This is a genomic window from Paenibacillus sp. J31P13, assembly GCF_056269295.1.
The window spans coordinates 1-57,671 of sequence record NZ_JBWDNR010000011.1; the positions used below are offsets into that span (position 1 = coordinate 1).

General features: G+C 43.5%; 38 protein-coding genes and 1 pseudogene (1 of these 39 running past the window's edge). 9 read left to right on the forward strand and 30 right to left on the reverse strand.

What is annotated here, in order from left to right; all coding sequences use genetic code 11:
- Together AC0YOD_RS24915 and AC0YOD_RS24920 are read right to left on the reverse strand one after the other, a co-directional pair.
- Positions 1–185: pseudogene (locus AC0YOD_RS24915) on the reverse strand (ABC transporter substrate-binding protein); the annotation flags it as partial.
- Positions 186–390: 205 nt separating this feature from the next.
- On the reverse strand, positions 391–999 hold the full coding sequence (locus AC0YOD_RS24920; protein ID WP_475802042.1) for a YdcF family protein: 609 nt from the start codon (positions 997–999) through the stop codon (positions 391–393).
- 116 nt (positions 1,000–1,115) lie between these two features.
- Between AC0YOD_RS24920 and AC0YOD_RS24925 the strand changes: the two genes are divergently transcribed.
- Complete coding sequence (locus tag AC0YOD_RS24925; RefSeq protein ID WP_475802043.1) at positions 1,116–2,288, forward strand: ROK family protein; 1,173 nt, start codon at positions 1,116–1,118, stop codon at positions 2,286–2,288.
- 63 nt (positions 2,289–2,351) lie between these two features.
- On the opposite strand, the gene AC0YOD_RS24930 is transcribed toward AC0YOD_RS24925, so the two are convergent.
- Positions 2,352–6,554 (reverse strand): lamin tail domain-containing metallophosphoesterase family protein, encoded by a 4,203-nt coding sequence (locus AC0YOD_RS24930; RefSeq protein WP_475802044.1) that lies wholly within the window; start codon positions 6,552–6,554, stop codon positions 2,352–2,354.
- A 532-nt stretch (positions 6,555–7,086) separates the two neighbouring features.
- Between AC0YOD_RS24930 and AC0YOD_RS24935 the strand changes: the two genes are divergently transcribed.
- Both AC0YOD_RS24935 and fabV read left to right on the forward strand, forming a co-directional pair.
- Positions 7,087–7,821 carry a glycerophosphodiester phosphodiesterase gene (locus AC0YOD_RS24935; protein ID WP_475802045.1) on the forward strand — a complete coding sequence of 245 codons (735 nt, stop codon included), beginning with the start codon at positions 7,087–7,089 and terminating at the stop codon, positions 7,819–7,821.
- A gap of 259 nt (positions 7,822–8,080) precedes the next feature.
- A complete protein-coding gene (fabV, locus tag AC0YOD_RS24940) occupies positions 8,081–9,271 on the forward strand; it encodes an enoyl-ACP reductase FabV (protein WP_475802046.1) in 1,191 nt (396 codons plus the stop codon).
- 67 nt (positions 9,272–9,338) lie between these two features.
- Here the strand turns inward: fabV and AC0YOD_RS24945 are convergent, their stop codons facing one another.
- The 12 genes from AC0YOD_RS24945 to AC0YOD_RS25000 all read right to left on the reverse strand — a co-directional run bounded on the left by AC0YOD_RS24945 (position 9,339) and on the right by AC0YOD_RS25000 (position 27,098).
- The gene (locus tag AC0YOD_RS24945) at positions 9,339–9,983 is read right to left on the reverse strand and encodes a hypothetical protein (protein WP_475802047.1); all 645 of its coding nucleotides are present in this window, start codon (positions 9,981–9,983) and stop codon (positions 9,339–9,341) included.
- A 112-nt stretch (positions 9,984–10,095) separates the two neighbouring features.
- Complete coding sequence (locus tag AC0YOD_RS24950) at positions 10,096–12,657, reverse strand: beta-mannosidase (RefSeq protein WP_475802048.1); 2,562 nt, start codon at positions 12,655–12,657, stop codon at positions 10,096–10,098.
- An 84-nt stretch (positions 12,658–12,741) separates the two neighbouring features.
- Complete coding sequence (locus AC0YOD_RS24955; RefSeq protein WP_475802049.1) at positions 12,742–14,208, reverse strand: glycosyl hydrolase; 1,467 nt, start codon at positions 14,206–14,208, stop codon at positions 12,742–12,744.
- Between the two features lie 53 nt (positions 14,209–14,261).
- Positions 14,262–15,260 (reverse strand): carbohydrate ABC transporter permease, encoded by a 999-nt coding sequence (locus AC0YOD_RS24960; RefSeq protein WP_475802050.1) that lies wholly within the window; start codon positions 15,258–15,260, stop codon positions 14,262–14,264.
- A 27-nt stretch (positions 15,261–15,287) separates the two neighbouring features.
- Positions 15,288–16,187: a carbohydrate ABC transporter permease gene (locus AC0YOD_RS24965; protein ID WP_475802051.1), complete on the reverse strand. Its 900-nt coding sequence runs from the start codon at positions 16,185–16,187 to the stop codon at positions 15,288–15,290.
- Positions 16,184–18,760, reverse strand: coding sequence for a DUF5696 domain-containing protein (locus AC0YOD_RS24970; protein ID WP_475802052.1), 2,577 nt, complete (start codon positions 18,758–18,760; stop codon positions 16,184–16,186). The genes AC0YOD_RS24965 and AC0YOD_RS24970 overlap by 4 nt, the downstream gene beginning before the upstream one ends.
- Before the next feature lie 14 nt (positions 18,761–18,774).
- Positions 18,775–19,395, reverse strand: a complete 621-nt coding sequence (locus tag AC0YOD_RS24975) for a YIP1 family protein (RefSeq protein WP_475802053.1) — start codon at positions 19,393–19,395, stop codon at positions 18,775–18,777.
- Positions 19,392–20,882, reverse strand: a complete 1,491-nt coding sequence (locus AC0YOD_RS24980; RefSeq protein ID WP_475802054.1) for an NHL repeat-containing protein — start codon at positions 20,880–20,882, stop codon at positions 19,392–19,394. The genes AC0YOD_RS24975 and AC0YOD_RS24980 overlap by 4 nt, the downstream gene beginning before the upstream one ends.
- Before the next feature lie 12 nt (positions 20,883–20,894).
- The gene (locus AC0YOD_RS24985) at positions 20,895–21,743 is read right to left on the reverse strand and encodes a carbohydrate ABC transporter permease (RefSeq protein ID WP_475802055.1); all 849 of its coding nucleotides are present in this window, start codon (positions 21,741–21,743) and stop codon (positions 20,895–20,897) included.
- Between the two features lie 22 nt (positions 21,744–21,765).
- A complete protein-coding gene (locus tag AC0YOD_RS24990; RefSeq protein WP_475802056.1) occupies positions 21,766–22,671 on the reverse strand; it encodes a carbohydrate ABC transporter permease in 906 nt (301 codons plus the stop codon).
- Between the two features lie 16 nt (positions 22,672–22,687).
- Entirely contained in the window at positions 22,688–25,597 is a 2,910-nt protein-coding gene (locus AC0YOD_RS24995; RefSeq protein ID WP_475802135.1) for an extracellular solute-binding protein, read from the reverse strand.
- A gap of 151 nt (positions 25,598–25,748) precedes the next feature.
- Entirely contained in the window at positions 25,749–27,098 is a 1,350-nt protein-coding gene (locus AC0YOD_RS25000; RefSeq protein WP_475802057.1) for an ABC transporter substrate-binding protein, read from the reverse strand.
- 464 nt (positions 27,099–27,562) lie between these two features.
- On the opposite strand from AC0YOD_RS25000, the gene AC0YOD_RS25005 reads away from it, so the two are divergent.
- Entirely contained in the window at positions 27,563–28,567 is a 1,005-nt protein-coding gene (locus AC0YOD_RS25005) for a LacI family DNA-binding transcriptional regulator (RefSeq protein ID WP_475802058.1), read from the forward strand.
- Between the two features lie 60 nt (positions 28,568–28,627).
- On the opposite strand, the gene AC0YOD_RS25010 is transcribed toward AC0YOD_RS25005, so the two are convergent.
- The 6 genes from AC0YOD_RS25010 to AC0YOD_RS25035 form a co-directional block, all read right to left on the reverse strand.
- Positions 28,628–29,608: a glycoside hydrolase family 113 gene (locus AC0YOD_RS25010; protein ID WP_475802059.1), complete on the reverse strand. Its 981-nt coding sequence runs from the start codon at positions 29,606–29,608 to the stop codon at positions 28,628–28,630.
- Positions 29,609–29,640: 32 nt separating this feature from the next.
- A complete protein-coding gene (locus tag AC0YOD_RS25015; protein ID WP_475802060.1) occupies positions 29,641–31,803 on the reverse strand; it encodes a CBM35 domain-containing protein in 2,163 nt (720 codons plus the stop codon).
- Between the two features lie 395 nt (positions 31,804–32,198).
- Positions 32,199–32,837 carry an HNH endonuclease gene (locus AC0YOD_RS25020; protein ID WP_475802061.1) on the reverse strand — a complete coding sequence of 213 codons (639 nt, stop codon included), beginning with the start codon at positions 32,835–32,837 and terminating at the stop codon, positions 32,199–32,201.
- 75 nt (positions 32,838–32,912) lie between these two features.
- Positions 32,913–34,301, reverse strand: a complete 1,389-nt coding sequence (locus AC0YOD_RS25025; protein ID WP_475802062.1) for an MDR family MFS transporter — start codon at positions 34,299–34,301, stop codon at positions 32,913–32,915.
- A gap of 106 nt (positions 34,302–34,407) precedes the next feature.
- A complete protein-coding gene (locus AC0YOD_RS25030) occupies positions 34,408–34,992 on the reverse strand; it encodes a TetR/AcrR family transcriptional regulator (RefSeq protein ID WP_475802063.1) in 585 nt (194 codons plus the stop codon).
- Between the two features lie 150 nt (positions 34,993–35,142).
- Entirely contained in the window at positions 35,143–36,372 is a 1,230-nt protein-coding gene (locus tag AC0YOD_RS25035) for a multidrug effflux MFS transporter (protein ID WP_475802064.1), read from the reverse strand.
- 226 nt (positions 36,373–36,598) lie between these two features.
- Between AC0YOD_RS25035 and AC0YOD_RS25040 the strand changes: the two genes are divergently transcribed.
- Complete coding sequence (locus tag AC0YOD_RS25040; protein ID WP_475802065.1) at positions 36,599–37,540, forward strand: ribose-phosphate diphosphokinase; 942 nt, start codon at positions 36,599–36,601, stop codon at positions 37,538–37,540.
- Between the two features lie 112 nt (positions 37,541–37,652).
- On the opposite strand, the gene AC0YOD_RS25045 is transcribed toward AC0YOD_RS25040, so the two are convergent.
- Positions 37,653–38,741: an LLM class flavin-dependent oxidoreductase gene (locus AC0YOD_RS25045; RefSeq protein ID WP_475802136.1), complete on the reverse strand. Its 1,089-nt coding sequence runs from the start codon at positions 38,739–38,741 to the stop codon at positions 37,653–37,655.
- A 313-nt stretch (positions 38,742–39,054) separates the two neighbouring features.
- Here AC0YOD_RS25045 and AC0YOD_RS25050 point away from each other — a divergent pair, with 313 nt between their 5' ends.
- Together AC0YOD_RS25050 and AC0YOD_RS25055 are read left to right on the forward strand one after the other, a co-directional pair.
- Entirely contained in the window at positions 39,055–45,768 is a 6,714-nt protein-coding gene (locus AC0YOD_RS25050) for a DUF7507 domain-containing protein (protein ID WP_475802066.1), read from the forward strand.
- Positions 45,765–47,444, forward strand: a complete 1,680-nt coding sequence (locus AC0YOD_RS25055) for a hypothetical protein (RefSeq protein ID WP_475802067.1) — start codon at positions 45,765–45,767, stop codon at positions 47,442–47,444. The genes AC0YOD_RS25050 and AC0YOD_RS25055 overlap by 4 nt, the downstream gene beginning before the upstream one ends.
- Before the next feature lie 107 nt (positions 47,445–47,551).
- Here the strand turns inward: AC0YOD_RS25055 and AC0YOD_RS25060 are convergent, their stop codons facing one another.
- Entirely contained in the window at positions 47,552–47,728 is a 177-nt protein-coding gene (locus AC0YOD_RS25060) for a hypothetical protein (RefSeq protein ID WP_475802068.1), read from the reverse strand.
- A gap of 87 nt (positions 47,729–47,815) precedes the next feature.
- Positions 47,816–48,316, reverse strand: coding sequence for a hypothetical protein (locus tag AC0YOD_RS25065; RefSeq protein WP_475802069.1), 501 nt, complete (start codon positions 48,314–48,316; stop codon positions 47,816–47,818).
- 146 nt (positions 48,317–48,462) lie between these two features.
- On the opposite strand from AC0YOD_RS25065, the gene AC0YOD_RS25070 reads away from it, so the two are divergent.
- Entirely contained in the window at positions 48,463–48,924 is a 462-nt protein-coding gene (locus tag AC0YOD_RS25070) for a MarR family winged helix-turn-helix transcriptional regulator (RefSeq protein WP_475802070.1), read from the forward strand.
- A 70-nt stretch (positions 48,925–48,994) separates the two neighbouring features.
- Here the strand turns inward: AC0YOD_RS25070 and AC0YOD_RS25075 are convergent, their stop codons facing one another.
- From AC0YOD_RS25075 to AC0YOD_RS25090, 4 genes are all read right to left on the reverse strand, one after another.
- Positions 48,995–50,617, reverse strand: coding sequence for an MDR family MFS transporter (locus AC0YOD_RS25075; RefSeq protein WP_475802071.1), 1,623 nt, complete (start codon positions 50,615–50,617; stop codon positions 48,995–48,997).
- Between the two features lie 150 nt (positions 50,618–50,767).
- Positions 50,768–51,892: an NADH-dependent flavin oxidoreductase gene (locus AC0YOD_RS25080; protein ID WP_475802072.1), complete on the reverse strand. Its 1,125-nt coding sequence runs from the start codon at positions 51,890–51,892 to the stop codon at positions 50,768–50,770.
- Positions 51,893–52,053: 161 nt separating this feature from the next.
- Positions 52,054–53,718 (reverse strand): S-layer homology domain-containing protein, encoded by a 1,665-nt coding sequence (locus AC0YOD_RS25085; RefSeq protein ID WP_475802073.1) that lies wholly within the window; start codon positions 53,716–53,718, stop codon positions 52,054–52,056.
- A gap of 82 nt (positions 53,719–53,800) precedes the next feature.
- Positions 53,801–56,089 carry an amidase family protein gene (locus AC0YOD_RS25090; RefSeq protein WP_475802074.1) on the reverse strand — a complete coding sequence of 763 codons (2,289 nt, stop codon included), beginning with the start codon at positions 56,087–56,089 and terminating at the stop codon, positions 53,801–53,803.
- A 402-nt stretch (positions 56,090–56,491) separates the two neighbouring features.
- Between AC0YOD_RS25090 and AC0YOD_RS25095 the strand changes: the two genes are divergently transcribed.
- A complete protein-coding gene (locus AC0YOD_RS25095) occupies positions 56,492–56,728 on the forward strand; it encodes a hypothetical protein (RefSeq protein ID WP_475802075.1) in 237 nt (78 codons plus the stop codon).
- Between the two features lie 348 nt (positions 56,729–57,076).
- On the opposite strand, the gene AC0YOD_RS25100 is transcribed toward AC0YOD_RS25095, so the two are convergent.
- A complete protein-coding gene (locus AC0YOD_RS25100) occupies positions 57,077–57,208 on the reverse strand; it encodes a hypothetical protein (RefSeq protein WP_475802076.1) in 132 nt (43 codons plus the stop codon).
- Between the two features lie 292 nt (positions 57,209–57,500).
- On the reverse strand, positions 57,501–57,671 hold the 3' portion of the coding sequence (locus AC0YOD_RS25105; protein WP_475802137.1) for a squalene/phytoene synthase family protein. The gene runs 609 nt beyond the window's last position; only the last 171 of its 780 coding nucleotides appear in the window; its start codon lies beyond the right edge, outside the window; the stop codon is at positions 57,501–57,503.

Here is a 57,671-nt window from a genome sequence, read left to right on the forward strand (position 1 = left end):
ATCTTCTCATCCTTTGGCAATCCATTTTCATAAACCTCGACTTCCGCTGGCGGCGTACTGCCCGCAGGTGTTGTACCCTCTGTTTTGTCATTGCTGCTGTTGTTACCGCTGCAGGCTGCGAGTATCGTAAATGTCATCATCGTCGTTAATCCGATCGTCAGAAACTTACCCCAGTTCTTCTTCAATTCATAATCATCCTCTCGTTGAATCTAATAAAATTGGATGTCTATCATCTCTGTCCCCTTAAAACTGACACAAGGCTCTCTCACCCGCCAAGCCCCACCTCCCAAAGGATTTTCACCAACAAACATTATTGTATCCGCTTACATCACTTGTAGAAGAAGACGCAATGCTATCATCTTCAAAATTTGTTTACTGATCGCATTGCGTTCATTTTTGCTCTTCTAAAGATATTTGTGTCTCAAGTGCTTTCTTAATCCATGGCAGTGTTAACCGAAATGCTTGAATCTCCGAAAAGGTTAATCGCAGCTGAATCTTCAAAATGCTGCTCATATCCCGCTTCGCATAAAACATGGCCGGAAAATTCAGCTTCTTCATAATGAATCTCATTCGTCGAATATGAAACGAATTGGAGACAAGAACACATGAGCTGAGCCCTCGGTGGCGGAGAAGTTCTCTACAATTGACTACATTTTGCACCGTATTGCGGGACTGCATTTCCAAAATTAATCTGTCTTCGGCAATGCCCTGCTGGACGATAAATTCTCGCATAAGCTCTGCCTCCGGTCGATCGGATCCAACCGCTCCGCCGGATAGCACCATATATGAGTATTCATGCTGGCGAAAAAGTTGGATAGCCGTATCGAGCCGTTCTTTAAGCAGTGGATGAATGGAACCATCATTAGAACGATAACCAAGTACAATGAGAGCGTCGGCGCTGTCGTGTCGCAGGCTTGCCGTATGTATCCAACAAACAAATACCAATGGGATGAAGAGCAAAACAACGATGATTGAAAAAACAAACCACAAAATCCACATCTGTCATTCACATTCCTTTAAAATTAATCAATATTAATAAATCAATTGCTTTTATTAAAATATTACACTATTCTTAATCTATGTCAACAAATTTCTTACAAAGCGAGGTCATAGTCTTGCACCCTTCAAAAAATACAAGCCACATGCTGCTGAAATCTCTTAATCAACAAAAGGTACTTTATTTAATCTTTTCTGAGGGCTCGATTTCACGCGTTGAGCTTGCGAAAATAACAGGATTGAGTCAACAAACTGTTACCAATATTGTTAATCGTCTGCTTCAAGATGGCCTTATTTCTGAAGGCGAGCATATGCCCTTGGAAGCAGGGAGCGGCAGAAAGAGAGTTTCTCTCTCAGTGAACAGCTCCAGATATTATGCGATTGGCATCGAGGTGGCTGGCAAATATATTCGTGGATGCGTCTATAACTTTCGCAACGAACGAATCTCTTCTACAGAACGCCGCTTTGATATGTATGGGGACCCTGAAAACCTACTCCTTCTATTACAAGGGGTTATTGATGAGCTCCTTCTGCAGGTTCCCGATATTTCAAAGACAAAAGGGATCGGAATCAGCGTGCAAGGTTTGGTGGATTCAAGGCTGGGCATACTGCTGCGCACACCTGGAATTGGCTTTCATAAAATTCCGCTCAAATCATTGCTCGAGGAAAAATATGATCTGCCCGTCTATATTGAGAACGATGTTAATCTACTCGCTGTCAATGAAAATATGAATGGATGCCTCAGTGATTCCACAGACAATATAATATTAAAATTCGATTACGGAATCGGCGGAGCGATATTCTCGGATAAGCGGCTCATATCCGGTTCAACCTTCGTTGCTGGCGAATTCGGACATTACAAAGGGTTTACTGGAACGGATGCTTATTTATGTCATTGCAGAGGCAAGGGCTGCTTAACAACTCTGTTGTCATCAAGCGGGCTCGCAGTAAATACCGGGTATACGTTAGAAGTTTTTAAAGCAGGAGTCCTCTCGGGCGATGAGACAATGGTCCGCTTGCACGGGATTATGAGTGAAGCTATGGCCCTCTCCATCAGCAATTTAGTGACCTTTCTGAATCCTGATCGCGTACTGCTGACAGGCAAGGTTTTAAACGCCTTGGGTGATGACATGGTTACAAAACTCAAAGAGACTATAATCAACAATGTACCTTTAACGAGCCGCGGTGTACAAATCGTACATATGGAGAATATGCCCGATGAAACACTTCTCGCTGCCGGCCTTGTGCTTAAGAATGTCTTCGAAATTCCATTGGAAGCATTATCTTTATAAGTTTCAAAAGATCAGTTAAAAAACCTCCAAACCGGGTAAGTCGGCTTGGAGGTTTTTGTGATCTTATAGATTTGTCAGCTGGCTGCTCCACAGTTGAATCAGCTTTTGTGCCTTTTGCTGGAGTAGAAGCTTGGCCTCTTCCGATATCGATGACGTTAGTTTTTCATTCTGCAGATGCTTAAGGAAATCCTCCAGCTTTTTCACTGCTTGATCATAGTGGTTTTTTTCCCTGTGATGTTCGGCTTGCTCTAATGAATTACCCAATTGTTTGGAAAGCGGACTCTTCACTTCACCTGAAGCAATCCGTTGATTAAGCATACTTTGAAGTGCAGGTAGGCTTATTTGGGTGTGAAAGCTCGACAGCTCTGATGCAGTGCGGCCGCCGAATGAATCCTCTGCCACTGCATACCAATAATAAGTTTTGTCTCCTTCAAGTCCGCTCCATATAGTCTGAGCGATGTCACCACTCTCGCTCTGCACCGGGCTGCCGATCACCTCGCTCGAATATATTCGAACCTCCATCATATCGGTAGCCACTCGTTTCACTCGTGGTGCAAGATCCATTTGCAGTGTCCATTCATCTTTCTCCGGCGCGTAGAAATTATAGTCGTCATAAACCGGCGAATACGTGTTAACGTACACCTGATTCGTTTCCGTATCAAAATGGAACAACTTCAAATAACCGGAACCGCCAGTCACTCCGCCCTCGATACCTTGATAATCGTTAAGCATTTGATAGACATTGCGATCAGCCACGCCATCCTTGTCGTCATCAATAGCGTCTGTTTTTACTGCGCTACCGGTGTAATGGCCGCTGATGACCATTATGACATTCGGGTTCGGCACGACTACTCCATTGAATAACATATCTCCCGTAGTCGAGCGGGCTGCGCTATTCGTTAAATATTCGTGAAACACAAGTACAGCTTTTCGTTCAGGAAATTGCTGCAACACCTGATTCATCCAAGCCATGTCCTCATCATTTACGCCCCAGCCCATATATACGAATATAAAGTCATTACCATTTGCCGAAATCAAATCATAATGGCCACGATTATCTTTATAAGACTCACCATAACTTGGCTGATTCTTAAAACGATCTTCACCAAAATACTTGGAAAACATAGAATAGTCTGGTTCTGAGTTAGCGCCCCCGTCGAATACATCATGGTTTCCGGCCACTACCCCATAAGGAATCTCAGCATCCTCGAGCACTTTCATATACTTGTCCGCCCGGTCCCACTGATCCGTGTTAGCAGCGAAATTGATAATATCTCCAACATGCGCGACGTAGCGAATATTCATTGCTTCCTTATTGTCGCGAATCCATTCCACCTGAGACTGGAAATATTCCGGAATAATTTCAGCATAAAGTTGCGTATCCGGCATAGCTACAAACGTAAAATCATAATCATCCGGACCTGGTATCAGGTCTTGAACAAGTACTTGAACGAATCCGTCTTTAGCATAGTCTGCCGCAATCACAGACCCGGACAGCGTAAAATCCTCCTCCGAAGGAGCGATCATCGATGCCAGCGATTTCCATTCACCAAGTAAGTAATTCCATGCATATAGACTTACCTTCCTACCCTCTAGAGAGTGCCCTTCCCAGTAAAGCTCAATACGATCACTAGCTCCGACAGACTCACCAACCTCCACCTCGAATCGTTGGTAAGGAAACTGCTCAGTCGAATCCGTCGTCACATATTCATTATCAGAAGCAGCAAGCCTTGCTTTCTCTTCTTCAGAAAGAAGTAAATCTCCTGAAGAAGCTATTGTAAGAGGAGGCTCTCTGTCTACAGCATTGGAATAAGCTTTTACGGCTTGGCTTACGGAGTTAATCCGTTCCCCTCGATAGAAGGTAACCTGCATCGGATCGCCTGTAGGATCTTCCACCCTCGCCTGCAGTTCAGCTACCGGTTCAACATCGGTCATACCATCCGCCGGAGCTAGCAGAACCGGCTTGTTTGGGTGCTCCTCAACCGTCACGAAATGAATGGTTTTCTCAGTGACTTGTCCCACATTATCCTTTGCTTTCATATACAGCTTATGTTCTCCCGCTCTTAAACCTGCAGAAGAAGCAGCAAATGGAGTTTGAATGGCCTTTCCGTCCAATGTCACAGCGAGCGATGAGATTTGAGATACGGCATCGTTTGCCTGCACCTCAATTGTGAAATCACCCTTGTAAGCTCTCCCTTCCTCTATATTGGTATGAATGATGGGACCATTGTTGTCCACAAGAACATGGGCGACATCACTTTGACCGCTCTCAGCTGTAAGGGTAACTAGATGAGGACCATCAGCAGCTGCAGCTGTGTTCCAATGATATGAAACTGCATTCCATTTATTTTCCGGTATGGTGAATTCGAAATACACGATTGGCAAAAACCGACCGTTATCACCCATATCAAAATTTAACGTTGGGCTCGCGTACTGTGGATCACGCAGCTCTGTACCATCTGCTAGAATAAGTCGCACATTACGAATATCAAAGTCGTCAAGCCCGCCCTCCGGTGCATGCTCATAATACGGTTTGCTCACGGAGCCTGCCCGGATCGCGATGCGGTTCGGCGATGTGGAACGGAACAGCTCCGGATTTACAGGGATGACCACCGTCGTATAGTTGGTCGTTTTTAACGGAATGATACCCAAAACCTCACGGCCAAATGTCACAGCACTCTGCCCATTGTCTATTCCATTAGCCTCAAAAACGAAATAGGACGGCTTATCTAATGCCTTATCCACACCTGATTTCTCTATCCATTGGTTTTCCGGAATATCGAAGTTGAAATGGACAATCGGCAAAAAGCGACCGTTATCCCCCATGTCAAAATTAGTCTCAGGCCCATATTGCGGATCTCTAACCTCTGTACCGTCACCAAATACTAGTCTTACATTACGAATGTTGAAATCATCCAGATCCGCCTCAGGGACATCCTCGTAATAAGGCCGTTTGGTTGAGCCTGCCTGAACGGAAATCGTATTCGTCTGCCCGTATTTAAATAAATCTGGGCTCATCGGCACGGTAACTGTTGTATAATCAAACGTTTGATAGGGTATGATTTGCACAATCTCACCATTTACCGTGATCGCGTTCTGTCCGGCATTAATGTCATGGGCCTCAAAAGTAAGATAAGCCGTTTCTGCAAGTCCCATTTTTGAACTTGCTCCTTCTATCGATAGAGTTAATTCCTCCGATGCAATGCCATTACCCGATCCGATAATGATCCTCTCGCCTGACAACACATCAGCATCTTTCACATTCAATAGGGGGACGTTCGGTTCTCCCAGCAATGAAAGCTGAGCAGTACTTGTCTCCGTCATATTTGTTCCGTCAGATGATCGAAAGAAATAATCTATTGCTGTGCTGCCATACCATTCTGTGAAAGGAAGAGAATAATGGAATAAGCCATCATTCCCTCTGGCAATATGGGCTGATTCAAAATTTTGTTCCCCAGACGTTCTATAATGGAGCGTCACTGTCTTCAACAATTGGTCATCGCTGGCTTCTGCAGTAAATACGATCGGCTTCGTTAGATCGGGTGTCGAGGTGCTTGTTAGATCTTCTATTGTCGGCGGCACCTGATCTGGATAAAGAATCACAGGCTCAACCGGTACTTGTCCGGGCTCAAGACTGCCTGGTGTAGCTCGTACTTTGGTCGAACTGAGCAGCTTCATCTCATTCGTATTTGGGTCTGGGGTTGTATAAATGATGCCCATATCTGGCTTCGTATCGATGACTCCTTTGTTGTAGCTGGCTTTCACAATGTCTTGCCCTGTGCTGGTCGCTACCGCAATCGTACGTTCACGGAGATCATTCATCCCGCTTGGGATGCGGACTATGTTCACGTTCTCAATAAGATTTGTCCCGTAGTTCGCATTAAAATCAGCGACTGTACTGTTTGAAACATTTTCGGATGTCTTTCCCCAAAGCACTAGTGTCTGCTGAGGCGGTATGACAACAGCAACAGAGGGCCTCCAGTGCAGATCATTTGATTCCCCCGGGTACCGGTAGACGACCATATAATCTCCAAAGTCAATCGGTTGATTTGTATTGTTGTATACTTCCACATACTCGTATGCATCCTCGTTGCCGACATTTGTAGAATCAGGGACGAGCTCTGTTATAAGCAGTGCTGGGGCGGTGTTCGAGCTCTGTATTCCGAATGTGTTTGATGCTGCATAACCAGTAGGAAGTAAAGAAACGCTTAGCATAGTTGCTGTTAAAAAAATAGATAACTGATATTTCCATTTTTTCGCTACCATGGACCTTTCATCTCCTCTTGTCATTGATCATCCTTTATCCTATCTGCAGACCTATTGAAACCAATAATTGTGATTGCCTCCTCCTCCCTTTAGAAGGGTAAAAGGGAATTGGGAACTCGGATATTACTCCTTTTAATTTATTAATCAAATTGATGTATTAATATTTGATAAATGTAGGATTAATGAGTTGTACGCCGCCTTTTTACCGATCCATCATGTCTCTCCTGCTTTATACATAAGCGTTTCGACGAAAATAATAGCTGAACATATTGCCCACCTCCTTACATTTACGCAGTGTAGACTCTCTCAAGTCATGTCTGTCACTAATTTTCGCTATTCTAATTGAAATTCCTCTTTTTAATAATTTTATTTTTCAAAATTACGTCATGCCTGTATTTACTTTGATTTTGATTTTTATTCTGTCGCATTTGATTAATTAATTCTTACAACTTTCACTCTTGACAGCTGTAATAGCCAAGAATACACTGTTAATCATAATTACCCAGACCTAATGTCAAGGAGCGATTATCGTATGATAAACCAACGTCCTTTAGTATTAGCGCATAGAGGTGCTTCAGGAGAAGCACCGGAAAATACAATTGCGGCATTTAAACTTGCACTTGATCAGGGCTGCGATGGCTTTGAGTTAGATGTTCACCTCTCCAAGGATGGGGAAATTGTCGTCATTCATGATAGCACAGTAGATCGAACATCGGATGGAAAAGGAAAAGTTAAGGAAATGAGTTTAGAAGAGCTTCGACGCTTGGACGTTGGTGGAAAATTCAATTCAGCCTTTGCTGGAGAGCGTGTTCCAACGCTAGAGGAAGTATTCCAGCTTGCTCCTCCCCACATCATAATCAATGTGGAGATGAAAGGCGGAATCGGATCTGGCATGGAAGAAACGCTCGTCGCATTATTACATAAAACAAATCGATTAGAAACGGTTGTTGTCTCTTCATTCGACCACAAAGGTTTAGCGTCTCTTAAGTTAATTGAGCCAAGCATTAAAGTTGGTCTTCTTTATCATCTTCGTACCGCACATCATTGGAAACTGCCAGAAGTTGCTGGCTTCGAACCGTATTCATTACATCCAAACATGGGCTGGCTGGATGTAGAAGATGCTGCCGCTGCACTTGAGAAGGGCTGCATAATCTATACATGGACTGTGAACGATGAGGATAGCATACAACTAGCCATCTCTTACGGTGTGCAAGGGATCATATCCGATTACCCCGAACGTGTGCGCAGGCTCCTAAATAAATCTTAATCCACATCAGACCGCAAAAAAAATTAACCGTCCATTTTCAAAATAGACGGTTTTTTTATTTAAGATTTTTGAAAATCAAAGCAGATATATATGCAAACTTGCTAGATCGTACGCTCAAACGAATATTTTAATTAAATAATGCTCTATTACCCCGTACGGAACTTCCCTTTAGCTGTAAAAGTCGGTAAAATGGGATAAGAGTTCTCATGCTACATAATGAAATACAAGCAGATTCCATAATAGAAAGGAATATTCTAATATGATTATTCAACCGAAAACACGTGGTTTTATTTGCACGACTGCTCATCCCGAGGGCTGCGCTAGCCAAGTACAACGTCAAATTGATTATGTAAATGCACAACCATCCATTGAAGGACCGCGTAATGTCCTCGTAATCGGTGCTTCTACAGGTTATGGACTTGCTTCACGCATCGTATCTTCATTCGGTGCTGGCGCTAACACAATTGGTGTTTACTTCGACAAAGCAGCTGAAGGAGCACGTACGGCATCCGCAGGCTGGTACAATTCTGCTGCTTTTGAAGAAGCCGCTGCTGCTGCTGGCCGCAAATCTTTCAGTATCGTAGGCGACGCTTTCTCTGATGAAATCAAAGCCAAAACGATTGATCTGATTCGCACTGAGCTTGGAACCATTGATCTTGTTGTTTATAGCGTAGCTTCACCGCGCCGTACTCATCCTAAGACAGGCGAAACCTTCTCATCCGTAATTAAACCGCTAGGCGGCACATATTCAAACAAAACCGTAAACTTCCACACCGGGGACGTTACACAAGCAACAATCGAGCCAGCTACAGAGGACGAGCTTCGTCAGACGATTGCAGTAATGGGCGGCGAAGACTGGCAAATGTGGATCGATGAGCTGCAAGCTGCTGGCGCACTAGCAGAAGGCGCAACAACCGTTGCTTATTCCTATATCGGACCTGAAATTACTCATGCTGTTTACCGTGAAGGTACAATTGGCGCTGCCAAAAACGACCTTGAAGCTACTGCCAAAAATCTTCATTCACAGCTTGGCGCAACAGGCGGACGCGCATTTGTTTCAGTCAACAAAGCACTTGTTACACAATCAAGCTCTGCCATTCCAGTTGTTCCGCTTTATATTTCCGCACTATACAAAGTGATGAAAGAAAAAGGCATCCACGAAGGCTGTATCGAGCAAATGTATCGACTGTTCTCTGAACGTCTTTACGGAAAACAAGAAACGCTTGTTGATGAGCGTGGACTTATCCGTGTCGATGATTGGGAAATGAGACCAGAAATCCAAGCAGAGGTTGCTGAGACTTGGGCTAAGCTGACAACGGAGAACGTGTACGAGCTTTCTGACCTGGAAGGCTACCGCCGCGAATTTTTCCAGCTGTTCGGCTTCGAAACCGATGGCATTCAGTATGAGGCTGACGTTAACCCAGAAGTGAATATTCCTAATCTACGTTAATTCACTTTTCTCTCTAACTAAAAGGACCCTTCATTCGATTAATTTCTCGAATGAAGGGTCCTTTTTTTCATTTCCCATTTCCCCCCCGTTTAAAGCGGAAAATAAGATATAAAGCCATACATACACAAAGAATAACAGCTCCAATAATAAGACGGTCATCCTTACCTTGAGTCTCTATTTCCTTCTGAACACTCTCTACGAGGTTCTTAGTCGCATCTGTTGCCTTGGGAGAGTTGATTACGATACTTGAATCTACTTCAAGCTTTTGCAGCAGCTTCTCCACATCAGCCGTTGAATAAAATCTTGAAGTTGTCGATCCATCCTTTAAGAGAATAAAGCCCTGATGGACGCCAGTGATTTCATAAAGCTCCCTACCAACTCCCGCATTCTCGTCCTTAATCAGAAGAAAAAGATATCGCGCACCCTTCTCCAGCTTCCCTTCATCGGACCACTGCAGTACTTTCACGGATAACGTATTCCCTTTAGTCGGTTCACCTTTAAAGACCCCATCCACTTTAACTTTGTAAATGAGCTTGTTATCCTCCGTCTTTTTGCTGCTCATTACTGTGCCGGTAAGAATTGTATCTGATAGCTCAGACAGCTCATCGAGCGGATAAACAGCAAAGTCCAGCGCCTGTGCTGACTGATGTCCTGCGAATAGCAGTGCTATGCAAATGGCAAGTCCAACTACCATTTTAGACAACCTTTTCATTGTACCACCCCTCTTTTTAGACGCGTTCCAATGATAGATGTTGCATCCCTCATCCATTCAGACAAAAAAAACCGCCGAATGACCCTCGTCGTCATCAGCGGTTTCTTTTTATTTAGTTAATCTCCACTTTCACATTTGCAAGAAAATCGAACATGGAGCGAGCTGTAACCTTACCTGCCTGAGCTGACTTGCTCATCGGTTCACCGCTAGCCCGCAAACGATATTCTACCGTCTTCGCTACACCGGGAATAAGATCGAAGAAGTTATCAGAGAACATGCCCTCATTTTCACCTGTAAGCCAAACCTGCTTCACAAGTACATCCGTCTCAAGTGAAAATTTCGTTCCACCGCTTCCTTCAACCTCTTTTATCTGAATCGTACCAGCGGAAAGCTTCTGATCCTTCACGTTAACGAAATACATACTCTTACTGTCAACAAGCTGACCCGCATTCGTGAGCTCAGCATACAACACAACACTACCTACATCGCTGCCCATTAACCACTCTTGTTCATTAAGCGTAAAGACGATAGTCGAGCTATTCCCCTCTACAGCAACTGGGATGGATACCTCTTTTAGCTTCATGCCCGTAAAATCATACAGTGTCACGCGCAGTTCACCAGCTAAAGAAGACAACTTATCTGTAACTACAAATATATTTGCAGTTCCGTTATCCGTCCGATCGAAAGATAGCATCGTATCGGCAAAGCTGTTTTTCGCGAAATACTGCATCGCTTTCCATTTGCCATAGTAGTCCATGCCCGACCATGATGCGACTGGCCAGCAATCGTTCATTTGCCAATAAAGCGTGCCCATACAATAAGGCATTTTGCGGCGATGCGCCTCAATTGCCATCTTCATCGCCTCAGCTTGAAGCACTTGGCTCATATAAAGGAAAGAAGGAAAATCCTTAGGCTCGCTCATATAAATATCCATGTATTCCTTAATTAATCGATTGCCATCACCATTCTTCTGGTGAGCTCGCATGACTTTCGATTGGAGCGCCAAGTCCTCTTCCTGAGCAAAGGTCATCACCGTATCATATTCAGGGAATGACTGGAAGCCGTACTCACTCATAAAGCGTCCAATTTTCAAATTATAGTTCTCAAAGGGCTCAACCGCATGCCATACACCCCAGTAATGCACATCGCCCTCTGTGGATAATGGATGCGCATGCTGATTCTCATCTTCTGAAAGTGATATAAGCGGTGAGGATGGCCAATATTCCGTTCCTGGTGCAAAAGTCTCAACGGCTTTAGGGAGGATCTGGTGGAAGATCCTCACATAATCATTCCAAATTACGTCTCGTTGCTCCTTGGTGTAATCCTTCTTCCAGCCCCATCCACCATTCTCATCATACTGAGCCCAAGCAGAGTCTATCTCATTGTTTCCGCACCACAATACAATTGATGGATGATTGCGGAGGCGCTTAACATTCTCCTCCGCTTCCATACGAACATTATTCAGGAAGGCTTCGTCACCCGGGTACATGCTGCAGGCAAACATAAAGTCCTGCCAAACTAATAAACCATATTCGTCGCATAGCTCATAGAAGACGGACTGCTCATAAATACCGCCTCCCCAAACTCGCAGCATATTCATGTTAGACTCCACCGCCGTTACGATCTCATGCCGGTATCTTTCATCCGTCACGTCGGTAATAAAACTATCATTGGGAATATGATTCGCACCTTTTGCGAACACGGGGACACCATTTAATTCAAAATAAAAGCTAGCTCCCGCAGCATCTTTATCTCTAACTAGTTTGATGGAGCGCAAACCTGTTCGTACCGTTTTTGAGGCGAGCGTTAGATCATTTCGAATCAGTTCTGCAGTGAAGACATACAGGTGAGCATCTCCTAATCCTCTGCTCCACCATAGCTTCGGCTGGTTCATATGAATAGGCAGCTCAATGACATTCGAACCTGGATTCAAACTTACCGTTTGCTCCCAAATTTGATTCTCTGTACCGATTCGCAGCAACCCGTTCCATGCCTGTTCGGATTCAATTTCAACGGTAGCTGTAAGAAAGGCTTCAGATGCAGAGACCTTATTTTGCTGGATGTAAACATCCGTTATTTTGCTCTGTGACCAGCCTTCTAATCTGGCCTCACGCCAAATTCCGCTCGTAACGAAACGCGGGCCCCAATCCCAACCATAGTGATAGGGTGCTTTTCTGGCAAATATACTAATCTTCTGATCACCAAGTCCGCCGAGCTCTGATTGATCATTCGACGCCGGCAAATTATAGCCTAGCTTTTCGATTTTGGGCAGATCCTCTTGAATCGGTGATCGGAAGCGTATCAATAGATGATTAGCTCCCTCTTGTACAATAGCTTTCACATCCGATTTCCACTCTCGAAACATATTGTCAGCAGATAGCACATGTTTGCCATTCAAATAAACGTCAGCATATGTATCCAAGCCGTCGAATACAAGCTCTAATGCTGACTCGTTTAATAGGCTCTCTGACACGTGAAAGCTGGTTTCATATTCCCAGTTTATTTTGTCAATCCACTGCAAATCATGCTCATTTGTCGCATAAAATGGATCTTTAATAACACCATTGCGCAGCAAATCCGTATGCACGCACCCCGGCACAACGGCACTCATCCATACCTTCTCTTCACAGGCTTTGAACTTCCAGTTATCTAGTACCAGCTTCGTTTCTCTCATTGTATCCTCCCAAAAGGCTTGCGCGGCAAACCGTTATCGTTAGTAGTATGAAAATAAGTTCTCTTACCGCTCTTTATTTACTGCTTATTCGTTCCCTTTATCTCCTCCATAGAGATTAGGAAGCTCATCTAGTGTGACAACATTCTTGTGATTAAACACATGATTGAGGAATGTCTCATCATTATGCTTGCCATCGATTAAAAATTCACCAGTCCATGTACTGAACCATCCCCAGTTTGCACCGTATTGCACCATCAAATCAGGATCTGGAATGGAACCATTTTCAGTTAGAGCAACTATTTTCTTGTTTTTCACGAGTGCGGCTAAGCTATCGTAGCGATTGCTTACCGGACTATGATCGCCTGCTTCAGGATAGCTGTCTACGCTAATAATATCGACGACATCATCTCCCGGATACCAATCCGGCGACTCTGAATTCCATATCCAAATGAGATTGTTCAGCTTATGCGTATTGACGAGTCTGTCATATAGGATACGATAAAGCTGCTTAGCAGGTTCCGGTCCCTTCGCTCCCCACCAGAACCAGCCGCCTTCAGCCTCATGCAAGGGTCGGAACAATACGGGGATCCCTTTATCCTGCAATCTGCTTAGATGCTCTGCGATGACATCCATATCCCGAAGCAAAAGCTTATAATCCTCTGATTCCGGATGAGCTAAAGCATATTCGAGATCGAAGGTAACTGAGTCGGTATAAAATCCTCTCCACCACTCCTTGCCTGGCTCATCCATTAGCCCCTTAGGCGCATTCCAGTGCCAGAGGAAGGTCACAATTCCGCCTTGCTTATGCCAGTTCATAGCACTCTCAATTTCATAGGATTGCGAGCCATGCTCCACTCTTGAAGGCGTATATTCGATCAGATCGAAGCCAACTATCGCTGGTTTTTTCCCCGTAACCTTAAAGAGCCAATCCGCATTGTCCAGTCCCTGTTGCCCAGAAATCATCTCTTTGCCATAGGATTTAGCCAAGTACTTCATCAACGATTTTGCTTCCGCGTTCGCATTAGGATTGACGAGCTTATCAGAAACTTCATGTCTTGGGGAAGCCTTCGTTTTCTGCAGCTTCAGATAATCAATATCATAATAGCCCCAGCCCCGTTTCAGGCTGATTGTGTTCTCTCCCTCGTTCAGCCACATTTTGCCTACAGGCACCTCTGCAAACAGACTGCTTGCTGCGAGTGAAAACTGTCCAGCAGGGTTTCCGTTCAAGGCAAGATCCGCTACCTTGTCGCCGCTAGTTGAACGATAACTGATCGTAACGCTGTAAAGCGAGGCTTTCTTAGCCGTAACCGTAAAGGTCAGCATGTCACTCTCATCTGTAAAACTCGTGACGAAGCCAGCTCCAGAAAACCCTTCCGCACTTTGAGAGATTGTTGTACCTGTCAGTTGTCCATCCTCTGCTTCATAGATCGTAATGGGAGCCTCCTTCTTTCCAAAGACCACGCCGCTTATGATGGCAGTCGCGCATAGCATCGCGACACCTGCAACTGCCCCAATTCCAAAAATCATACGTTTCCTCACTGCTACGCGCATCATTCCTGTCTCCTATTCATCCTGCTTCATAAGCATCTGAAATTCGCGCCCAACTAGCCGATAATTCCTGTGCGTTCAATGCTTTCTACAAAGTAACGTTGAACAAGCAAGTACAAAATAATGAGCGGAACAATCGCGAGCAAAATACCTGTATCAACAATCATCGCAACATGATTGGGATCTGCCTTCACATTAGCTCCGCCAACACCCATCAGCGTTGGGATAAGCTGATTAGCCTGAGCTGGCAAGGAAGCAACCTTGAGCGGTATAAGTGAGGATTCGCTCATGAACAACGATGTAAAGAAAGTATCATTATACTGCCAGACGAAGCAGAACAAGACGACTGTCAGAATAGGTGAAACAGCGTTAGGCAGCATAATGCTGAAAAATGTTTTGACACCGCCAGCCCCATCAATTAGAGCCGCCTCTTCAATTTCCTTTGGCATCCCTTTAAAAAATTGGCGGAAGATATAGATGAACAATCCTGCCTTTAGGCCTATAGCCGTAGCCGACGTAATAATAGACGGCCAATACGTATTCAGCAAATTCACGCCTTCCTTACCTGTAAACAATTGGATCAAGCCCATAATATCAAAGCTTCTAAAATGCAGGTACATCGGCACCATCAACGTACTTGACGGAACAAGTATCGTCAAAATAACGAGACCAAACAGAATGTTGCTGCCTGGGAAAGCAAATCTTGCAAAGCCGTATCCCGCCAATGCGCATGAGGCTGCTGTCAGCAATGTGGTAACGACAACGAATAGCAGTGTATTTCCAAGCATCGGAAAATAGTCTAATATTCTCATCGCCATTTTAATGTTATCGAACGTAAAGTTAACCGGAATCATATAAATCGTAGGATTATAAATATCCTGTTTATCCTTGAATGCAACAGAAATTTTCATCAGCAGTGGATAAATGATTATAAATGAAATACCGATGACGAGCAGGTAGCGAAAAATAGCGTACAGTGTATCAACGGTCTTATTCCGCGCCTTCTGCAGACGATAGATTCGCGCTTCATCCCGCTCAGCTTTGATAGCCTCCATATGCGGATTCCCTCCTTTGCCTTTCGCTTAGTTGTAATGAACTCGCTTAGAAAGCACGACTCCGATAACAATGAGAATCACACTGACAATGATCGTATAAATCCATGACATCGCGGAGCTGAGACCAAAGTTTTGTGTCTTGAATGCTGTCGTATAGATGAGGTCTGTCACTTCACTGCCCGTGAATGAATCGATAATCGTATAAATGACATTAGTCAAAATGAGCGGACTCACCATCGGAAACGTAATTTTCCAAAAGGATTCATAAGCAGTCGCGCCTTCCATCTTCGCAACCTCGTACATCGTACCCGGCACCGATTGCAGCGCTGCGAGAAAAATAAGAATTTGGACGCCGGAGCTCGTAATAATTTCGTAAATCCGCATAACCGCTCCAATAATGTAATCAATGAAGGATAGTGGCAGGCCGACCTCTCGAAGCATCATGACCATCGATGAAATATTATAGACCGAGGTCGTTTCACCCATCTCATTCACGACGCTCGCATCACCCATCAAGTTGATAAGACCAGATGATTCTGCCGCAGCAACCGCATTTGAAGCCAGTATAACCGGTAGAAAGAAGATAGCTCGAGCTAGTACTCTGCCTCTGTACTTTTGATTCAATAGCGTTGCTGAAAAGAGACTGAAAAATAAAATCATAGGCACATTAAGCGCCATTTCCGAAATGGACTGTGTCAAAATTCGGTTGAAACTGGCATCCACGAACAAAGCATCTGAAAAATTGCTCCAGCCTCTATACTGCAGTTCATAGCCCCCAGGAGCAACAACCAGCTTGCTTAGGCTGAATCTTATGGATTGTATGAGCGGTGTTGCGAAAAGAAAGATAAAACCAAGCAGCCAAGGCGCAATAAAGGCTATACCAAGCAGTGAACGCTTGCGATTTAGTGTAAGTTTGATGCCGTTCATGAGCGTTCACCGCCTATCCAATAATTTTGAGCCTCGACCTTTTGTCCATTCACGTTAACCGCTTTATCGGAATAATTGACGATTACGGATTTTCCGTTATCATATTGCACTTCAATTACACCTTCCTGAAGCTTCATACGATTGATCATCTTAGCCTGACTTACTTGTGAGAGCACTTCATTCGTTTCCTTGTACATAGAGACAGCCCCAGCATACCAGTCCTTATAATACGTCGAGAACAAGGTATCAAAATGGGTGTATTTCACTTTAGAGGAGGATTGATTCGTCCAGCTAAAATGTGGTGCCGCACCAAGCTCGATGGAACGAAGCTGCTGTGTACGCATATCCTGCTCATCGCTTAAATTAACTGCAATACCGCTGTAATTCACGAACCCATGAATGACCATTTGATAAAAAGGAATTTCTTCATCGGTAATCTTAAAACCGCTAGATGAAGTCGGAATGTTTATCAAATGCTCCGCGTAAGGCCAAGCATAAGCATTTGCATCGGACAACATAACAGAGTCTACTCCTTCACTTACTTTGCCAAGCTGCTCTTCAACAATCTGCTTGGACGTTTCGCGGTGAATAACGCGGCTGTCACGATAATCAGAAGTCAGTAGACCTCCTAAATCACGAAGTGATACGCCTCCCATACCTAAGCTTTCATAACGCTTCATGAATTCATCGACGTAATACGGAAGCTTGCTAGGTGAGAGCAGATAATAAGATCCAAGCGTAAAATCCATTCGATTAAGCGCTCGATTGTAGGGATACAACTCCGCTTGCTCCTTCGTAACGAATCTTGCAGCATCCGAAAATGGTGTAAAGCCTCCATCATCATGGTACATTTGCTGCAAGGCAACATCCGGATACAAAGCTCCGCCGGACTCTTTCAACTGCTTGGATAGTCCGATAAACTCAGTTTTACTGCCAAGCACGCCATCGATACTAAGCTTCACTGGCGTTTTATGGTTGACCCCTTTGCCAAACCAGCCTAAGTAGCGCATCTGCAAGCGTTCAATGCCATCTGTCTTTAATTGATCTGCCATTTCTGATGCTTCCTCGAAGCTCGTCATCGACATCATCGATTGATAGGGCACGCCAAGAAAAGATTTTCGTTTATCAATCGAGCCTGTAATATCCAGATAGAAAGGAATGTCACTTTCTTCCTTCAGCGGTTTAAGCGATCCAGCCTCTACCAATTTACTCTGGTATAGCTCCGCCATTCCAGCGTAGTTTGCCTTATCGCTTGCAAGGAAACTGTAGCGTACTTGAATATCCCCTTTGTACATTTCTTCATTAAGAAGCTGAATTTCTTGAATTTTGTTACCGGTATACAGCTCCAGCTCATCTTCTCCTCTTAGCGCGAAGCTGCTGTGTACGTAGTTATACGAATTTTTTCTTCCGCTAATGTCAGCGGTTATACTGGCAATGGCGTCGCCTTTCTCGATAACAGCAAACCATGCCGCATCATTTGCTTTCACGCCGAACACAGGCATATGTGCATTTTCGCTAACCTGACCCCTTCTCCAGCTATTATCATTGGGATCTGCTCCGTACACCTTCTGAACATACTGCTCTTCTTTTACTTTACCGTTGTTCAGATGAATGATGCTGCCGGAGCCGTCTGGGACAACCATATACCCTTCATTGTCTTTACCTGCTGCTCCGAAGAAGTTCAGCACCTCAAGGCTGCGAATTTGATACTTCCCGCTTTCCTTCACTTGTGCAAGCGGAATCGAAGCAACGAGTGAATCTTGTTCAAGTCGATACTCCAGCGGAATAACAAAGTTTGCTTTAGAGGAATCTCCTCCTCCTCCAACCCCGTTCTCCTCATTGTCTTGAGCAAGATCTTCCTCCGTATAGCCGGCCGTTGCGAAGGCAGCTAACATCTTGTTCAGAACAAGCTGCTTAGCAATTTGACCATCCAGCCTCTCCAATAATTCCGGATTGCTCGCGCTCGGATAGTAACGTGCTGATACATATTTGGCTGTTGCTGCATCAAGCTTAGAAATGACCTTTTCTTCCAATCTCGTTTTGTTAATAAGCTTTGGCAGCGCATCGATACCAAGAGACATGTCTCCAATCGTATAGGTGATGCGTATACCGTTTTCAATACTCTCAGCTGCAAATTGCTTATTGCTAATGCTTCGTCCAAAGTTCGTGTACGTATCCAACGTTCCAATTGCATCTCGAAACAATACGGTTACCTGAGAGGACAATACCTCCTTCTCATAAGGAGAAGCAATCGTATCCTCATTCCGATTCGATGGATTACTGTACCAGATCTGCCCTTGTCGTTTGTCGAGGACGGCTATTTCAGTCGTATCCGAGCTGTAATAAAGCGATAGCTTTGCATTATCCGCCACCAGCTTCATGCCCGGCACACCTGCCGTTTGATCAGGCAGTGTCTTCAGCTCTGTTCCACTCTCCAGCTCCGCGGACTGCTTCGAGTAAGTTGCCGCTTGAATGGCTGGCGCTCCACGGTTCGCGAAGATGAAATAACCGACCAAGATAATAACTGCTACGGCACAGGCCAGCGCCGCAACCAACATTTTTCTATTTTTCACAGGTGCGGCCTCCTTTACGTACGGAAAATAATCTCTCGATAGATATTGACGATAAACTCATATATTTGCTGCAGCATGCTGAATACCAACGCGCCAAGAAAGACAATAATGCCCATAACAAGTATGGTCAGCCCCATCGTGACAATTGTTTTGAGCGCTGTATATTGATGGACCGTCATCGTTCCAACGAATAGGAGCGCCAAAAACCATATAAAAGCTATCGTTGTCAGCAAATAATAGAATGCAATTTCTTCCTTCACCATAAACCGGCTAATGATGGTCATTGGAATATAAATAAGAACGATTGGAACAAGCGCATAGCCTGTCGCCATCACAATTTCCTTAAACTTTCCTTCACCCTCCATTAAGGTCGTAATCGACCAATTGGATACACACCAGAGAAAGAATGGGAATACGATTGTGAGCAGCTCCGTCACACTATTCAAATAACGCAGATCATTGTAATTCACGAGAAAGCCTGCGAATTGCTTTTGCAAAATGATTGAAATGACAACCATAGCTAACATAATCAGCGCAACGCGCACCTTGCCTTTGCCGTCATACTTCAAATCCCAGAAGCCATCAAATGGATGTACAATTAAATGCAGCGGAAACGTTAGGTAATCCTGCTTCATGAGATATTGCCCTCCTTAACGATTTGAGTACCAGAATTAGGCTGCAGCGGCTTCCGCTTCTTTCTCCATTTGCCTGTCAGCTTAAATGCAGCCCATACCGCAATCAAAATCATTAGTACGGTTAACAAGGTTCCAAAATGCTCCTTCATAACCTCGCGGCGATAACGTTTGAAAGCAACGGAATAATGTTTGCGATCCATGCCTAATTTGAAATATTCAATGGCTTCCTTGTTGTTCTTCTCCATAAGGAGCGACTTTCCAATCCCGATATAAGCGATGTCATAGTTAGCATTCAATCGCAGAACTTCCTCCCAGATTGGAACAGCCTTCGTATCTTCACCTAAATAATGAAGCTTCACAGCTTCATTAACGCTGGTGCCAAACTTTGTTGGTTCAAACACAACGATACTTCCCTTGCCTCGATCAAGTACGACTCGATGATTGCCAACCTGTTCGATAGCAACAGGAGTTTTGAAGGTACCATCCTGATTGCCTTTGCTGCCATATACATAAAGCAGATCACCTTCATCGTCATAGGTGAAAATCTTGCCTTGTGTCATATCAAGCACACTGTACATGCCATTGCCAAGCACCTTTACATCGATGAGCTTGGAAGGTCCAACGGATGGACGAAACCGAATGTCTCCTTTGACGTCAAAGTATCCAAATCGCTTAAGCACATCTTCACCAGAAGGATTTAGTCTTTTCACCGGTTCTTGTGAATCAGGATCAATATTCGTCGCATAGACGAAGCCTTTCTCGTCAATATCAATATTGGAAAACTCGGTAGGGATAAATAATACCATTTGGGCCTTCTGAGCCTTCGTTGAGAATAAACGCCAGAAGATTTCCGTATAATCCCGCAGCACCTTATTTGTACCGACATATCCAATAAACAGACCCGCTTCATCGAATTGCATAATCCCCTCATAGACACCTCTTGCAACAGCATAAACTCTCTTCGCTTTGTCCACGGTGATCTTTACAGGAAAAAAAGTAAAACCTTCCGGTAAAATATCCGATTCCGGGTGAGCGATGATCATCTTCAGCTCACCTTCGCTTGTCAAAACAACAATACGTTGGTTCTCGGTATCAGCGACATAAAGATAACCATCTCCATCTGCGTATACCCCCGACGGACTCTTGAAGCTATCCGCATTGCCTCCATTATCAAAGCCAGTTATCACACGTTTAACATTCCACATCTCATCCAAACAGATGATGCGATTATTCCCGCTGTCTACAATGTAGATCAGTCCATTTGCAACGACCATATCGCTTGGCTCTAATAACTCCCCAATGCCTAAATCAGTACCGCTAATCGACTGCTTAGGGACATAGGCTGCGGGAGCAGGTACTGCTTCCTTCCAGTAATTGTAGTTATAGCTCTCATATGGCGTCGACGCTGCGGACACCGGCGCTACCGCTGCAGAAACGAACAGTAGGGAAGCCGCTGCGAGAACGAGTATCCATTTTTTCGCTGCCAATTGCCTTCCCCCTTAATCTTTCATTCCTGATGTAGCCATCGTTTCAATAATCCGACTCTGTGAGAATATGAACAACGTAATCGGAACACTCATCAGAATAAGCGCAACAGCTGCCGCCGCTCCAGCACGAGAAACACCGCCCTGTATAATCTGATTGGCTGCAAAATGAAGTGACTTAAGCTGCTCGCTGTAGATAAAGCCGTTACCGTCACTGCCCCAGAGAATTTGGAATAATAAAATAATAAGCGTTAGCCATGCAGGCTTAACGTTTGGCATGACAATCGACCAGAAGATGCGATATTCACTCGCACCGTCAATTTTCGCCGCCTCTAGAAGCACGTCAGGAATTTGCTCCATAAATTGCTTCATTAAATACAGACCAAGTGAATAGGCGAAAGCAGGTATGATAACTGCCCAATACGTATCAATGAGACCAATCCATGACATGATCATATAGGTTGGGATCGCTGTTACCGCTGGCGTGAACATGAGTGAAAGGACGACGACGGTAAACATCATTTTCTGTCCTGGAAACTTATGCTTCGCTAGAGGATAGGCTGCAGCCGATGCCAAAATGACATGTCCGATAATACCCATTCCCGTAATGAATACCGTGTTGAAAATATAACGTGAGAACGGCACCCATGAGCTGCTTAGTAAATTGACCAGATCAATGAAATTGTTAAAGGTCGGATTTCGAACAAACAGCGTCGGTGGAAACATGAAAATTTCATCAAGCGGCTTGAATGCGTTGTTGATCGCATATACAAGCGGCAATATCATGAATGAGCCAAATGCCGCCAGCAGTAAAAACAATGAGAAGCTGCCCCAGAATGATCGGTTTACCCTTTTCTTCCGCATCGCAAATGAGAAGTTCATATGCTCATTCACCTACCTTACGAAGAAGTTTTTGAACGATAAGGTTCGTTCCCACCATGATCATGAACAGCACGGTAGCGATGGAGGAAGCGTAGCCCATTTCAAAACGGGTCGTACCGAAATCAATGAGATGCGTAACAATTGTCTCCGCTGCATAGTTGACGCTCGGGAATCCCGCAAGCGCTATCGATACGTCAGCGACAGCGAAGGCGGTCGTAAGTTGTATGACCGCTCCGAACATAAGCTGCGGCCGCATCGACGGCAAAGTGATATACCATAGCTCCTGCCAGCGATTCTTAATTCCATCAACTGCTCCAGCTTCATAAAGCGTCCCGTCAACCGTCTGCAAACCGGCGATAAAAGCAAGGAATCCGGTACCGAGGCTTAGCCACAGCTGTACGAGGATGACGATTGGCAATATATATTCTTCTTTCTTCAGCCATTGGAGGGGCTCCAAAATTAGCCCCCATTTGATCAATAGTCCGTTAGCGATCCCATATCGGTCACCTGAAAAAATCATAAGCCAGATGAAAAATACGTTGCCTGAAATGGATGGCGCATAGAAAACGAGTGTCATGACCGCTCTAAGCTTCGGAGACAGTTCATTAATAATCCATGCGAATATAAAACAAGCAATGTAGCTAATAGGACCTGTAATAATGGCAAACAGCATCGTGTTTTTTATGGCGATCAAGAACACGTCATCTTCCAAAAACAATCTCGTATAATTTTGCCAGCCGATAAATCTTGGGAATTCCAGCATATTGAAATACGTAAAGCTTAGTATGATAGAAATGACGACCGGCACGATCGTAAAGACAGCGAACAAGATCATATACGGTGCCAGCAAAACATACGAATGCTTATTGGCTTTCACTTCCCGCAATTTCAGGCTCCACCAATTTTGCATGCTTGACCCTCCCCCATTATTGCGACAAGCCGAACTCTTTACGTTTGGTTGTAATCTCATCTTGGATGTACTGCACATAATCCATGATGGATTCACGCGCTTCTACTTGACCAACTACTGTTTTATAGAAAGCATTAAAGAGATGGCGTCCTGTGAAATAACCGCCCGGCACCTCAGGAATACCTTGAACCCACTCGAATTGCGCTTTCAGGTTTTCATAGTCAGCGACTGGCCACGGCAGACTGTCCAACGCTTTAATGTTAGCTGTCGGATAGCGAGCAGCAGCTCCCATTAAACCTTCCATCTCGCGTCCAAAAACAGTTTGTGTTGCATCACTCGTCCACCATTTCATAAATTCCCAAGCGGCATCCTTATCCTTGGCTTTCTCCAACATAACAACCGCACTGCCTCCGCCTGGCACTTCACGATTAATGCTTCCATCCGTTTGCACCGTTCCTGGTACTGGGGCAAAACCCCACATGCCTCGAATTTCCGGTGCAAATACGGACAACTGATTATAGGTCGTATAATCCGCAATACCGATCGGCATTTGTCCTGTGCGGAACCGGTTGGCAAAGTCATATTCCCTCTCCAGCTTGTAATCGGTATAAAGCTCCGTCCATTGCTTGAACGTTTCAATACCGGTACGTGAATCCAAATCAGATTGTGCTCCGCTATTTCGATAGAAGGAACCCCCATTTTGAAATAGAAGAGCAGCATACATAGAGTTCGGCGGCATATTCTGCCCTTGTACAGCGGATTGAATGACCTGCGGCATTCCGAATTCCATATGATTTTTACTAAGCACCGCAAGAAGATTGGATACATCATCCCAAGTCTGCGGAACCTGCAAGTTAAGCTCCTTCAAGACATCTTTGCGATAGAAAAGCATGTTGAATGTCTGCGTTTCAGGCAAGGCAAATACGCCATCTACATAACTAAACGGAACTAACGAGCTGGGACGGAAGCGTTCTCTCACTTCTTCGAAATCAGTGAATTGCGTTAAATCTACGGAGGCATTCCTCATGGCGAAATTAACAGGAATATCATTGTCAATTTGCATCGCTACATCAGGTCCTTGGCCTGCTAATGTAGCAGGAAGCAGCGTTCCCATATTAACAAGCTTTAAATTTACATTTATGCCTGTAGTTGAAGTAAAGGTTTCATCTATCATTGCTTTCATCGTGTTCGCTTGATCACGGCCGCTGCCGATCCAAACGGTGATAGAGCGTTGATCCTTATCCTCCGCCACGTTTCCAATTTGGTTATAGTCAGTAAAGAAAGAGGATACAAAAGTTGATGCTTCATGCTTAAGCTTTGCACCAAAGCCCATTCCTTTTTTCGGGAATTTCACATCTGGTGAAGCGACATATAGGGTGTCGATTTCAAGCGGCTGTTCTCTCGCTTTTTGAACCCAAGTACCAAGTCCGCCAGTATTCGTCTTATAAGCAGCAAGTCTTCTTGGAATGGTATCCGGCTTATCCATCATTTCGTCCAGTTGGAGAGACATCGTTTTGAGAAGCGCTTCCTGATCACTAGATTCACCTGATAGGCTGACCAATTTCTTGGCAACAGCTTTGAGCCGATCACTTTCCTCTTCAAATACTTTAAGCAAGTCAGGAATTTTACGATCAAGCTGATAATCGCGGTACTCATCCGGCTTAGTTCCCGTTATCATTAGAATTTTGCGATACATGGCGTTCAAGTTGTAAAGAGTGCTTTCTACCTCACGTATTAAAGGTGCAAACTCACCTAAGCTCGCTTCAAGCCTCAGTACATGTCTGCCCTTCTCCAAACGATATAAGTAAGGATCTGTTCCACCCATTACATCAAGGCGATAACTGCTCTTATAGCGGAATGCCACTTGCTCCATTTCTTGAAAAGGGATTTCTCCGTCGATCGTCAGCGTGCGGGTCGAGTACATACCTCGAACAAAATTTTGCTGCGATTTGAAAGCAATTTTGTACAATCCGGTTTCCGGCACATCAACTTCCCATTCCATCCACTGTCCAGGAATGCGCCAATTAAAACCGCCAATTGTATTGATTTTTATTTTTGAAGCGCTGTAGGGATAAACGGCAGCGCTTGAGCGTTCGCTTAGAGGATACAAGGTTGGCGATGATTTGGCGGTCGAAGCTTCACCCTCGACTGTAATAAGCAGATCTGAAGTAGCTTTAATTCCTTCCGATTGATCCTTTTTATTAACCTCTTCATACGTTGATGGCGTTAGCTGCTGACTTAGTTTTAGCTGCTTAATAACCATTGGTTCCCTTGTCGATTCCAGTGTGATCGTATGCGTGCCCCCATCAAAATAAAAGAGAAACGGCATATCCTCATACCCATCGGAATCTTTAAAAGATTTCTCGCTCCATCTTGGCGTCTCTAATTGTCTTGGTCTGAGATCATTGCCTTGATTATCCTGTACAATCTGCTCTTTTTCATTGTTCCAAATACGGTCAAACTGTAAGTATGTCGCTTCCTTGAAAGGACGCTCTCCGTCGATACGCAGTGAACGCTCAATCGCAGAGCTCTTGCCCTCAATTGGATAGTAGAGCAAAGACATTTCGTATAGTCCTGCTTCAGCAATGTCTACCTTCCATTCCACTTCTCCTGCCTCAGCAGTCAAAAGCGAGGTGCCTGTCATGCCTTCATATTGCTCCAGCTTCTGAAAATCGCTCCCGCTTACGCGACTATAATCCGCAGCTTCAACAATAATTTCCGTTGTTGGTCTTGCCTTATCCTTATATGCTTCAATATATTGCACGTAAGGTATTTCATCGGAAGTGGATAGATCGATAGGAGCCTCCTCTTCTATTGCATCCGATGAAATCGCCGCCACGTTAGAAGTAGCCAGCACAGCTGAACCGGCTGGAATGAATAGAAATCCGGCCATCGCAACGAGTAAAAAATTTTTTGATAGCTTCATTAGCTTTACACTGCTTATCACCAGAGGTCCTCCTTACAAGCGCGAACACTCTCTCCCTCCGTCGGCGGGGAAGCTCACGCGTTCATGGTGAAAAATAAACCCTAGTTAGGGGAAATCTGCGAAGACATCCCCCAACGGTTCATCAAATGGATTATTTGCCTAGCTTATCGATGGCAGCCTGCGCTTGTGCTTTATACTTCTCAGCAGTAGCAGTCACCGAAGCATTATTAGAAATAATATCCTGAACGAAGCTGTAAGTTGGGTAATCAGGGTAAGCGTCATCAATCATAATTACGCCAGTGCCAACAATATGCTCGCGAATCATTGCGATATCTTCTTCATGGCCGTAAATGCTCTCTAAGTAATCTTGGCCTGGATATTCTTCGATTTGAGGAATATCAAATGTTTCTTCATAAATTTGGTATACGGTTTTCGGATCAACTACGCCTTTTGGAATGAATTTAGCGGAAGCTGCCGTATTCGCATAAGTCATTTCCTTGCTGCCCTGCGGTCCGTTCGGAATCGGCACAACGCCCATGTCGAATGTAAGATCTTTCAAATTCCATTCAGCAGCTGTAAACATAGCTACGTCACCGTCTTTGAAAGTATTTGTTTCTTCCCAATTGAGTGGATCTCCTGATTTTACTCTCACAACGTTTTCTGTATTATAAAGACGATTTACAAACTCAGCCGCTTCAAGGGTTCTTGGATCTGAAATTCCCTCTTTGCCTGTTACTTCATCAGCGATTTTCACGCCGTTAGCAGCTGCGAAATGTTTTACAGCATCAACAGCCCAAGCGGAGTAACCATAAACGTCAATTTTTCCATCATTGTCTGTATCTTTTGTTGCTAGCTTAGCAATTTCAATAAATTTCTCCCAATTCCATTGACCGGAAGCATAAAGCTCCTGCAAATCAGGAAGTCCTAATTTCTTGAACAAGTCGCGGTTATAATGCATGCCTAGACCGATTGAGCTTGGATTATCAAATCCATACTCGCCGCCTGCGATTGCAGGATATTTGGCTTGTAAATTTTCTTCGTTATTAATGTTGGAGAAAGATTGCGAGAATTCGCTGATTGGAAGGATTTGACCTTTTAGAATCGCCGGCAATGCCGCTTTGTATTCCAGTTGAATAATATCTGCGAAAGGCTCACCAGCTAGAACAGAAGCTGTAAACTTATTCACCATCTCTTCGAAAGGAACATTTACAAATTCAATTTTCACATTATACTTTTTCTCTACCTCAGCAATTTTTGCAAGACGTGCTTTATCGGATGCCGTTTCGCCAGCTGGCTTCAAATCCCACCAAGCCGCAACCTTAATCACACGTCCGCCTAAGTCTACCGCTTCCGCTTTTGGCTCATCTGTTGGTGCTACAGTAGCAGCTGTCGTTTCCGCTGGAGGTGTGTTCTCCACATTCGTTTTATTCCCCCCGCTGCATGCAGTAAGCAAAAGCATTAAACATAACACCAGCAATGAAAACCCTTTCATTTGTTTCATTGTAAAACCTCCCAATTTTATTGTTCATCCAGAAACGTAAAGCATGAATAATAAAGCGTTTACAGATAAGTGCGAAACAGATAGCTGTTATCTTGAGTCGCTAACCATCACCTCATATCGTTATCTATAATGTTTTCTAATTTCATAACAAATATTATCACCATTCCATAAAATGGTCAATTGTTTTTGTTTGTTATGTTTGCAAAAAACGAGTTAAAACCTTATAATCATTTATATATAAAGGATTATTCAATATAAATCATTTAAACCAGCCTTCGTTTCACAATAACAAAAACAATAACAAATAATTATAGAGTATCGTTTGATTGATTATAATTATTTATTTACTTCTCATGCTTTACAACTTTCACTTCCATATTTAGTTATCATTAAAAATCAGTTATACTATTTTAAGGATTATGATATGGATTATTGAAATAAATCGATAATAGAGGATGATCTTCATGCGAGGTAAAGTTACTATACAAGAAATCGCTGACCATACTGGCTTGTCAAAATATGCGGTATCCCGAGCTCTATCAGGAAAATCGGGTGTCAGCGCTCAAACCAGAGAACTAATAATGAAGACTGCAGGTCAGCTTGGTTATTTCAAAGGATCTACCAGTATGCCGGTGTCTGGAGAACTCATAGATTTAGATACTCGAACTTGGACTGGCACCATTCTAGTCCTATTCCCAAATGTTCGTTTTCAAAATACGGAATCACTTTACTGGGGTCCTATCTTCAACGGTATCTCCTCACGATTAAACCAAAAGAAAATAAACATTGTTACGCTAACAGAACCAAGCGGTGATTCCATGTTCTCCCTTTTGAATCCAGATGCAATCATGGGCATTATTACGGTCGGTTCGATTTCAACACCCGTTTTGCTGGATATCAAACGTCTAGGTATTCCCGTTGTTATGGTCGATCATTATGATCCTTGCTTTCAATGTGATTCCATCTTTACCGATAACCTGTCCAGCATGCGTGAGATTATGACCTCTGTTATTGCGAAGGGCTATAAAACCTATCAGTTCTTAGGAAATATTAGAGATGCGCAAAGCTTCTATGAACGCTTCCTTGGCTTTCGGTCAGCGCTCGAAGACAATGATATTGAATTAAAACAAATACCGTCTCTCATGGGCCCTGAGATTGAAACCTTTTATGAAACCTTTAAAGAAGCTATTGAACAGCATGGTTTACCAGAAGTATTTATTTGCGCTAATGATATCTTTGCTTTATTCGCTTTAGAAACAATGAGAGACATGGGAATGGAAATTCCTGAAAATTTGGCATTCACCGGTTTTGATAACACGCATCCTCAAATCCCTTTTATAGCTACTGTCAATGTCGATAAGGAGCTGCTTGGCAAAAGAGCTGTCGATCAGATGCTTTGGAGAATTCTTAATCCAAACACAAGCTATGAAAAAACACTTATTCAAGCTGATGTAATGATTAGAAACTAATTTATACATAACTATTTAAAACAAAAGAGACGTATATGCCCAGGCATATACGTCTCTTTTTTAATAAGATATCGTTTTAGCGTAATACTCCTTAACTACAAGTTCTGCTTGCTTACCATATATATCGAAGCCTCTATTAGACTTCGCTTCCTCCAGTGAATAAAGCTTGGTACTCCAATCCCACCAGAAAAAACCTGCGAACCAAGGCTCATTCCAATACACCTGAAGCGTTGAACGATAAAAATTCGCCTGCTCTTCCTCGCTTGCCGCCAGATCCGTATGTGTGAAATCCCATGGCATTGTGGCACAGCCCTCTGCACTTCTACAGCCAATTTCCATAAAGACAATTGGCTTGTTAAACTTTTTCGATAATGCTTCCAGCTTTGGCTTTTGCGCTTCCCAGCCTTGAATCATCGACTCCAAGCTGTCGCCCGGCATCTTCCCTACTGGATAATACGCACTAGTCCCAATATAATCAACAGCGTCAAACCATTGAATGTCATCTTCCTTGCCATGATTAGCATTATAAATGAGGGGACCGCTATAAATTTGACGAATTTCAGCAATCAATCGCCGCCAGTAAACGGACTTCGTTTCCGTCTTCACCATCTCACAGCCAATACATAACATTTCACAGCCTAATTCCTCGGCAAGCTCAGCATAATGAAGCATAAAATGGGTATAAGACTTGAACCAAGCGTCCCAATACGGCGTGCCTCCATCTTCATTTGGAAAACCAATATGAGCTCGCCAAATACCGTCACGAGAGTTAACGACAGGCTTCAAGCATACTTTTAACCCTAGATCCTTCGCTTGTTTAACGGCAAATTCAATGTCCCGATCCGTCATTGTATAACCATAATCAAAGGGTATAGAAGTAGAATGTACATGATCCTGAAAAGTCCAAAACGATAAAGCAATCCATTCGCTGCCCGTTTCCTTTAGCTTTTTCATTGAATCGACGGCATAAGGCTGTCTGTAGGCTCCTCGGGTAGAGCCCCAGCCGTATGTCATACCTTTAAAAAAAGGCTTATCTGTCATGAGCGAACCTCCAATTATGATATAAAACAGTATTATTTCCAGTCTGTTCTAAACGGTGATGCAGGCAAACCAGCTCCGTTATAAAGATTCGTTGTCGGAGAATCATTCCACCCGTATCGAACAGCTACAGGCTGATCTACTTGATCAGCTGATACAAGAACAGAATCCTCCTCAATTACTGCACTCGCCCAGTAAAATTTTTTATCCGAACCGGCAATAGCAAATCCGATTAGCTCCCCTGAAGGCGTCTTCCGAACAGACTCCATCCCCTCTTTCATTCCAGCGAATAAGCCCTCCTCCGCATGATCAAAGTAAATTCGGATTGCATGATCTTCCGTTGCCATTGACTTATAAATGGGACCAGAATAAATAATTTCCTTATGATAGACCTTGCCTAACGCGCATAACGCAGATCGCAGCCCAACATCCTTCTTGTTAGTGGGATGTATATCTTCGCTATCTCCCACATCTGTTGTAACGACTAGACACGCATTCGTATCATTTAATACCGTATTTAGCTGAGCTTCACGCACCTCTGGCAGTCCCCCATACGTCTGTGAAGGATTATTTTCACTTTGAACGGTGCCAAATGCAGAAATTTGAATGACTATGAATGGCAGATTATTGTCTAAGAAGGTGTCTCTCCAATCCTTTATAAGGTCAGGCAGCAGCTGATTATATCCACTCTCTCCCCAATTACTCTCCCCCTGATACCAAAGCACGCCTTTCAATTTATAAGGAGCAAGCGGAGCAATCATTCCATTGTAAAGAGCAATTGGCGACTTAGCCGTTTCGATAGTCGTAGCGCCTGTTCTAATTTCATCAGCAGCAGCAAGATAGGCAGCATTTCTTTGCAGCGTAGCATAGCTGGTCCATGATTCTGCCTTCGTACCGCCTACTGATGAGAATAAAATCCCGATAGGCACATTCATTTCCTTATTTATTTCACTTGCAAAATAATAGGCTACTGCACTTAATTCTGCCGCTGATTCTGTTGTTGTAACCTGCCACTTCGTATTTGGATTAATCATGGAAAGGGGAAGCTGGCTCGTTTTTTCCGGTATTTTTATGTACCGAATATTGGCGTTATTCGCTTCTTTCAGTTCTGCATCCGCATTCATGGCCTCGCGCAACTTAAACGCCATATTAGATTGGCCTGAGCTTAGCCAGACATCTCCAAACAAAACATCTTGAAGGCTAACACGGTTTGTATTATTGCTGACCTCTATGGAATACGGCCCTCCAGCAGCAAAAACGCCTAAATTTATTGCCCATTCGCCATCAGGGTTCACCTTACCCGTAGCCGTTTTATTAGCTATTCCAATACGAACTTCTGTATTTGGCTCTGCCCATCCAGAAAGTACAGTCTCCGTATCCCTTTGAAGCACCATATGATCACCAAACATAGGATTGAGCAGCGGCTTGCCCATATATGCAGGCAGTGCTGTATAGGATAAAGAGGCATCTGCTTCATTATCCGCCTCGGATTTCAACCCGCGTGCTTGCACCTTCAGCTCATAATCACCCGCCATAGGCGGCAGCCATGTTAGCGTATGACTTCTACTGTAATCATTTAATGCTAACCATTCTCCCTGCTTTTCACGATACAGAAAACGATATTCAGCTGAATTATCGGCAACTGCAATGAGCGTAACCCCGTCATCTGCTGGTCCCGACTGACTGCTAGACGTTTCCAACGATACAGAATGAACTCGTCCTCCAGGTCCGCCGATTAATTGTATATAGTCAATTCCAATCCATCCCCAGCTTTTCGTAATATCAAATGTATGAGTTCCTGCATTCAGATTATATTGACCGATAACAGCGTCTTTCCATACAGCGGTTTCTTTGAATGTATATTCTGCAAGCCTCTCACCATCCAGGGATAAGAAATTAGGCTTATCCTCACCATATGCTTTATAGCGAATCGAAATCATATAAGTGCCGTCCGTATCCAGATTTACATTGAACCGCAATTGATCGCCTTCTGCATCGAAGCCTTCTACGAACTTACCGCCTGAGGCTGAGGCATCAGCTGTTATCGTTAATCCAGTCAGTTGTCCATCCTCTGCCTCTAGCTTTAGCACTCTACCTGCTACCACTTGCTCCGTTGCCATTGTCGCTGCTGCCTTCTCCTGATTTAGATCTTGCGAAGAAACTTCAGGAGTTCCATTATTTGAACTTGTTTGCTTCATTAGTAACACTCCTATCAAAATAACTGTTAAAACTCCGCTTATTATCCACCATTTTTTGTTCCATCTCTGATTCCGTTGCTCATCAAGCATCTACTTTCAGACCAACTTTCTATTCACATTTTTCAATAAATGAACCCAATTGGGAAGCGCTTACCAAAATAATGCTCACCACTTTCTATAAATAGAATGTATAGCGGATCCAGTTGAAAGAGATGTTTTGTTATTAAAACATAACATAAATAACACTTAATTATCAATATAAATAATAACATAACAAAATGATGGTCTTGTTATGTTATTGTCATATGTTTAGCAGCCTTAAGAACCGCACAATAAAAAAGGATCCTACCTAATCAAAGATTAGGAAAGATCCTTTTAATATTTATTAAGCAGTATTAGCCTTCATGTCTCATAAAGGCTTCGATATCCTGATCTGCCTTAGATTGATTACAAGCATTGCAGGCACATACACAATTATCGGGAGTTGTATGTCCGCCTTTCGCACGAGGAAGCTTATGGTCGATTGTATCTCCATATTGCCCGCAAAAATAACAGATAAGCTCATCCCGGGCCAAAATAAAGCGACGAAAATCTTTGTTGCTGAATAACCGACGAATCGTATAGCGATTAACGAGAACGGCAGCGTTCTCCCTCACTAATATAACGGCTAAGTCCAATTCTATTTCTTGATACCATCGTCTGCCTTTATCCGTTTTTCCCCGCATCCAAATCTTGCCCTCTCTATTGGGCCGGAGCAGATTCGACTGATCGGGGATAAAGGCTTTGGAAAAAGAGGATACTAGCGGCGATTGTTCTGGCACCCGAACAAAGACCGGCACTGTTTGCTTTATAGCTGGTTGCTCTGCAATCGCATTAGCAACGAATTGCTTCTTTGCCTTGCGGCATTCTCTGCAGGTGCCTCGGCGTGCGCCTAATCCAGAGCGTCCACCAGTACGACGTAAAAAAGAAGTCAAAGGCTTACTTTCTTTACAGACTGTACATTGCTTCGCATTCAGTTGCTCGGTTTCGTCCATATAGTAGTCACGGGATGCCTCATCTTCCAAGAGCCCGCTAATCCTCTCATCATTTTCTCTTATTGTAACATGAATTTAATGTTTATCTACTTTCACTCGTTTAATGAAGAGAGCCAAGATCAAACCTGCTATCGCGACGATAAGCGCGAATATGAAAGCATTCTGAATACCGGCTGTCAAAGCGAACGGCGCGTTTGCTGGATCTGTTGGATCGGCAACGCCGCTCATAAAGCTTTTGATACCAGCTGTCATAACGCTAACTGCAACGGCTGTTCCGATAGCTCCTGCAACTTGCTGCAGCGTGTTCATTATCGCAGTACCATCTGGATAGAGCTCTTTTGGAAGCTGGTTCAAACCATTCGTTTGCGCCGGCATCCATACCATTGATATTCCAATCATCATGCAAGAGTGCAAGACGATAATAAGAGTGATTGTTGATGCTGTTGTAACACCTGAGAAGAACCATAGTACAGCTGCAACAATGACTAGGCCAGGAATAACAAGCCATCTCGGACCATACTTATCAAATAATCCTCCCATTATAGGAGACATGATTCCATTGAGCAGTCCACCCGGGAGCATAACCAGACCTGCAGTCAAAGCGGATAGACCTAATCCGCGAATGAGAAACATCGGAAGAACGAGCATTGATGACAAAATAACCATCATACAAATAAATACCATCAATGTACCTACAACGAACATAGGAAACTTAAATGCACGAAGATTAATCATCGGCTGCTTCATATTCAGTTGACGAATAACGAAAAGAATGAGTGCCGCAACGCCAACTGCCATGGAAATGATAACTTTCGAGCTGCCCCAGCCGCCGTCTCCTTCTCCTGCACTACTGAATCCAAACACGATACCACCAAAGCCGACCGTAGAAAGCAAAATAGAAAACAAATCAATTTTGGGTTTAGTAATTGTCGAAACATTTTGCATGAAAGCTATCCCGCACAATAAAGAAATAATTAGAAAGGGAAGGGATATCCAGAAAATATAGTTCCAGCTAAGGTTTTCAATCAGCAGTCCAGCAATCGTGGGACCTACTGCCGGAGCCACCATAATAACAAGCCCGATTATCCCCATCGCTGCTCCCCGCTTCTCTGCCGGGAAAATAATTAGAATCGTATTAAACATAAGAGGAAGCAACAAAGCTGTTCCAATTGCTTGAATGACACGCGCTGCCAGCAGTACTTCAAAGCCTGGTGCTAAAGCTGCGACAAGCGTACCTAATATAGAGAAGGAAAGAGATGCAATAAATAATTGCCTTGTTGTAAACCACTGTAGCAGTAATCCTGAGATGGGAACTAAAATACCTAATGTAAGCAAATAACCTGTTGTTAACCATTGTACAGTTGCTTCTGAAATATCAAAAATCTGAATCAAATCACTTAACGCAACATTCAAGGCCGTTTCACTAAACATACCTATAAAACCACTTATCAATAATGAAATCATGATCGGAAAAACTTTGAATTTTTGTACTGCATTTTCTTCTGACACTAGCCCTGTTGCTTGCAAAATCTCCACACTCCTACTATCCTATAAATTATTTATATACTTCTCATAGAGAAGGACATTTATTAATTAAATACGGTATACATTTCGCTGCCGTTAACAGCGGCTGTGTATCCCTATTTGTTTGAGCCAATATAAGCGCTCCTTCTAATAAGGAAACAATGACGGTTGCCACGTCATTTGCGCGACTATTCTCCATCCCCGTCTCATGCAAGCGTTCAGAAATGACTGCTTGCCATGCAGCAAAAACACCTTGACCCGCCTCTCTCAGCTTCTCGCTGATCAACGATGTCTCAACCGCCATCCAAAAGCTGAATGGCATATAGCCCTTATAACCAAACTTCTCCGCATCTTCAGCCATATCAAAAGTAAAAGCTTGAACAGCCTCAGCTGGATCCTTGAACGTATTAAACTTGTTCTTCCATTTATCGATGACCAGCTTCTTTGTACACTCGATACAAGCAAGCGCAAGCTCCTCTTTGCCATCCGGAAAATAATAATATAAAGAGCCTTTTGGACATTCGCTCTCTTTAATAATTTGATTTAAACCCGTGGCATGATAACCTTGCGTAAAAAAAAGCTTAGCCGCCGTATCTAATATAACGGTACGAGAGCTTTGTTTCTCTGACATTTATTCACCCCTTGATTATAACGATCGGTCTATATAATAAAACCATGGACAGCCTTCTTTAGTCAACTTTTTTCTGATGGAAATCATAATAAAAAACAACCGAACAAATGTCCGGTTGTTCGAATATTTATATCCATTTTCATTATACGGTCATTGCTTTGAAGGCTTTCGAATGAAGAAAAAGTAACACATAACAGCACCAAGCTCGGATATTGCAATCCAAATACCCATCGGAAGTGCATTTGCGCTTCCGCCAAGGCCAACAAGAGGCGCCATGACACCACCAAAAGTGAAGGACAATAATCCAAGCAGCGCTGACGCGCTTCCTGCTGCATGGCCTTGCTTTTGCATAGCCAAAGCAAAACCAGTCGTACTAATGATTCCGACACTGGATACGACAAAGAATAAAGGAATGAGAATAGCAATTAATGGCGCATCAATTAGAATCATAGTCAGCAGGGAGAGACCAGCCGCAGCAGCGATAGCCAATCCGATAACAAATAGCTTTTTCTCACCTATTTTTGAAGCGAGTCTTCCTGTAACCTGACCGAATACGATGATACCCAATCCATTCATCGCAAATAACAAGCTAAAGCCCTGCGGCGAAACATGGTATAGATTCTGCAAAACAAAAGGCGATCCCGCAATATAGGCAAACATAGCCGCCATCACCAAGCCTTGCGCAAGCGCATAGCCCATAAACGTTCGATCACCAAGAAGGATTTTAAACGTGGTTAATGTTTGACGAAGCCCGCCTGTCATCCTTTTCTCTGGAACAAGCGTTTCCGGCAATCCAAATAGGACAGACAAAAAAATAAGCACGCCCCAGCCGCCTAAAACGATAAATACACCTTCCCATGAAGTAAAGTTGAGCAGTTGGCCTCCTGCGATTGGCGCAAATATAGGCGCAGCACCATTTACAAGCATGAGCATGGCAAAAAATTTAGTCAGTTCTGATCCTGAGTACATATCGCGAACAACTGCCCTAGAAATAACGATACCGGCAGAGCCTGCAAATCCTTGAATAAAACGCAGTGTAATAAGTATGCCAATTGAAGGCGCAAAGGCGCAGAGTACGGAGGAAACGCCGTAAATGGCAATAAAAATTAATAAAGGCAATCGTCTTCCGCGAATATCACTCCAGGTACCTGCAAATAATTGTCCAAGAGATAGCCCGATCATGCATGCAGTCAAGCTTAATTGGACAAGAGACGAGCTGGTATTTAAATCTACCGCAAGCTTAGGCAATGCAGGCAAATACATATCAAGAGATAATGGACCAAAGGCTGACAACGAGCCCAATAGTACAATCAGCCATATGCGCCTAAGTCCTGTTGATTGAGAAGTTTTTAAATTTCTTACGGTACTGAGATTAGACACGACAAATACTCCTTCTTTAGTTTGTTTAATTTTCATACTTTATCACTTTTACGGTGTTAAAAAAAGATTATCGACTAACATTTGTTCTCTTATGCTCATTTTGTTATGATTGTCATAGAAAAAGCTTCGCCAACCTTAGTTAATGCTTACGGAGTAGGTTATCTACGCCAATCTAGGCTATTGCTTATGAAGTAGGTTCGCTTTGCCAACCTTTAAGGAGGATCACATGCAAAAGATTAAAATATTTTCCGGTTCCTCGAACAACCTGCTCGCGGAACAACTTTGTAAACAACTAGAATTGCCTCTTGGCAAAATCGCTATTTCTCGCCATCAGAGCGGAGAAATTCATGTGTCCTATCAAGAATCAATTCGTACCCACGACGTATTTATCGTTCAATCTCTATCCCATCCAGTCAATGAGCATTTGATTGAGCTGCTTGTTATGATTGACGCTGCAAAACGCGCATCAGCCAAAACCATTAATATCGTTATGCCTTACTATGGCTACGCTCGCCAAGAAAGAAAATCAGCGCCGCGTGAGCCTATTTCGGCTAAACTTGTTGCAGACGTATTAACTACCGTTGGAGCAAATCGTATTATTACTGTCGATTTGCACGCCGATCCAATACAAGGTTTCTTCGATATTCCAGTTGATCATTTGACTGCGCTCGACTTGATTATCGAGTACTTAAAGAACAAAAACATAACCAATCCTGTTGTTGTATCGCCTGATGCTGGACGAGCAACTACTGCTGAGAAATTAGCTGGCCGTCTGAACTGTCCATTTGCGATTATGATCAAAAACCGTCCTGCTCACAATCAATCAGAGATCACGCATATTATTGGCGACGTTGAAGGTATGACACCGATTATAATCGAGGATTTGATTGATACAGGCAGTACAATCGTTAATGTTGTAGAAGCGCTTAAGAAAAAAGGGTCACATGATGCATTCATTTGCGCAACGCATGGCTTGTTCTCAGAGAATGCAATTGAAAAGCTGACTCACCCTAATATAAAAGAAGTTGTTATTACAGATACGATTACGTTGAATAATGAGCATTCTGATAAATTTATCGTGCTTCCAATGGCACCTTTACTTGCAAATGCGATCAAAATTATTAAAGAAGGCGGATCCATTGCCACATTATTCAAAACACGCAGTTAGCCTATTAAGTGTTCTAAATCGCACATCTCGCTAACATAAGGGGCTGTCGCAAAAGGTCAAAGTCCTGTTGCGACAGCCCCTCTTCCTTTTACCCTCAAGCTAGCAACATGATTTAAACAGTCTGCATTTTTCCAGCTTTTTTGTTCAATTCTCGTTTCACAACTGGAGCGACTTTCGCCGCCAGCAATTCAATTGAAGCAGCAACTTTAGCATAAGGTATAGCTCCGATATCGAATTGAAGCATATAGCGGTTATGACCAAACAGCTCATGCTGAGCCAGTATCTTCTCAATAATCTGCTCCGGGCTGCCAACTGCCAATGCATTCTCTGCACTAGTCAATTGATCAAATTGCTCACGTGACAGCTTTTGCCCTCGTTCAATCCCACCCATAAATTGCTCTACGTAATTGGCGTAATAAGGATAAAACTCATCTCGTGCTCCCTGGGCGGTATCAGCGATATATCCATGACTTGTAATCGCCACTTTTAGATTCTCACGCTTATGTCCTGCTTGTACGCCAGATGTCCAATAGTGATCTACAAGTGCTTTAAGCCTAGCAGGATCTCCTCCAAGGATAGCAAGAGCCATACCTGTGCCTAGATTCCCGGCAAGCTCCGCACTTGCTGGCGTTCCGCCAACACCAATCCAAAGCGGCAACGAATCCTGCGCAGGACGTGGCGCTATTTCGGCATTTTCTAGTGCCGAACGCAGTTTGCCACTCCATGTAATTCGTTCATTATCATTTAATAACAGCAGAAGCTTCATTTTCTCATCAAATAAATCTTTGTAATCCTCTAATTCATAACCAAACAGCGGGAAGGATTCCATATATGCTCCTCTGCCTGATATGATTTCTGCTCTGCCATCCGATAATAAATCCAAGGTTGAGAAATCTTCGAATACTCTTACAGGATCAGACGAACCTAATACAGTTGTAGCACTCGTCAATTTTATCCGATTCGTTACCCCTGCAATTGCAGCCAATACTACAGGCGGAGAAGTTACAGCAAAATCCAATCGATGATGCTCACCTACTCCAAAAATATCAAGACCCGCTTCATCTGCAAGTTTGGCAGCTGCAACGATTTCCTTCAAACGTTGACCTGCGTTAATAGTTTGGCCTGTGAAGGGATCCTTACTCAAATCACCTAGTGTATAAAGGCCAAACTCAAAGCCGATATCTCGATTCTTATTCTCCATCTCGCTCATTCGGCTCCTCTCCATGATGTGAAAAATGTTGTTATTCATGCCGATGATGTCATTCTTCCTGTGCATAATCGCAGTTACTTTATGTAAGTAATGATACATAAGTTATTTAATTGGGTCAAGTAAAGATAACATGTCCAGGATTCACCATATCGTCTACAACGTAATATCTTACGAACCATCTACAATTATTTAATAAGGACAAACAAAAAAAGAAGCCATTCTCATATAGTTAGATGAAGTGCGAAGAATTTTTCCGTACATAAGGGAAAATGAAACAAAAAAATATTTTCAAAATTCAAGGGGGGTGAATCCAATTCCTCTGGTCGTCAGAGCAACCTTTAATGCAACTGGGGCCATTACTTTTACCGGAAACACTCTTGGTCTAAGTCGTTCCGAAGTTGCAGGAGTTCCCGGAACCTCAGACAGTATAGGCGCTTTCATTACAACGGATACCTCTCAGCAGTATGGTACGTATCCAGTGGGAACGACGAGCAATTACTTAAATAATCGATCTGCGGCTGTTCTTGTTATTCCTGCAGGCAGTACAGTGCTTTATGCAGAGCTTATTTGGGGCGGAACCTATATTAATGGAACCGTGAATCTAAGCGCAGCTATTAATAATCCAGTAACGTTTATTACCCCTCTTACTACTGCCAGTGTTTTACCTGATTCTGCGACAAGCAATACGTTTGATCTTGGCGGAGGCGGATTTGGTTATACACGTTCTGCTAATGTTACTACTCTTGTACAATCTGCTGGGGCTGGCACCTATTCCACTGGCGGTGTAGTAGGCACCATTATTATTCCCGGTGACTCCACTGCTAACCATGCAGGCTGGACGCTTGGAGTCATTTATCAGAATCCAACCCTTCCCTTTCGCAATATGTCCCTTCGCGCCGGCGCTGTACTTGTTCAAAGCACTTCTGCTGCAGTCAATACAACGATAACAGGCTTCGCTACTCCCATTTCCGGAGCTTTAGGCGGAAGAGCTTTGTTCAGCGGACAAGAAGGAGATGCGAACCGAACAGGAGATCAAGCATTATTTGGCCCAACAGCAGCGAACTTAGTCGCTTTATCGGGTCCTAATAATTTTGCTGCAAATTTTTTCGCATCTCAAATTAATAATAACGCTGGTGTTCTGGATACAACTGGAACGTTCGGCAATCGTAATCAGACAAATGGAGCGCCCGGTACGAATATAGTGGGAGGACGTCAAGGCTGGGATATTACAAATGTAGACATCTCCGCTCGTCTAACTAATAATCAAAACTCCGCAGTCCTTTCATTAACTACATCCGGCGACGCCTATGTTTTAAATGCAAATGCCATTCAAGTAGATATTAACTCACCGACAATTAACGTCGTTTTGAGTGCAAATGCAACCGGTCCAACCATTGGAGATACCGTTACCTACTCAGCTACGATCAGTAATACTGGAACAGCGAATGCCGCAAGCATTGTACTGACAGATTTGCTGCCTTCCGGAATGACCTTTGTACCTGGCAGTGTAACAGTAGCTGGCGTTTCTAAGCCAACCATTGACATCAGAACCGGCGCATCACTAGGCTCATTAAATTTGGGAACTTCCATCACCGTAACTTATCAAGCAGTTGTCACTTCATTACCCGCTACTCAACAGTTGCCTAGTACAGCAAATGCAGCCTTTACCTTTCAAAGCGTTGCTGGAGGACCCATTATTACCGGTGTAATTCCTTCCAACACCGTCACTTTGCCCGTATATGCACCCGCTTTAACGATGGTCAAAAGTGCAAGTACTGCAAATGCCACAGTCGGTAATCAAGTAACCTATACATTACTCGTATCCAATACAGGAAGCTCGGCTGCTGTCGTTACAGTGAGTGATAATATACCAGCTGGAACGACTTTTATTCCTAATACCTTTCGTGTAAATGGAACCATCGTAACGGGAGCCAATCCGCCGACAGGCGTTTCCATTGGGACGGTAGCAGCTGGCGGATCTTCTACTATCACGTTTCAAATTCAAGTCAATTCTTTGCCTTCGCCGCCCCAGCTTGTGAATCAAGGAACAGCCACCTATACGTACCAGCCTCCTGATGGGAGAATATTCTCAGGCTCTTTCTCATCGAACACCGTAACCGTCCCGGTGAGGCTTCCTAATGTGACAGTTGCGAAAAGCGCAAATTTCACCGATATTGCAGTTGGAGAAACGCTTACCTATACCGTCATCATAACGAATAGCGGCATCGAGGCCGTTACAAATGTATCCTTAACAGATTCTGTTCCAGACGGATCCGTTTTCACTGTTGGCTCGGTAACTATTAACGGCACAGTCAATTCAACTGCAAATCCAGTGAATGGCATCAATTTAGGCACTTTAGCAGCAAACAGTACGATTACGGTTAGATTTGGTATTTCCATCATCTCATTGCCCGCTTCCGGCACTCTCGTCAATCAAGCTTCTGTATCATACAGCTCAGGGGTATTCACAGGACGTTCATTATCAGGCAATGTAACAACACCTGTCTATCAGCCTATTTTAACGATTGCAAAAAGCGGAACACCAAGCAGTGCTACTGTCGGCGATACATTAACCTATTCCTTTATTGTTCGAAATAATGGAAATATCGCCTCCGTGGCTACACTTGTTGATCATTTACCAAACGGCTTAACCTTCGTACCCAACAGCGTCATCGTAAATGGCATCAGTCAGCCAGGCGGGAATCCCCAAGTCGGAGTATCACTTGGAAGTCTAGCTCCTGCTGCTGTTCTGACTGCTTCATTTCAGGCAACACTTGATACACTGCCCTCGCCATCAACATTGGTTAACCAAGCTTCAATCAGCTATTCCTATCAATTACCGAGCGGTCGAAGCTTATCTGGCAGTGTCCTCTCCAATACCTTAACGACACCAGCATCCGCTCCCAATGTTTCTCTGACAAAATCCGTTAATTCAACCGCGGCTACAATCGGTGATTTATTAACCTTCACGCTAGTCGTCAAAAATAACGGAATCGAAGCGGTTACGAATTCAATTGTTTCGGATTCAATCCCTGCTGGTACTATGTTCATTACTGGCAGCACTACTGTGAATGGCACACCAACAGCTGCAAATCCAAACTCGGGGATTTCGATTGGCACTATTGCTCCAGCAGGTGTAATTAACATAACCTTTCAAGTGCAGGTTGTATCGTTGCCTAGTCCGGCTGTAATCAGTAATAGAGCAAGCATCGGCTACAAATCTGGAACCTTCAATGGCACGTCTACATCAGACAATATTTCCATACCCGTTCTTTTGCCCGCTATTAGCATAGTGAAATCAGCAAGTACGAATAGCGCAACGATCGGCGATACGTTTACCTACACCTTGAACGTCACCAATAGTGGAAATACGGGAGCAAATGTTACACTCACGGATAATATTCCGAATGGTACGACTTTTGCAACTAATAGTGTACTCATTAACGGGAATCCCTTTCCTGGTCAAAGCCCTCTAACTGGCATCTCATTAGGAAATATTGCTGCCGGAGTTTCAACTGAAGTCAGCTTTGTCGTGACCGTCACTTCATTGCCGACGCCGCAGCTTCTTGTCAACCAAGCATCAGCGCTTTATGACTACAACATGCCGGATGGTCGTCAAATCGTTGGAAGCTCCATGTCCAACTCATTATCCATACCGGTATCACCACCAAATGTGTCCGTCATTAAGTCGGTATCACCAGCACTTGCAGTCACAGGAGACAGCATTACTTATACCTCAGTCATCAAGAACAATGGAATTGCCTCCGTAAATAATATTTTTCTATTCGATCCATTAGCTGTTAATCTTTCCTTCATTAGCGGAAGTGTGTTAGTAGGCGGCATTTCCCGGCCAGATGTTGATCCGTCTGCCGGTATACCAATCGGTACCTTGGCCCCTGGCGCTTCGGCTACCGTAACATTCGAGGTGAGAGTAACGATGGCCATACCTTCACAAATTACAAACCAGTCCACCGTCAGCTTTACAACTGGAGCGTTCTCAGCTTCCTCTTCATCCAATTCAACGACGACTCCAGTCATTCAGCCGCAGATCTCTTTGGTATTAAGCAGTGATAGCGCAATGGAAACACTAGGAGATACCACTACCTATACTGTACTCGTAAGTAATACGGGTAACCTTGAAGCTTTGCTAACCTTAACTGATTTATTGCCTAATGGAACAACCTTCTCTCCTAACAGCGTCGTAGTAGGCGGCACTCCGCATCCTGGAGAATCTCCGGTTACGGGCATCAATGTGGGTTCCGTTTCACCTGGCGCGACGATCGCAGTTACCTATTCAGCCATCATTACATCACTTCCCAACCCGCAGGTGCTGGTCAATCAAGCGACAGCTACTTTCACATACAGCCCTCCTGATGGCAGAACATTAACAGGGACTGCACAATCCAATGTCTTATCTGTTCCGGTATCTGCTCCTAACGTAAGTGTAGTGAAAAGTACAACAGCAGTTGATGTCGCTCTAAATGATATCATCACGTATACAATTGCTGTGACTAACACCGGTATTGATGCTGTTACTAGTGTCCTATTAACGGATTCAGTTCCTGACGGCGCTGCTTTCATTGCTGGAAGTGTTACGATAAACGGAGCTGCCTCACCGGGTGTTCCCGCATCAGGTATATCATTAGGTACCCTGCCGCCTTCTATTACGACTACCATTACATTTCAGGTAAAAGTCATATCCATTCCGTCATCGGGGTTTATAGGCAATCAAGCTAGCATTACCTTTACATCAGGTGTTTTCTCCGGAACAGCGATTTCCAATCTCGTGAACACACCCATGTATCAACCCCTTATAGGGCTGGCCAAAAGTGCGAATACGATAAATGCAACGTTAGGCGACCGTGTTAGTTATCAAATAAATGTTAGTAATACAGGAAATTATGCTGGATTAGTTACCGTAACAGACAATATTCCCGCCGGCACCGTGTTCGATCCTAACAGTGTTATTGTAAATGGTCAGCCGCTTCCCGGTACTGATCCCACTTCAGGAATTAACATAGGTGCGGTTGCACCGAATACGACGATTCCCGTTATCTTTTCGGTCATTATCACCACATTACCGAATCCACAGCAGCTATCCAATCAAGCAGCTGCAAGCTTTACGTTCACAACACCTAGCGGGAGAACGCTAACCGGAAGTGCAAGCTCCAATTCCGTTGTCATATCGGTCTCCGCTCCTAACGTATCCGTTGTAAAAAGTACGACCTCCACAGCCGTAGCTATTGGAGATGTAGTGACTTATTCCATTTCCATTCAAAACAGCGGCATCGAATCAGTCAATAATGTTATTTTCACTGATCCATTGCCCGTAGGAAGCGCATTATTACCTGGCAGCGTAATCATAGATGGCGTTTCGAGACAAACTGCAAATCCAGCTGCAGGAATAGCCTTAGGAACCATCCCTCAAGGAGTCACGGTTAACGTATCCTTTAAAGTAACGGTCATATCTTTGCCAACTCCAGCTCCAAGTCAGTTAATCAACCGGTCATCCGTCAGCTTCACTTCAGGCGTGTTCTCCGGGGTTACATTCTCTAATACAATTGTGGTTCCTGTGTATCAACCTATCCTCTCAGGCATTAAGAGTGGGAGCACTAATAATGCAACCGTTGGGGATACGATTGTATATACAATTGCTGTGAATAATACAGGAAATTATGGAGGGAATATAACCCTAACTGATACAATTCCAGCTGGAACGAGTCTTGTTCCTAATAGCGTCATTGTTGACGGACAGCTCATCCCAGGAGCCGATCCGGCATCCGGCATATCAATAGGAAACGTTACGACTTCTTCAACCGTCATGTTCTCTGTGCTCGTGAACGCTTTGCCAGCAAATCAACAGCTTCTTAATCAAGCGTCTGCTACCTATTCATTCACCCTCCCAGATAATCGCACCTTAAACGGATCATTCAGTACGAATACCTTAAGCATTCCAGTTTCAGCTCCTAACGTGGTAGCTGTTAAAAGCACTTCCGTTATGGATGCCATTGTTGGTGATACGATAACTTATCAATTAGCAATAACGAATAGCGGAATCGCAACAATAAATAATGTACTTGCAACAGATCCAATACCAGCTGGAGCTTCCTTCAAAACCGGAAGTGTAGTCATTGACGGCATACCAAATCTATCCGCAAACCCGGCAGTAGGTGTTTCGATTGGTTCGATTGCACCTGGAGTAACTGTCAACCTTAATTTTGACATAGTGATCACTTCCCTACCTTCACCAGCCTCACTTAGCAACAGAGCTGCTGTAAGCTTCACTTCAGGCGCATTCTCAGGAACTTCATTCTCAAACACTGTCGAAACTCCTATCTATGTGCCAATCTTATCTATAATCAAGGCAGCAGACACTTCAAATGCAACAGTTGGTGATACGATTACCTACTCTCTTTCGATTGCTAACACAGGAAATATTGCAGCCGCTGTAACCGTAGTGGATACCGTCCCTACAGGTGCCGCATTCGTACCGAATAGTGTGCAAATAAACGGTATTCCGCAGCCTGGCATAGATCCATCGAGCGGCATTCCAGTCGGAAATGTCCTACCTGGGACAGCGATAATAGTCGTCATCTCCCTTCAAGTCACGGTAGACGCACTTCCGTCACCGCAAAGACTTGTCAATCAAGCAACAGCAAACTATAGCTACTCGCCTCCGGATGGTCGCGTCATCACTGGAACTATACTTTCGAATATTTTGACCATTCCCGTCTCGGCTCCAAACGTTTCTGTCACAAAAAGTGTTTCTGCCGTCGATGCTGTTGTTGGAGACACAATTACGTACACCATTGCGATCGCAAATAATGGTATTGAGACTGTCAACAATGTTATTCTCGTCGATCCCGTTCCGCCGGGCACATCTTTCATATCTGGCAGTGTTACGGTCGATGGCGCTTCAAGGCCAACAGCCAATCCTAATTCGGGCATTACAATAGGTTCAATAGCGCCTAATGTGAGCTCTGCCGTGACATTCCAGGTTCTGGTTATATCGATATGAGTCAGCTTTCTGATGCCAATCCTACTTTACAAAATCAATCACTCGTACAATTTGCTTCAGGAAGCGCTGAGTTAGTCACCTACTCTAATACTGTAAACACTTCCTTAATCGGTACTCGCATTCTCATTGACAAGAGAGCCTTCGAAACTGAGGCTTCTCTTGGGAGTACGATAACGTACGAACTGGTGTTAACGAACATAGGCAACGTTACGGGAAGCGTTACACTTATTGACCATCTGCCGATAGGCACATCATTTGTCGCCAATAGCGTCATCCTGAACGGGAATCCTATACCTGGTTCTAATCCTGATAATGGAATTGCAATTGGATATTTAGCACCCCAGGGGAGCTCTCGCATCCTATTCCAGCTCATTGTTACCTCGCTACCGAGCAGTTTAGAGATTACGAACACAGCTCAGGCAGATTCCACTTTCCAAACGTCAGAGGGGCGTACAATAACGTATACGACCTATTCCAATTCCGTACGTACTCCAGTTAATCCTACAGCTGTTTCCGTCCATCATGGCGCCAGTACAACTCAAACCTTTATTGGAGATATCATTACATTTGATTTAACGATCTACAATGAAGGAAATCTGAGTTTAAATGATGTTTTTGCCTATATTACGATACCTGCCGGCTTCTTATTTATAGCCGGCAGCGTAACGATAAACGGTATTATTACTACAGGAGCCGATCCTAGATGGGGGATATCGCTCGGCACATTAAGAGCCCAAACCACGACCTTGATCACCTATCGAACACAAACAACAGCAGATGCAGAGGAATTATCTGTAAGCCAAGGACTTGTTCAATATGCGGTATCAGGCACATCAGCCAACATGGAGTCTAATGAAGTGATGATTACTTTGATAGACCCTGAAATTAACTTGGAAAAAGCGGTCAATCGGCATCAGGCTGTCCCTGGCGATATTTTAAGCTACAGGATTCGTATCACAAACGATCAGATCATTGCCGTCGATGCCGTATTGGAAGATATACTTCCTCGGGGGCTCACACTAGTAAAAGACAGCTTGAAGCTTGATGGCGTACCGCAGCCGGGTACCATGTTAGAAGATGGTCTAAACCTCGGTACACTTATCGGTCACTCTATGCATCTTGTCACATTCGATGCTGTAATTCCTTCACTTCCTTCATCTCTTAATAAGCTAACGAATGTAGCGAAAATTAGATATACATTCCGTTTAACAGATGGCCGTATTATTAGCAGCACTTCAATCTCTAATGAAGTCTCTACTCAGGTCTTGACCCCTATTATTCAATTGACAGCAACGGTCGTTCCGCGAATAGTCGATTCCGGTGATAAGATTACAATAACGGCTTACCTCACAAACAGGGGCAATCTGCCGGCCAACGTTACTTTTTCAAGTTTGTTTCCTTCAAACGTCCACTTGCTGCCCGCCACCTTCCGAGTGAATGGTCAACGTCCAATTACATCAGCCTATGACGGCCTTCAAAGCTGGCTGCTCGGTATCGTGAATCCTGATGATGAAATTCAAATTGTATATTCAGCTATCGTGACTGATAGCGAAGCAACCGAAGAGATCATCGGTTTTGTTCGAGCAGCTTTTACATTTGAGGTTGACGATCGAAGCTTTGCAGGAGATACGACCTCCAATGCATTAGTCGTGAAAGTTATTGGCGACGATGAGTAAATATCGAAGAACCCGATTAGACCATCTCATGGTTCAATCGGGTTTTATATTTGAACAAAAAAAGACCCTTACCTTCTACGGCAGGGTCATATGAGATGCTGTTTCCATCACACAGATGTAATGATGCCTCGATTGCAGTTTTTAGCGTACATAAGAATGGATTCATACTGAGTCTTGGCAATGCGACGGTCAGACATCGGAAGCTGCGGGTTTTTGACTATCTCAGCTAACTTCTTAAGCTCCTGCATTTCTTCAGAGGTCACTTTGACCGTGATTTTTCCCACGCGTGCAACCCTCCTAAAGGTTTTATTGTAAAAACCTATTTTGTTACCCGTACGGTATTATACGCAAATCTCTTATAAAATTGCATGTTATTTTGGTGTCGTTCGCGGATTTTGCTCCTCCATTTCCTCTGGGAACAAATCGGCGAACTCTTTATTCTGTTTGCCTTTCAAATAGGATAAACCTGCATAACCTGCCAATAAGGAGCTGCTTACGACCGTAAAATTGTCGGTGGTATTCGCCATTTCAAGCGCTGCTTTTGCCAGAATCCCAGTCCCAATCGCAATGAGGAGATCGCCAAAAAATCCAAGATCAAAAAAAATCTTTTTTTTCGCATTACGATGATCTCTTATGCCAATTACGAATATCAAGAAGTAATACAAACGTTGAAACCATTTCACAAACCAGTTGGATGAAAAGTTTAACCCTTCCTCATCATATTCAATGACCAGCTTTGGAAGCTCCACGATACCATTTTTCACAAAATGACCGATAAGACCCCCGATCAAGCTCATTGATACGGGTAATCCGAATACATCAATAAACTGAGAAACGTTTGAAATGATCATCGGCATCGTACCACCCTTCATGAGAGATCGGCAGCATCTGAATTGCACTACTTCAACTTTATGTTGCAAAAGTACGATTCATTCAAAAGAATTGACTAATTCCCCTTTTCCTATCTATAATTACGATGGCAAGCTTATGTAAAAATATATTGTCTGAGGTGGAGTAATTGAGCACTTACAATGACGAGAATGTCACCAATTTAATAGAAGTCTTTCATAAATTCAGCAAAGCGGACTGGCGCAAGAAAAAATTATGGGGACTGAAAGCCAGTGAAGTTCGCCTTTTGATATGCGTAAAGAAAAGTAATGATGGGAATGAAAGCGGCATTAAAGTCTCAGAGATCAGCAAAGGCTTGCAGGTCACTTCACCTACCGTTACGCAAATGATTAACAGTTTAATTGATGCTGGTTATGTCATCCGCTCAACGGATCCCAATGATAGAAGAATGACGGTAATCACACTTACCGAAAAGGGCGATGAGCTTGCTCAAAAAGCAATTGAAGGCTATTACAACTTATTTTCAGGTATGTTTAATCATCTTGGAAAAGAAGAAAGCGATCATTTAATCCGCTTATTGAACGACGTATTTCAATATTTCGAAACCGTCAAAGAAAAAAAAGAACAATAAAAAAAGGATTCATTTCATTGCATATGCTGCAATAAAATGAATCCTTTGATACGGGAGCCCCTCTTATTGATTAATTAAGAGCTGGCTCCTTTTTTAATTTGTCTTTTTGTTCGTCATCCGACTTCACTTTCATATCATTTGAAGTACGCAAAGGAATTTCCTTCAAGAAACAAACGAGAATAAAAGCAACGACGAGCAAACTCATTCCAAACAAGAATACAACTGTAAGTGAATCACTCAATACCGAACGCACCATCTCAATAATATGAGTAAATAATGGTTGGATATCTTCAGGCAAGGTAGCATGCAGTTCCTTCAGCTTCGGTTGATCGAGAAGCATTTGTGGATTAAGAAAGCTTGTTAATTGTGCAGCTGTTTCAGGATCTACAGTCGATAGATCAGGACCTTTGCCTCCTGCTACTGCTGCTTCAAGCTTACTTGTCATGGTTGAGTTCATGACAGTACCCATTACCGCGATTCCAATTGTACCGCCTAAGTTTCGGAACAAAGTAGCTGTTGCTGTCGCTACACCAAGCTCAGTTGGCTTAACCGCATTTTGAACCGTTAGCGTAAACACCGGCATCGATATCCCTAACCCGATTCCGAATACGATCATACTGGCAACAGCGACGCCAACGTTATTCATGATGGACATCATCAGCATACCTACTACCATGAAAGGCATACCCGCTAAAGCAAACCGTTTGTATTTGCCTGACTTTGAAATCCAGCGACCTGACAAGGTACTCAATACGATCATCGCAATGGACATCGGCATGTTAACGAACCCTGATTTTGTTGGAGAAATGCCGAGCACGCCCTGCACGAAGAACGGCAGATACATCATTGCGCCCATCATGCCCGCATTCATTAGGAAACCAATGGAATTGGAAACCGTTACGATGCTGTTTTTAAACATAGATAAAGGAAGCACAGGACTTTTGGCTTTCCGTTCGATCATTAAGAAAATAATCAACAAAACAATTGCCGATGCAAACAAGCTTATAATTTCGACTGAAGCCCATTCATACTTCGTGCCTGCCCATGAGAAGCCGAGCAGCAAAGCAATGATGGTTAAGGAAAGGAATATCGAACCTAAGTAATCGATCTTTTCTGTAACCTTGCGTTGTGTTTTTGGAAACATTGACCAAATCATTCCGAAGGCAATTATACCTAGCGGAAGAAATATCCAGAAAATCCACTTCCAAGCGATGTGATCGACCATAAAACCACCAAGTGTTGGTCCGATGACACTCGAGAATCCGAATATGGCCATCATGATACCCGTCCACTTCGCTCTTTCCCTAGGAGCAAATAAGTCCCCTACTGCTGTTACAGTCGCGGACATTAGAATACCGCCGCCCACACCCTGTATACCTCGGTAAGTAATCAATTGGAATACTGTCGTTGAAGTACCGCAAAGGAAGGCACCAATCATGAACAACACTATCCCTGATAACAAAAACGGCTTACGTCCATAAATATCGGATAGCTTACCGACAAGAACGGTTGCAATGGTGGAGGTGAGCAAATAAATGGTAATAACCCAAGTGTAATACTCGATTCCTCCTAAAATTGCAATAATTCGCGGCATTGCCGTACTTACGATCGTCTGATTGATTGCAGCGAAAAACATAGCCGCCATCAAAGCAATCATGATCGTGACTTTCTTTTTCTGAGTCAATTGCTCCATATGCCCTGCACTCCTAAATTTCTCAAATTATTGTATATGATTGCTTGTAACCTGCCTGGAAAAATTCCGTAGGTTACCAATCCATTGTATGATAATACAATAACTTTAGTACTAAAGCAATAGTGCTCATCTCTCTTGTTCACCCTTTATTTAATCGATTACCGGGAACCAACCAGGTGTATGAACGATAGCTTTCCAAAGGTTATCTGGAATAACTAAGCGCTCTTGATCCGCTTTGCTGAGTGAAGTTCTGATCTCTTCCTCACGACCATCAATCACTTTCTCAACCCAGTCTGGCTCTGTTATGATTTCTCTGCCGAGCGCAATTAGCGCTACTCCCGTTTCTAGCGCCTTTACAGCATCATCAGGTGTATGGATGGAACCAACTCCAATGACTGGCACTAAGTGACCTACCCGCTCTTGTATCCATTCCATCCTTGTTTTACTCTCATCCGCACCACGTCTAGGCGTTGACCAGAAATCAAGAAGAGATACATGCAAATAATCAACATCTTTTTTGACGAGCTCATCCACCAATCTAAATGTATCCTCCATCGTAATACCTGGAGTAGTAGCCTCCTCTGGAGAGAAACGATATCCGACTAGGAATGGTTCAACAGCATGCTCTTCGACAACTCGCTTTACTTCATCTACAAGTGCAAGGGGGAATTTCAATCTTTTCTCAATATTCCCACCCCACTCATCATCACGTCTATTGGAATGCGGGGAGAAAAATTGTTGAACGATGTAGCCATTGGCTCCGTGAATTTCAACACCATCAAAGCCCGCTTCAATAGCACGTTTAGTTACTATTCCAAAATCGCGAATAATTGATACAATTTCTTCGTGACGTAATTCTCTTGGCACCACTCCAGCATTTTGCTCGGATGCAACCGCGCTGGCGCTAACTACATCACCATTAGGCACGAGGTCTGGCGGACATTCTCTGCCACCGTGAAATATTTGCAATACTGCCTTTGCACCCTTTGCTTTGATAGCAGCAGCTAAAGACTTCATGCTTGGGATCATTTCATCGCTTGCACCAGAAAACTCCCCATTGAATCCTTTTCCATTCGGAGAAACATAAATACAAGCCGTGATAACCATACCGACACCGCTTGATCTGCGCATATAATAGTTCAGTTCAGCCTCTGATACCGTACCATCAGGATGGGAAGAGAAATTGGTCATAGGTGCCATTACGACACGATTTTTTAATTGAACACCATTCTTAAAAGCAAAGTTCTCAAACAAGGGATTATAAGCAGGTTTCATCATTTTTTATCTCCTCTTACTTTATTAAAAAGCAACAGCAAACTGTAACTTTTTTTAGTACTGTAATGTTATATGATACAGTTTTTAATGTCAAGCCGTAGAATAAAGCAAAGAAACACTCCAAACCGTTTGGAGTGTTTCTTTATTAATACCCAATCGCATTATTTATTAAGCAAGTTGTAAATGACTTGAGCAGCTTCCGCACGATTCGAAATCCCTTTCGGCACGAACATTTTATCCGATCTTCCTTGGACAAGTCCAAGCTTTGCAGCCTTACTTACGTCAGAAACTGCCCATGTACTAATCTGAGATTCATCGCTAAATAAAGAGCCAGCTTCAACCGAAAATGCTCCATATTTAAACCCATAAGCTCGTACAACAAGAACAGCCATCTCTTCTCTTGTTATTTGCTCATTTGGCCCAAATACGGTCTCGCTCCTGCCGCGAATCAACCCAGCTTTAACAGCCGCATGAATATCACCAGCGTACCACGCATTTTCACCAACATCCTTAAACGAAGATATCCCTTCATCTGTTAGCTTCAGCGCTCTCACCAGCAATGCAGTAAACTCTGCGCGAGTCACGCTTCGTGCAGGTTCATAACGATTTACGCTTGTGCCCGTAACGATTTGTTTAGCTGAAAGCTCTTTAATTACACTCGCTGCCCAGAAGCTATCTGGAATATCAGTGAATGATTTGTTGACTTCCAATGATGCATATAAGCTAAAATGATTGATTTCTGCTATGAGCTCACCGTTACCTTTGTCTCCGCCTACATATTCCAGATTACCGCTTTCCGCTACATAATAGATACCCGCAAGCTTCTGGTCTACAGAAGCATCAAGCGTTATGTGGATGGTCATCGATTTATTGAAATTTTTCAATTCATGCTTAATCCCATCCCCGGTCTCAACATAGAGACTAAGGCTGTAAAGCCCGCCAGCTGCTTTAATGACTGCGCCTGTCTGCTCGCTGGCTTTCCGTATTGCTTCATTCTTCTTTTCCTCTGAAAGGGATTCTAATAACAAAACAATGCTGCTAGACTGATACTGTTCTGTTGGGACCATATCTTTAAGCTGCTTTAAAATCTCTACAGGAACCTCTAGCTTCATTCCGCTTGTTTGCAGAATGAAATGATTATTACCTAGCAGCTCACTCGCGTTAAACGGAAGTCGAATGCCTGTTGAATCTATCGGTACTGTTATTGCCGATTTATTTTCAACAGCATCGAGAAGCTGTAGGCTTGTAATATCTACAATTCCCGTTTCACCACTGCCACTGCCATCGCCATTGCTGCTGCCTGTCCCAGGTGAAGGATTAGCAGCTGTACCATCAGAAATCGCAATGACAGCTTCAGCAGCTGGCAATACGCCCGATTGCGCCAACTTTGAATCAATAAGCTTAACCTCTTTCAGTTGGAGCAATGTTGTTGATGATTGCTTGGCTACGAACGTGAAAGTGACTAAATCCGCTTTACCTGTTTCGGTTGCAGTCGCCCCAGTTTTCGTAAGGGCATATACAAGATGGTGCCCCCCACTTTCTGAAACTTTGGCTGGGACAGAGAAGCCTTTTATGCTTGTCTTCTCGCTTCCTGTCTGAAACTCCAACTGTGTAGGGTCATAATAAAGATTAAGCTCATAAGCATATAAATCAGAAATTTGCTCTGCTTTAACCGTTACTTGAATGCTCTGTCCAACTAGAGGCGCTGCGTTCGATACAGAAAGCGTCACCGTGGGGGATTCTGCCGCAAACACGGCTGCTGGAAGCATCAGCAGGAATAGCAACAACACACTGCATCCTATTAATCCTTTACGTACCATTAGCATATGCTGTAACTTCCTTTCAACTTGAGATGGGGTCCGTCATAGATGGATAGAAGGGGGCATTTCCAGCCCCTTTATCTAATGCTTATGCTGCCGGTACAAGAGCTGGAAGCTCCTCTGCTGCCGCTGGCAGTGCGGGTGTTATTGCCGGTGCTTCCCGGTGATGCGTATGCTGCTCGAAAGAGTATGCTAGCTTAATCAACATGCCCTCATCAAACGGGCGGCCAAGCAATTCAATATTTTGCGGTAGCTTAGGGAGCATACCGTTATCTACGAAACCTGCAGGAACAGAGATCGCCGGGAAACCAGAGAACGGACTAAGACGATTCGCGCTACCCGCATTGCTGCCCGTTAGACTTGATGGCGGATTAGCTGTTGATGGATAGAGAAGCGCATCCAAATCATTGTCAGTCATAGCCTTCAGCAATGATTCTTGGCTAACCTTCGGTCTATTAAGAAGAATATCCTTGTACTCTTGATTCGTTTCTAGATTCGTATATTTATCTCTAGCGCTATAAGAATCCAATTGAGAAGCTAGCATATCTGTTTTCGATGCAATAATGTCTGCCAAAGAGCGATACGGAACAAGTGTGTTCTGAACGTTATTCACATACTTCTCAAAATATTGATTAAGCTGCGTTCTAAATTCATACGTGCTCAAGCTGCTGAATTTCAGTATCGTACTAAGATTAGGTACAACGACATCGATTACAGTCGCTCCCGCCGCTTCCATATCTGCAATAGCTTGATCAGTCAATCCAATCACTTTGGCATTCGTGCCCATGACAAGCGGATCACGAATCACACCAATACGCGCGCCTTTAAGGCCGTCAGCATCCAAATACTTTGTATAGGTGCTTGGCGTTCTACCAAGGCTATAAAGTGTAGCAGCATCCTCTGGGTCATAACCTTTCAATATATCGAGCGATATAGCAATATCTTCAACTGATTTCGCAATCGGACCGCCTACATCTTGCGTTAGCGCAAGCGGGATAATCCCTTCGCGGCTTGTTAAACCAATCGTAGGACGCAGTCCAACTAGATTATTATAAGAGGATGGCACACGGATTGAACCGCCAGTATCCGTCCCTAAACCAATAACACCAAAGTTAGCTGCAAGCGCAGCGCCTGTTCCACCAGATGATCCGCCTGGATTTTTCGTCAAATCATAAGGATTCAGTGTTTGACCTCCAAGGGAACTTACAGTCGAAAGACCAAACGCAAATTCATGCAAATTAGACTTTGCCAGTATTATCGCTCCAGCATCCTTTAGCTTCTCGATCATAAAAGCATCACTTGTCGTAAAGTTGTTTTTAAGACAAGTACATCCAGCAGTAGTAGCCATGCCTATAGTATTGTAGTTGTCTTTTACAATGATCGGCACGCCGTGAAGCAAGCTTCTTGCACCTGTTGCCTTGCGCTCCGCATCTAGCTCAGCTGCAAGCTTCAAAGCATCAGGATTAATAGAAATAATAGATTTCAATGCTGGACCTGCAGAATCATAGGCAGCGATACGAGCTAGATATTGATTAACGAGCTCAACTGCGCTTAACGTTCCCGCCTCCATCGCATTTTGAATATCCATGACGCTTGCTTCCATTAATTCAAATGGCTCACCAGCATCGAATACGATAATTTTGCCCAGCGCAGCTAAATCAGCTATGTCAATTTTGCCATTGCTATCAAAATCTGCTGCCGATACCTTAGGCCAATCTGCACTGCTGGAATCGACATTGAAGTTCGCAATTAATACTGCCAAATCTCCGATGTCTATCATGCCGTTTCTGTTTAAGTCGCCTTTGACACCCGTCTCAACCGCTGTAATAGCGATGCCATGTGCAGTTGCAGAAGCTGTCGTCGTTTCTCCTGCCGCATCCACACCAAGCTCTGCTGATACTTGAATGTTATTTATACCCGCTTTGGCTTTCGCAGAAAAAGTAAGCAGCAGAGTCTTTTCACCATCTGCTAGACTCTCTCCTGGAGAAGCCGTTATAATCGTTACTTGGTTTAATCCTGTATTCTCACTGACAATTTGTGTTTTGCTGTCAGCAGCGGTCGCAGATACATACTCGAATAGCGCTGCATTGTATTGAATCGTAAATTTCCCTGCCTTCACTCCATTAGGTATCGAAGATAAAGCTACACTCATTTGAAATTGTTCGCCCACCTTTGCAAGAGTAGGTCCGTTAAGCACGATGAATGGAGAGCCTGATTCCAATGAAATTACATTTACCGATGTATCCTCCATTACTGCCGATTGCTCATTTTGCCCTTGGGCATATGTACGTGTTGGAGTAGCCATTAATACTAAGCTAGTTAATAGAGAGGTAGAAACAACTGCTGCACAAATTTTCTTCATCATTGAATTTTTCATAGTTTCCTCCTTGGCTGCTCTCAAAAAATGAATGGTGTAAAAATAGTAAACCCTAAATACTAATGTAATATTATCTAACATGTAATTCTAGTATATTTATACGTCTTCATTTTCACAAATGAATATAACGTCAAAAATACGTTTACATTTCGTTATACCTACAAATCCCTCTTGTTTACTGGCATTATCTCATTCTTTAAGACTATTGACGTTATGTTAACTAACATATATGATTTGTTCATATCATAAAACCAACGATTTGAACCACTGCTAATCGTACTCGTTCTTTAGCTTCTAGCTGTTCCGTTATACTATTTGTTTCAAATTCGCTGAAATAGGTTATAGTCTTACAAACAATTTCATATACCAAAGTAAGGCTTTGACTAATAGGAGGAATTTAAAATGGAATATATACAAAATAAACAATTCAAAAACGAAGATGTGTACTTTGACAACACACATTATATTGGGTGCTCATTCACGAATTGCACCATTCATATCTCATCCTTACATTTCAATTATGATCGCTGTACGTTCGCTGGCTCCAAGTTCAAACTAAGCCGCAAAGTATTTATGCTGCAAAACGTTTATTCGCTACTACCATCCAATTTGAACGGCAAAGTTGTATTGCAAGCCTGAAATATGGAGTGATATAAAGGTACTGCATTACTCGTCTCTATAAAAAAAGCTTCTGTCGATTTATAATCGACAGAAGCTTTTTTTGGTTTAATGTACCTACTTTTGCATGATAGATAACTACCTAAAAACAAATCTATCATCACAATCTCCTCATATGTCTCGCAAGGCGTTAACACAAGCCATTGCCTTTTCTTCCACATACCATATATAGAAGACTACGAAAGGAGCTGACTAAAATGTCATGCAAACCATTTTGCCCGACAGTTCGTGTATATGATCCGCCTGTAACTGTATTTAGAGATGTTTGCCATCCACAAATCGTGGAAGTCGTTCATCAAGTTAATGTCGTTACGCGCCATCATTGCGTGCCGGTAGAGAAGCATCTCTATCAATACTGCCACCACGACGAATTACAGGGACAACAAGATCGTAATAATCGTTCTGAATCAAACCGCTCTCGTAATCGTTCAAGATCTTCACGTTCTGGAAACCGCAGCAGAAGCAGAGTATCTCATATTTCGAAGTATAAAAAATCATCAAAAAAATAATGATGGTTTCCTATTTAACCTTCCTTCGTCTTATGCCATGATACTAACCCTTTTCGGTAAAAATATAGTAACAAAAAAACAAGCTGAGCTCGGTTCATTCCGATTTCAGCTTGTTTTTGTTAGATCGTATAATCCTGGTTTAGTTCATAGCTTATTTTACGATTAAACATAATAGACCCCCCGCATCTGCGAAAGGTCTAGTTGTCATCCTTTAAAGAACTTCATTATTTATTGCTGCCTACAAGCTTCATAACCGCTTCTCTCGTTAGCTTATTTCCTCCAATGGAAATGAGCTTAACGGTAGCATGTGCCAGCGTCAACGGGATTTTACAAAACTCTAAAGCAGGTCCGCCTTTTAAATCATGAATATAGGAATCAGCTATTTTTAAATTGCG

Bases quoted from the DNA above. Each gene is read 5' to 3' on its own strand.
- AC0YOD_RS25040 (WP_475802065.1), top strand. From the start codon at position 36,599: ATGCAAAAGATTAAAATATTTTCCGGTTCCTCGAACAACCTGCTCGCG.
- AC0YOD_RS24955 (WP_475802049.1), bottom strand. From the start codon at position 14,208: ATGCGCGTAGCAGTGAGGAAACGTATGATTTTTGGAATTGGGGCAGTT.
- AC0YOD_RS24975 (WP_475802053.1), bottom strand. From the start codon at position 19,395: ATGAAGCAGGATTACCTAACGTTTCCGCTGCATTTAATTGTACATCCA.
- AC0YOD_RS25045 (WP_475802136.1), bottom strand. From the start codon at position 38,741: ATGGAGAATAAGAATCGAGATATCGGCTTTGAGTTTGGCCTTTATACA.
- AC0YOD_RS24965 (WP_475802051.1), bottom strand. From the start codon at position 16,187: ATGAACGGCATCAAACTTACACTAAATCGCAAGCGTTCACTGCTTGGT.
- AC0YOD_RS24990 (WP_475802056.1), bottom strand. From the start codon at position 22,671: ATGCAAAATTGGTGGAGCCTGAAATTGCGGGAAGTGAAAGCCAATAAG.
- AC0YOD_RS25015 (WP_475802060.1), bottom strand. From the start codon at position 31,803: ATGAAGCAAACAAGTTCAAATAATGGAACTCCTGAAGTTTCTTCGCAA.
- AC0YOD_RS24920 (WP_475802042.1), bottom strand. From the start codon at position 999: ATGTGGATTTTGTGGTTTGTTTTTTCAATCATCGTTGTTTTGCTCTTC.
- AC0YOD_RS24985 (WP_475802055.1), bottom strand. From the start codon at position 21,743: ATGCGGAAGAAAAGGGTAAACCGATCATTCTGGGGCAGCTTCTCATTG.
- AC0YOD_RS25000 (WP_475802057.1), bottom strand. From the start codon at position 27,098: ATGAAACAAATGAAAGGGTTTTCATTGCTGGTGTTATGTTTAATGCTT.
- AC0YOD_RS25010 (WP_475802059.1), bottom strand. From the start codon at position 29,608: ATGACAGATAAGCCTTTTTTTAAAGGTATGACATACGGCTGGGGCTCT.
- AC0YOD_RS25090 (WP_475802074.1), bottom strand. From the start codon at position 56,089: ATGAAAAATTCAATGATGAAGAAAATTTGTGCAGCAGTTGTTTCTACC.
- AC0YOD_RS25095 (WP_475802075.1), top strand. From the start codon at position 56,492: ATGGAATATATACAAAATAAACAATTCAAAAACGAAGATGTGTACTTT.
- AC0YOD_RS25020 (WP_475802061.1), bottom strand. From the start codon at position 32,837: ATGGACGAAACCGAGCAACTGAATGCGAAGCAATGTACAGTCTGTAAA.
- AC0YOD_RS25085 (WP_475802073.1), bottom strand. From the start codon at position 53,718: ATGCTAATGGTACGTAAAGGATTAATAGGATGCAGTGTGTTGTTGCTA.
- AC0YOD_RS25005 (WP_475802058.1), top strand. From the start codon at position 27,563: ATGCGAGGTAAAGTTACTATACAAGAAATCGCTGACCATACTGGCTTG.
- AC0YOD_RS24930 (WP_475802044.1), bottom strand. From the start codon at position 6,554: ATGGTAGCGAAAAAATGGAAATATCAGTTATCTATTTTTTTAACAGCA.
- AC0YOD_RS24960 (WP_475802050.1), bottom strand. From the start codon at position 15,260: ATGGAGGCTATCAAAGCTGAGCGGGATGAAGCGCGAATCTATCGTCTG.
- AC0YOD_RS25055 (WP_475802067.1), top strand. From the start codon at position 45,765: ATGAGTCAGCTTTCTGATGCCAATCCTACTTTACAAAATCAATCACTC.
- AC0YOD_RS24950 (WP_475802048.1), bottom strand. From the start codon at position 12,657: ATGAGAGAAACGAAGCTGGTACTAGATAACTGGAAGTTCAAAGCCTGT.
- AC0YOD_RS25080 (WP_475802072.1), bottom strand. From the start codon at position 51,892: ATGAAACCTGCTTATAATCCCTTGTTTGAGAACTTTGCTTTTAAGAAT.
- AC0YOD_RS24995 (WP_475802135.1), bottom strand. From the start codon at position 25,597: ATGAAGCTATCAAAAAATTTTTTACTCGTTGCGATGGCCGGATTTCTA.
- fabV (WP_475802046.1), top strand. From the start codon at position 8,081: ATGATTATTCAACCGAAAACACGTGGTTTTATTTGCACGACTGCTCAT.
- AC0YOD_RS24935 (WP_475802045.1), top strand. From the start codon at position 7,087: ATGATAAACCAACGTCCTTTAGTATTAGCGCATAGAGGTGCTTCAGGA.
- AC0YOD_RS25075 (WP_475802071.1), bottom strand. From the start codon at position 50,617: ATGGAGCAATTGACTCAGAAAAAGAAAGTCACGATCATGATTGCTTTG.
- AC0YOD_RS24945 (WP_475802047.1), bottom strand. From the start codon at position 9,983: ATGAAAAGGTTGTCTAAAATGGTAGTTGGACTTGCCATTTGCATAGCA.
- AC0YOD_RS25025 (WP_475802062.1), bottom strand. From the start codon at position 34,301: ATGATTTCATTATTGATAAGTGGTTTTATAGGTATGTTTAGTGAAACG.
- AC0YOD_RS25065 (WP_475802069.1), bottom strand. From the start codon at position 48,316: ATGAAGGGTGGTACGATGCCGATGATCATTTCAAACGTTTCTCAGTTT.
- AC0YOD_RS25030 (WP_475802063.1), bottom strand. From the start codon at position 34,992: ATGTCAGAGAAACAAAGCTCTCGTACCGTTATATTAGATACGGCGGCT.